At 70.5% G+C, this 55,684-nt stretch carries 53 protein-coding genes, 1 tRNA gene, 1 pseudogene and 1 riboswitch (2 of these 56 only partly in view); of the genes and pseudogenes, 30 read left to right on the top strand and 25 right to left on the bottom strand.

Annotation, left to right across the window (positions count from 1 at the left end):
- The 3 genes from J5X75_RS17005 to J5X75_RS16995 all read right to left on the bottom strand — a co-directional run.
- On the bottom strand, nt 1-2,662 hold the 5' portion of the coding sequence (locus J5X75_RS17005) for an MGH1-like glycoside hydrolase domain-containing protein (RefSeq protein WP_208468381.1). 11 nt of this gene lie to the left of the window's left edge; the window shows 2,662 of its 2,673 coding nt (coding positions 1-2,662); its start codon is at nt 2,660-2,662; its stop codon lies beyond the left edge, outside the window.
- 30 nt (nt 2,663-2,692) lie between these two features.
- Nucleotides 2,693-4,381, bottom strand: a complete 1,689-nt coding sequence (locus J5X75_RS17000) for a SulP family inorganic anion transporter (protein WP_208468380.1) — start codon at nt 4,379-4,381, stop codon at nt 2,693-2,695.
- Between the two features lie 79 nt (nt 4,382-4,460).
- Complete coding sequence (locus J5X75_RS16995; protein WP_208468379.1) at nt 4,461-4,955, bottom strand: DUF1269 domain-containing protein; 495 nt, start codon at nt 4,953-4,955, stop codon at nt 4,461-4,463.
- A 182-nt stretch (nt 4,956-5,137) separates the two neighbouring features.
- Here J5X75_RS16995 and J5X75_RS16990 point away from each other — a divergent pair, with 182 nt between their 5' ends.
- From J5X75_RS16990 to J5X75_RS16970, 5 genes and pseudogenes are all read left to right on the top strand, one after another.
- Nucleotides 5,138-5,383: a DUF8691 family protein gene (locus J5X75_RS16990; protein WP_238488281.1), complete on the top strand. Its 246-nt coding sequence runs from the start codon at nt 5,138-5,140 to the stop codon at nt 5,381-5,383.
- Between the two features lie 43 nt (nt 5,384-5,426).
- On the top strand, nt 5,427-5,864 hold the full coding sequence (locus tag J5X75_RS16985) for a DUF7144 family membrane protein (RefSeq protein WP_208468378.1): 438 nt from the start codon (nt 5,427-5,429) through the stop codon (nt 5,862-5,864).
- Nucleotides 5,865-5,915: 51 nt separating this feature from the next.
- The gene (locus J5X75_RS16980) at nt 5,916-7,058 is read left to right on the top strand and encodes an AI-2E family transporter (protein WP_208468377.1); all 1,143 of its coding nucleotides are present in this window, start codon (nt 5,916-5,918) and stop codon (nt 7,056-7,058) included.
- Between the two features lie 21 nt (nt 7,059-7,079).
- Nucleotides 7,080-7,574 (top strand): DUF1269 domain-containing protein, encoded by a 495-nt coding sequence (locus J5X75_RS16975; protein ID WP_208468376.1) that lies wholly within the window; start codon nt 7,080-7,082, stop codon nt 7,572-7,574.
- Nucleotides 7,558-8,910 (top strand): annotated as a pseudogene (locus J5X75_RS16970) (DUF2252 domain-containing protein); the annotation flags it as partial. The gene J5X75_RS16975 and the pseudogene J5X75_RS16970, both read left to right, overlap by 17 nt.
- Nucleotides 8,911-9,035: 125 nt before the next feature.
- Here J5X75_RS16970 and J5X75_RS16965 read toward each other — a convergent pair.
- The gene (locus J5X75_RS16965; RefSeq protein ID WP_238488279.1) at nt 9,036-10,484 is read right to left on the bottom strand and encodes a hypothetical protein; all 1,449 of its coding nucleotides are present in this window, start codon (nt 10,482-10,484) and stop codon (nt 9,036-9,038) included.
- A 248-nt stretch (nt 10,485-10,732) separates the two neighbouring features.
- Here J5X75_RS16965 and J5X75_RS16960 point away from each other — a divergent pair, with 248 nt between their 5' ends.
- Together J5X75_RS16960 and J5X75_RS16955 are read left to right on the top strand one after the other, a co-directional pair.
- Nucleotides 10,733-11,191, top strand: a complete 459-nt coding sequence (locus J5X75_RS16960; protein WP_208468375.1) for a DUF6325 family protein — start codon at nt 10,733-10,735, stop codon at nt 11,189-11,191.
- 5 nt (nt 11,192-11,196) lie between these two features.
- Nucleotides 11,197-11,481: an SHOCT domain-containing protein gene (locus J5X75_RS16955; RefSeq protein ID WP_208468374.1), complete on the top strand. Its 285-nt coding sequence runs from the start codon at nt 11,197-11,199 to the stop codon at nt 11,479-11,481.
- Nucleotides 11,482-11,551: 70 nt separating this feature from the next.
- On the opposite strand, the gene J5X75_RS16950 is transcribed toward J5X75_RS16955, so the two are convergent.
- Genes J5X75_RS16950 through J5X75_RS16935 form a run of 4 tightly spaced genes read right to left on the bottom strand, consistent with a single transcriptional unit; the run spans nt 11,552 to nt 15,689 of the window.
- Nucleotides 11,552-11,986 (bottom strand): RDD family protein, encoded by a 435-nt coding sequence (locus J5X75_RS16950; RefSeq protein ID WP_208468373.1) that lies wholly within the window; start codon nt 11,984-11,986, stop codon nt 11,552-11,554.
- Nucleotides 11,983-12,417 (bottom strand): hypothetical protein, encoded by a 435-nt coding sequence (locus J5X75_RS16945; protein WP_208468372.1) that lies wholly within the window; start codon nt 12,415-12,417, stop codon nt 11,983-11,985. Before J5X75_RS16945 ends, J5X75_RS16950 begins: the two co-directional genes overlap by 4 nt.
- On the bottom strand, nt 12,417-15,113 hold the full coding sequence (locus J5X75_RS16940; protein WP_238488277.1) for a cation-translocating P-type ATPase: 2,697 nt from the start codon (nt 15,111-15,113) through the stop codon (nt 12,417-12,419). Before J5X75_RS16940 ends, J5X75_RS16945 begins: the two co-directional genes overlap by 1 nt.
- 33 nt (nt 15,114-15,146) lie before the next feature.
- Nucleotides 15,147-15,689, bottom strand: coding sequence for a DUF6069 family protein (locus J5X75_RS16935; RefSeq protein ID WP_307798119.1), 543 nt, complete (start codon nt 15,687-15,689; stop codon nt 15,147-15,149).
- Between the two features lie 143 nt (nt 15,690-15,832).
- On the opposite strand from J5X75_RS16935, the gene J5X75_RS16930 reads away from it, so the two are divergent.
- Entirely contained in the window at nt 15,833-17,086 is a 1,254-nt protein-coding gene (locus J5X75_RS16930) for a polyamine ABC transporter substrate-binding protein (RefSeq protein WP_208468370.1), read from the top strand.
- Between the two features lie 15 nt (nt 17,087-17,101).
- Here the strand turns inward: J5X75_RS16930 and J5X75_RS16925 are convergent, their stop codons facing one another.
- Nucleotides 17,102-17,635, bottom strand: a complete 534-nt coding sequence (locus tag J5X75_RS16925; protein WP_208468369.1) for a DUF6817 domain-containing protein — start codon at nt 17,633-17,635, stop codon at nt 17,102-17,104.
- A gap of 67 nt (nt 17,636-17,702) precedes the next feature.
- On the opposite strand from J5X75_RS16925, the gene J5X75_RS16920 reads away from it, so the two are divergent.
- Together J5X75_RS16920 and J5X75_RS16915 are read left to right on the top strand one after the other, a co-directional pair.
- Nucleotides 17,703-18,050: a S24/S26 family peptidase gene (locus J5X75_RS16920; RefSeq protein WP_208468368.1), complete on the top strand. Its 348-nt coding sequence runs from the start codon at nt 17,703-17,705 to the stop codon at nt 18,048-18,050.
- Nucleotides 18,051-18,477: 427 nt separating this feature from the next.
- Nucleotides 18,478-18,954, top strand: coding sequence for a carboxymuconolactone decarboxylase family protein (locus J5X75_RS16915; RefSeq protein ID WP_208468367.1), 477 nt, complete (start codon nt 18,478-18,480; stop codon nt 18,952-18,954).
- Between the two features lie 58 nt (nt 18,955-19,012).
- On the opposite strand, the gene J5X75_RS16910 is transcribed toward J5X75_RS16915, so the two are convergent.
- Nucleotides 19,013-19,378 (bottom strand): VOC family protein, encoded by a 366-nt coding sequence (locus J5X75_RS16910; protein WP_208468366.1) that lies wholly within the window; start codon nt 19,376-19,378, stop codon nt 19,013-19,015.
- Entirely contained in the window at nt 19,375-20,073 is a 699-nt protein-coding gene (locus tag J5X75_RS45490; RefSeq protein WP_208468365.1) for an arsenate reductase/protein-tyrosine-phosphatase family protein, read from the bottom strand. The genes J5X75_RS16910 and J5X75_RS45490 overlap by 4 nt, the downstream gene beginning before the upstream one ends.
- Nucleotides 20,074-20,191: 118 nt before the next feature.
- Here J5X75_RS45490 and J5X75_RS16900 point away from each other — a divergent pair, with 118 nt between their 5' ends.
- On the top strand, nt 20,192-23,350 hold the full coding sequence (locus tag J5X75_RS16900) for a penicillin acylase family protein (protein WP_208468364.1): 3,159 nt from the start codon (nt 20,192-20,194) through the stop codon (nt 23,348-23,350).
- A gap of 4 nt (nt 23,351-23,354) precedes the next feature.
- Here J5X75_RS16900 and J5X75_RS16895 read toward each other — a convergent pair whose 3' ends face one another.
- Entirely contained in the window at nt 23,355-23,717 is a 363-nt protein-coding gene (locus tag J5X75_RS16895) for a VOC family protein (protein WP_208468363.1), read from the bottom strand.
- A gap of 81 nt (nt 23,718-23,798) precedes the next feature.
- Here J5X75_RS16895 and J5X75_RS16890 point away from each other — a divergent pair, with 81 nt between their 5' ends.
- Complete coding sequence (locus J5X75_RS16890) at nt 23,799-24,770, top strand: helix-turn-helix transcriptional regulator (protein WP_208468362.1); 972 nt, start codon at nt 23,799-23,801, stop codon at nt 24,768-24,770.
- On the opposite strand, the gene J5X75_RS16885 is transcribed toward J5X75_RS16890, so the two are convergent.
- Nucleotides 24,761-27,844: an NACHT domain-containing protein gene (locus tag J5X75_RS16885; protein WP_208468361.1), complete on the bottom strand. Its 3,084-nt coding sequence runs from the start codon at nt 27,842-27,844 to the stop codon at nt 24,761-24,763. The genes J5X75_RS16890 and J5X75_RS16885 overlap by 10 nt on opposite strands.
- A 57-nt stretch (nt 27,845-27,901) precedes the next feature.
- Between J5X75_RS16885 and J5X75_RS16880 the strand changes: the two genes are divergently transcribed.
- Entirely contained in the window at nt 27,902-28,936 is a 1,035-nt protein-coding gene (locus J5X75_RS16880; RefSeq protein WP_208468360.1) for a hypothetical protein, read from the top strand.
- Nucleotides 28,937-29,017: 81 nt separating this feature from the next.
- Complete coding sequence (locus J5X75_RS16875) at nt 29,018-29,764, top strand: SDR family oxidoreductase (protein ID WP_208468359.1); 747 nt, start codon at nt 29,018-29,020, stop codon at nt 29,762-29,764.
- Nucleotides 29,765-29,895: 131 nt separating this feature from the next.
- Here J5X75_RS16875 and J5X75_RS16870 read toward each other — a convergent pair whose 3' ends face one another.
- Together J5X75_RS16870 and J5X75_RS16865 are read right to left on the bottom strand one after the other, a co-directional pair.
- Complete coding sequence (locus J5X75_RS16870) at nt 29,896-31,509, bottom strand: RICIN domain-containing protein (protein ID WP_208468358.1); 1,614 nt, start codon at nt 31,507-31,509, stop codon at nt 29,896-29,898.
- A gap of 82 nt (nt 31,510-31,591) precedes the next feature.
- Nucleotides 31,592-33,535, bottom strand: coding sequence for a cellulase family glycosylhydrolase (locus tag J5X75_RS16865; protein ID WP_307798118.1), 1,944 nt, complete (start codon nt 33,533-33,535; stop codon nt 31,592-31,594).
- 122 nt (nt 33,536-33,657) lie between these two features.
- On the opposite strand from J5X75_RS16865, the gene J5X75_RS16860 reads away from it, so the two are divergent.
- From J5X75_RS16860 to J5X75_RS16820, 9 genes are all read left to right on the top strand, one after another.
- Nucleotides 33,658-34,578: an STM4015 family protein gene (locus tag J5X75_RS16860; RefSeq protein WP_208468357.1), complete on the top strand. Its 921-nt coding sequence runs from the start codon at nt 33,658-33,660 to the stop codon at nt 34,576-34,578.
- Nucleotides 34,579-35,880 carry an STM4014 family protein gene (locus J5X75_RS16855; RefSeq protein ID WP_238488275.1) on the top strand — a complete coding sequence of 434 codons (1,302 nt, stop codon included), beginning with the start codon at nt 34,579-34,581 and terminating at the stop codon, nt 35,878-35,880.
- Nucleotides 35,868-36,665, top strand: a complete 798-nt coding sequence (locus J5X75_RS16850) for an STM4013/SEN3800 family hydrolase (protein WP_208468356.1) — start codon at nt 35,868-35,870, stop codon at nt 36,663-36,665. The genes J5X75_RS16855 and J5X75_RS16850 overlap by 13 nt, the downstream gene beginning before the upstream one ends.
- Nucleotides 36,662-37,966 carry an STM4012 family radical SAM protein gene (locus J5X75_RS16845; RefSeq protein WP_208468355.1) on the top strand — a complete coding sequence of 435 codons (1,305 nt, stop codon included), beginning with the start codon at nt 36,662-36,664 and terminating at the stop codon, nt 37,964-37,966. The genes J5X75_RS16850 and J5X75_RS16845 overlap by 4 nt, the downstream gene beginning before the upstream one ends.
- Complete coding sequence (locus tag J5X75_RS16840) at nt 37,963-38,820, top strand: STM4011 family radical SAM protein (RefSeq protein ID WP_208468354.1); 858 nt, start codon at nt 37,963-37,965, stop codon at nt 38,818-38,820. Before J5X75_RS16845 ends, J5X75_RS16840 begins: the two co-directional genes overlap by 4 nt.
- Nucleotides 38,821-39,075: 255 nt before the next feature.
- Nucleotides 39,076-39,867, top strand: a complete 792-nt coding sequence (locus J5X75_RS16835) for a hypothetical protein (RefSeq protein WP_208468353.1) — start codon at nt 39,076-39,078, stop codon at nt 39,865-39,867.
- Entirely contained in the window at nt 39,846-40,103 is a 258-nt protein-coding gene (locus tag J5X75_RS16830) for a hypothetical protein (RefSeq protein ID WP_208468352.1), read from the top strand. Before J5X75_RS16835 ends, J5X75_RS16830 begins: the two co-directional genes overlap by 22 nt.
- A 472-nt stretch (nt 40,104-40,575) precedes the next feature.
- Nucleotides 40,576-40,872, top strand: coding sequence for a hypothetical protein (locus J5X75_RS16825; RefSeq protein WP_208468351.1), 297 nt, complete (start codon nt 40,576-40,578; stop codon nt 40,870-40,872).
- 215 nt (nt 40,873-41,087) lie between these two features.
- On the top strand, nt 41,088-41,480 hold the full coding sequence (locus J5X75_RS16820) for a hypothetical protein (protein WP_208468350.1): 393 nt from the start codon (nt 41,088-41,090) through the stop codon (nt 41,478-41,480).
- Nucleotides 41,481-41,643: 163 nt separating this feature from the next.
- On the opposite strand, the gene J5X75_RS16815 is transcribed toward J5X75_RS16820, so the two are convergent.
- A tRNA-Arg gene (locus tag J5X75_RS16815) sits at nt 41,644-41,722 on the bottom strand.
- Nucleotides 41,723-42,086: 364 nt separating this feature from the next.
- Here J5X75_RS16815 and J5X75_RS16810 point away from each other — a divergent pair.
- The 3 genes from J5X75_RS16810 to J5X75_RS16800 all read left to right on the top strand — a co-directional run bounded on the left by J5X75_RS16810 (nt 42,087) and on the right by J5X75_RS16800 (nt 43,897).
- Nucleotides 42,087-42,785 carry a DUF2207 domain-containing protein gene (locus J5X75_RS16810; protein ID WP_208468349.1) on the top strand — a complete coding sequence of 233 codons (699 nt, stop codon included), beginning with the start codon at nt 42,087-42,089 and terminating at the stop codon, nt 42,783-42,785.
- 117 nt (nt 42,786-42,902) lie between these two features.
- Nucleotides 42,903-43,481 (top strand): histidine phosphatase family protein, encoded by a 579-nt coding sequence (locus J5X75_RS16805; protein WP_208468348.1) that lies wholly within the window; start codon nt 42,903-42,905, stop codon nt 43,479-43,481.
- A gap of 209 nt (nt 43,482-43,690) precedes the next feature.
- On the top strand, nt 43,691-43,897 hold the full coding sequence (locus tag J5X75_RS16800) for a glycine zipper domain-containing protein (protein WP_208468347.1): 207 nt from the start codon (nt 43,691-43,693) through the stop codon (nt 43,895-43,897).
- A gap of 778 nt (nt 43,898-44,675) precedes the next feature.
- On the opposite strand, the gene J5X75_RS44365 is transcribed toward J5X75_RS16800, so the two are convergent.
- Nucleotides 44,676-45,557 (bottom strand): hypothetical protein, encoded by an 882-nt coding sequence (locus J5X75_RS44365; protein ID WP_238488273.1) that lies wholly within the window; start codon nt 45,555-45,557, stop codon nt 44,676-44,678.
- 893 nt (nt 45,558-46,450) lie between these two features.
- On the opposite strand from J5X75_RS44365, the gene J5X75_RS16790 reads away from it, so the two are divergent.
- Complete coding sequence (locus J5X75_RS16790) at nt 46,451-46,636, top strand: hypothetical protein (RefSeq protein ID WP_208468346.1); 186 nt, start codon at nt 46,451-46,453, stop codon at nt 46,634-46,636.
- A 149-nt stretch (nt 46,637-46,785) separates the two neighbouring features.
- Nucleotides 46,786-47,328: a hypothetical protein gene (locus J5X75_RS16785; protein WP_238488271.1), complete on the top strand. Its 543-nt coding sequence runs from the start codon at nt 46,786-46,788 to the stop codon at nt 47,326-47,328.
- 205 nt (nt 47,329-47,533) lie between these two features.
- On the opposite strand, the gene J5X75_RS16780 is transcribed toward J5X75_RS16785, so the two are convergent.
- The 4 genes from J5X75_RS16780 to J5X75_RS45485 form a co-directional block, all read right to left on the bottom strand.
- A complete protein-coding gene (locus tag J5X75_RS16780; RefSeq protein WP_208468345.1) occupies nt 47,534-47,776 on the bottom strand; it encodes a hypothetical protein in 243 nt (80 codons plus the stop codon).
- Nucleotides 47,777-48,360: 584 nt separating this feature from the next.
- Nucleotides 48,361-49,509: a DUF6745 domain-containing protein gene (locus tag J5X75_RS16775; RefSeq protein ID WP_208468344.1), complete on the bottom strand. Its 1,149-nt coding sequence runs from the start codon at nt 49,507-49,509 to the stop codon at nt 48,361-48,363.
- Between the two features lie 10 nt (nt 49,510-49,519).
- On the bottom strand, nt 49,520-49,837 hold the full coding sequence (locus J5X75_RS16770; RefSeq protein WP_208468343.1) for a DUF8820 family protein: 318 nt from the start codon (nt 49,835-49,837) through the stop codon (nt 49,520-49,522).
- A 121-nt stretch (nt 49,838-49,958) separates the two neighbouring features.
- Nucleotides 49,959-50,510, bottom strand: a complete 552-nt coding sequence (locus tag J5X75_RS45485) for a LysM peptidoglycan-binding domain-containing protein (RefSeq protein WP_208468342.1) — start codon at nt 50,508-50,510, stop codon at nt 49,959-49,961.
- Nucleotides 50,509-50,682, bottom strand: a riboswitch (cyclic di-AMP (ydaO/yuaA leader). (Overlaps the previous gene by 2 nt.)
- Nucleotides 50,683-50,919: 237 nt before the next feature.
- Between J5X75_RS45485 and J5X75_RS16760 the strand changes: the two genes are divergently transcribed.
- Both J5X75_RS16760 and J5X75_RS16755 read left to right on the top strand, forming a co-directional pair.
- A complete protein-coding gene (locus J5X75_RS16760) occupies nt 50,920-51,414 on the top strand; it encodes a GNAT family N-acetyltransferase (RefSeq protein ID WP_208468341.1) in 495 nt (164 codons plus the stop codon).
- 49 nt (nt 51,415-51,463) lie between these two features.
- Nucleotides 51,464-52,282: a MerR family transcriptional regulator gene (locus J5X75_RS16755; protein ID WP_208468340.1), complete on the top strand. Its 819-nt coding sequence runs from the start codon at nt 51,464-51,466 to the stop codon at nt 52,280-52,282.
- Between the two features lie 205 nt (nt 52,283-52,487).
- On the opposite strand, the gene J5X75_RS16750 is transcribed toward J5X75_RS16755, so the two are convergent.
- From J5X75_RS16750 to J5X75_RS16735, 4 genes are all read right to left on the bottom strand, one after another.
- Nucleotides 52,488-53,849, bottom strand: a complete 1,362-nt coding sequence (locus J5X75_RS16750; protein WP_208468339.1) for a gluzincin family metallopeptidase — start codon at nt 53,847-53,849, stop codon at nt 52,488-52,490.
- 99 nt (nt 53,850-53,948) lie between these two features.
- Nucleotides 53,949-54,551: a TetR/AcrR family transcriptional regulator gene (locus J5X75_RS16745; RefSeq protein WP_208468338.1), complete on the bottom strand. Its 603-nt coding sequence runs from the start codon at nt 54,549-54,551 to the stop codon at nt 53,949-53,951.
- Nucleotides 54,552-54,685: 134 nt separating this feature from the next.
- A complete protein-coding gene (locus J5X75_RS16740; protein WP_208468337.1) occupies nt 54,686-54,943 on the bottom strand; it encodes a hypothetical protein in 258 nt (85 codons plus the stop codon).
- Nucleotides 54,940-55,684 carry the 3' portion of a CoA transferase gene (locus J5X75_RS16735; RefSeq protein ID WP_208468336.1) on the bottom strand. It continues 593 nt past the right edge of the window, so only the last 745 of its 1,338 coding nucleotides appear in the window; its start codon lies off the right edge, out of view; it ends in the stop codon at nt 54,940-54,942. The genes J5X75_RS16740 and J5X75_RS16735 overlap by 4 nt, the downstream gene beginning before the upstream one ends.

Below are 55,684 nucleotides of genomic sequence, written 5' to 3'. Positions count from 1 at the left end.
CCTCCTCCACCTGGGCCCGCCGCAGCACACCGGTCATGCCCTCGAGGAGCAGATCCGGGCCGGACAGGCCGGCGAAGACGTTCGGGAACACGGCCACCAGCCCGGTCCAGCCGGTCTGATGGGTGGCGCCCAGGCCGGCCCCGTTGTCGCCGTGGAAGTACTCGGCGAAGGTGATCAGATTCTTCCAGTGCTCCGTGGTGAAGACCCCCTGGCCACCGTAGCAGGGCCGACGTCCGTCCGGGCCGGGCAGGAAAATCCTGGTGATCCGGCTGGAGATCTCCCGGGCCACCTCGAACAACGTCATCTTCACCCCGGAGCCGGTCGGGCACTCGACGGTGAACTCGTCGCCGTAGCCGATGTACAGGTTCATCAGGGCCCGGACCATCAGGATGTTGGCCGGGAACCAGATCGGCCCGCGCCAGTTGGAGTTGCCGCCGAACATGCCGCTGTCCGATTCCGCCGGCTGGTACGACACCCCGTACGTCTGGTCGCCGACCCGGAACTCGAACGGATGCTCGGCGTGGTACTTCGACAGCGACCGGATCCCGTACGGGCTGAGGAACTCGTCCTCGTCGAGCAGCCGGGTCAGGATCCGCCGCAGCCGGTGCTCGTCGAAGAGCGCCAGCAGGTGCTCGCCGTTCCGGCCCTGCATCCGGCCCCGGCTCAGCACCGAGGTGACGCTGGGGTGCCGGTCCAGGAAGTCCTGGATGCCCTCCATCAGCTCCGGGTACCGGGCGGTGGTGCCGCTGCTGTACACGGTCGCGGCGGCCAGCGGGAGCAGGCCGACCAGCGAGCGCACCCGCAGCCGCTGGGCGCTGCCGTCGGGCATCCGCAGCAGGTCGTAGAAGAAGCCGTCCTCCTCGTCCCACATGGCCGCGCCGCCGGTCTCGTGGTTGACCGCCACCGCGATCCAGGCGAAGTGCTCGCAGTACTGCTGGGCCTGCTCCAGGTAGACCGGGTCCCGCTGGGCCAGCTCCAGCGCGATCGACAGCATGCTCTGGCAGTACAGGACCATCCATGCGGTGCCGTCGGCCTGGTCCAGGTATCCGCCGGTCGGCAGCGGGGCGCTGCGGTCGAAGACGCCGATGTTGTCCAGCCCGAGGAAGCCGCCCTGGAAGACGTTGTTGCCGTCGTGGTCCTTCTGGTTCACCCACCAGGTGAAGTTCTTCGCCAGCTTGTGGAAGATCGCCTCCAGCCAGTCGTGGTCGCCGCGGCCGTTGCGTGCCTTGTCCAGCTCGTAGACCAGGTAGGTGGCCCAGGCGTGCACCGGCGGGTTCACGTCGCTGAAGTTCCACTCGTACGCCGGGATCTGGCCGTTGGGATGCAGGTAGCGGCGGCTGAGCAGCAGATCGAGCTGGCCCTTGGCGAAGGTGTGGTCGACCACCGCCAGCGCGATCGACTGGAACGCCAGGTCCCACGCCGCGAACCAGGGGTACTCCCACTTGTCCGGCATCGAGATGACGTCGTGGCAGATCATGTGGAACCAGTCGCCGTTGCGGGTCCCGCGGGCGGCCAGCGGGTCCCGGCCGTGCTCGGCGAGCCAGCGCTCCACGTCGTAGCCGAAGTACTGCTTGCTCCACAGCATGCCGGCCAGCGCCTGCCGGGTCACCTCCCGCTCGTCGTCGTCGAGCCGCGGGTCGAGCAGCATGTCGTAGAACTCGTCGGCCTCGGCCCGGCGCCGGTCCACCACCTCGTCGAAGGCCGTCGCGTCGCCGGCGAGCGGCCGGTCGGACAGCCGGAACCGGACGGTGACCGAACCGCCGGCCGGCACCTCGGCGGTCACGTCGGCGGCCACCTTCGTGCCGGTGCCGTCCGGGTTCACCGCGGCGGTGTCGCCGTGCACCACGTACCGGTGGAAGGCGTCCTTGCCGTAGCGGCCGGCGCCGGTCGTCTCGTTCTCGGTGAACAGCAGCGGGTGGTCGCCGAGCACCTCGAACCGGCGGGTGCCGAGCCGGTGGTGGACCGCCTCGACGCCACCGTCGACGGCCCGCAGCGCCGGCTTCGGCTCCGGTCGGTCCCACGACCAGGTGTTGCGGAACCACAGTGTGGGCAGCAGGCGCAGCGGCGCGGCCTGCGGGCCCCGGTTGTGCACGGTGATCCGGCCGAGGATGTCCTCCGGGCCGTCCTTGGCGTACTCCACGACGACGTCGAAGTACCGGTCCTCCGCGAAGATCCCGGTGTCCAGCAGCTCGTACTCCAGGTCGTGCCGGCCGCGGTTGCGGTTGGTGACGACCAGGTCCTCGTACGGGAACGGCTGCTGCGGGTATTTGTAGACCATCCGCTGGTAGGAGTGGGTCGGGGTGGCGTCGACGTAGAACCAGTACTCCTTGGCGTCCTCACCGTGGTTGCCCTCGGAGTTGGTCAGGCCGAACAATCGCTCCTTGAGGATCGGGTCCCGGCCGTTCCACAGCGCGACGGCCAGGCAGATCGACTGCTGGTCGTCGCTGAACCCGGCGATGCCGTCCTCGCCCCACCGGTACGCCCGGGATCGCGCGGCATCGTGACTGAGATGCCCCCAGGCGTCGCCACCCGGGCTGTAGTCCTCGCGGACCGTGCCCCACTGCCGTTCACTGAGGTACGGTCCCCACTTGCGCCACGGCACGGCGTGGGTGTCGGCGTCGTGGAGGCGCCGCTGCTCGGCGCCCGTCTCGTTGATGGCCATGCCGTCAGGCTGGCCCCGCGGGGACCTCGGTCACTTCCCCCGCTGGGAGTGAAAAGCGGCCACCGCGTCCTCGATCGTCGGGTAGAAGTGCGCCGGGTCGATGGTGCGGGTCAGCTTGTACCGGTCGATCTTGGCCCGCACCGGGTCCTTCATCTCGGCGAACACCAGCGAGATCCCGGCCGCGTTGAGCTCCTCGTCGAGGTCTTCCAGCATGTCGGCCGCGGTGGTGTCGATGTCGGTGATCGGCTCGGCGGCCACCACGATCCACTGCGGGGCCGGCTCGGCGTGCGCCAGGTGCCGGATCTCCTCGCGGAACGTGCGGGCGTTCGCGAAGATCAGCGGCGCGTCGAATCGGAACAGCACCAGCCCGGGGAACCGCACGCCGTCCGGGTAGGACCGCACGTCATGATATCCGGCCACCCCGTCCGGGCGGCCCAGTTCGGTGGAATAGGGCCACCACAGCCGCCGGAAGACGTTGAGCACCGACAGCGCGACCGCGACCGCGATGCCGGGCAGCACGCCCAGCAGCGCCACACCCAGGAACGCGGCCAGCGCCAGGCTGAACTCCACCCGCCGCTGCCGCCACAGCCGCCGCATCGCGGACAGGTCGGCCAGCGACAGCGAGGCGGCGATCACCACGGCCGCCAGCATCGGCTGCGGCAGATTCCGCAGCAGCCCGGGCGCGAGGACCAGCATCAGCGTGATGGCCGCCGCGCCGACCACCCCGGTCAGCTGGCTGCGGGCGCCGGACTGGAAGGCCACCGCGGTTCGCGAGCCGCTGGTGCTGACCGGGAAGCCCTGGAACAGCCCGGCCGCCAGGTTGGCCGCCCCGATGCCGGCCATCTCCTGGTTGCCGCGCACCTCCTGCCCGGTACGGGCGGCGAAGGTGGACGCCGTGGAGATGGTGTCGGTGACCGACACCAGGGTGATGCCGAGCGCGCCGGCCGCCAGGATGCCCAGGTCCGAGAGGTCGATGTGCGGGAGGGTCAGCGGCGGGAAGCCCCGCGGCAGCGGCCCGACCACGTCGACCCCCTGGTCGGCCAGGCCGAACACCGACGTCGCCACGGTGGCGCCGAGGACCGCGACCAGGATGCCGGGGATCCTCGGCAGGAACCGTTGCAGCACCAGGATGACGGCCAGGCCGCCGGCGCCGATGGCGAGCGCCACCGGCAGCGTCTCTCCGGCGGCGACGCCGCGCACGAAGCCCGCCGCCTCGCCGATCAGGCCGTCGGCGTCGACCGAGAACCCGAACAGCTTCGGCAGCTGCCCGATCAGGATGGTCAGGGCCAGCCCGTTGACGTAGCCGATCTGGGTGGGATGCGAGAGCAGGTCGGCCACGAAACCGAGTTTCGCGACCGCGGCCACCGTCATCATCACCCCGACCAGCAGGGCGAGCACCGAGGCCAGCGCCACCGCCTTGGCCGGGTCGCCGTCCGCGGCGACCAGCGGCAGGACCACCGCGGCGATCATCGGGCCGAGCGACGAGTCGGGGCCGAGGACCAGGACCTTCGAGGGACCGAAGACGGCGTACGCCAGCAGGCACAGGATGGAGGTGTACAACCCGGTGATCGGTGGCAGGCCGGCCAGCTCGGCGTAGGCCATGCCCTGTGGCACGAGCAGGGTGGTCAGCACGATCCCGGCCACCAGATCCTTCGGCAGCCACGCCGGCTGGTAACCGGCGGCGGCTTTCAGTCCCGGCGCCCAGTCGCCGATCGCCATCTGTGGTCCTCCCCGGTCCACTCGTCCTCATATACGACGGACGCCACCCGATCTCGGGCGGCGTCCGGGTCGGGAAACCTTACTGCTGCTCGCCGCCGTGCAGGGCGTCCTGGAGCTCGGCCTCGGTCTCCTTCGGCAGCGACGACTTGAGCACCGTGCCGCCGAACTTGCTGAGCGCCTCCACCGCCTTGTCCGGGGTGACCGACTCGACGACCAGGAACAGCGCCGACGTACCCGGTTGGAGTTGCTCGCGGATCCGCTCCTGGAACTCCTTGTTGATCGCGCCCTTGGTCAGCTTGCCGGTGAGGGCGCCGAGGCCGGCGCCGACCGCCATGCCCAGAAGCGGGATGAAGAACAGCATCCCGAAGAGCAGGCCCCAGAACATGCCCCACGTGGTCCCGCCCGCCACGGCGTGGTGGTTGGTGGTGACGTGGAACTTGCCCTCCCTGTCGCGAATGATCGTCGCGATCGCATCCGGCTGGATGATCAGGTCCTTGGCCAGCCGATTCGCCTCCAGCGACGCCGCCGTCGCCGTGGTCTCGTCGTCATAACCGATGGCTACCAGAGTCGCCATGGCTCTCTCCTTCCGTACCCGTGTGTGCCGCTGTCGTGCCGCCGCAAACGGGGCACTGCGGCGTCCTGATCAGTCAGCCACGGAGCCCGTCGGCATTCCTCATTCCGAGCGGATGAAGTCAGCCGGGGTCACGTCGGGAAAGGTGACTGCTACAGACAGTCACCGGTGGAGGGGGCGCAGTCATGCAGGAGCGGTACGAGATCCGGGTCCGGGGATTCCTCGGTCCCCTGCTACGCATGGCGCTGGGCGATCTGCGCTGGCGCACCCTCCCCAGGCAGAGCACGATCCGCGGCAAGCTCTCGGACGCCGACCTGGAGAAGCTGCTCACCCGTCTGGACCGGTCCGGCGTGGAAGTCGTCTGTCTGCGCCGTCTGACCGGGGTTTCATCCGCCACGGATGGCGTGGCGGCCACCGGTCCCACCACATGATCGGACCATCACCGGAGAACCCCGTTGACGAGGGAGAATAACCATGACCAACACAGAGCCGCGACAGGCGGAGAACTACGCGCCCGCCGGGCGGCGCCAGCCGACCGGTTGGGTGGGGATGGTCGTCTTCGCCGGCGTCATGCTGCTGATGCTCGGCTCGTTCCAGGCGATCGAGGGGCTGGTCGCCCTCCTTCGCAACGAGTTCTTTCTGACCACGTCCGAGGGCCTTGTCGTGCCGGTGGACTTCAGCACCTACGGCTGGACGCACATCGTGATCGGCCTGATCGCGGTGGGCACCGGGCTCGGCATCCTCGCGGGCCAGATGTGGGCCCGGGTGACCGGCATCATCGTCGCCGTGCTGAGCTCGCTGGCCAACCTGGCCTTCCTCCCGGCCTACCCGGTGTGGTGCAGCATCGTGATCGCCCTCGACGTTCTGGTGATCTACGCCCTGACCGCGCACGGTCGTGAGGTCAAGTACTGACGTCCGCCCGGCCGGGGCCGAACGAGAAGGCGGTCCCGGCCGGAGCGGACCATGACCCGCCTGGTCGCCCGGCAGCCGCGGCTCTTGCCGCGGCTCGCCGCGCGTAACCACCAGAACGGCCAAGGCGGCCAGGCGGGCCTGCCGCGCGGGGTGATCGTTCTCCTCGGCACCGCCTGCCTCGTGGTGGTGGTGGCCGGCCTGCGCGGGGTCTCGGAGCTCGTCGGGCCGGTCTTTCTGGGGCTCATGCTCGCGGTGACGGTCAGTCCGCTCACCGAGTGGATGCGCCGCCACGGGGCACCGTCCTGGGTGGCCATGACCGTCACCGTGCTGGTCGTCTATCTGGGACTGTTCGCCCTCGGCGGGGCGCTGCTGGTCTCGGTGTCCCAGCTGATCGATCTGCTTCCGCAGTACCAGGCCCAGTTCGCGGGCCTCCGTGAGGACCTGGCGCAGGCTCTCGGCTCGTTCGGCATCGACGTCGAGCAGGTGCGGACCGCGCTCTCCGGCGCCGACGCCGACACGGTGCTGGGCCTGGTCGGCGACATCTTCGGCGGCCTGGCCTCGATCCTGTCCGACTGGATCTTCCTGCTGGCCGTGCTGCTGTTCATGTGTGTGGACGCGGTCGAGTTCCCGGCCCGGCTGCGGGGAACCGTCTCGGAACGCCCGCAGGTGGTCGAGGCGCTGCGCTCGTTCGCCCAGGGCACCCGGCGCTACCTGCTGGTGTGCACGGTGTTCGGGCTGATCGTGGCGGTGTTCGACGTGGCGCTGCTGTGGTGGCTCGGCATCCCGCTGCCCCTGTTGTGGGGCCTGCTGTCGTTCATCACCAACTACATCCCGAACATCGGTTTCGTCATCGGGGTGATACCGCCCGCGCTGCTCGGCCTGCTCCAGGGCGGGCCCCAACTGATGCTGGCCGTGATCGCGCTCTACTGCGTGGTCAACTTCGTCATCCAGTCGATCATCCAGCCCAAGATCGTGGGCGACGCGGTCGGTCTCTCCGCCACCGTCTCGTTCCTGTCGCTGATCTTCTGGGCCTGGGTGCTGGGTGGACTCGGCGCGCTGCTGGCCATCCCGCTGACCCTGCTCACCAAGGGCCTGCTGGTGGACATCGACCCCTCGACCCGCTGGATCAACAACCTGCTCGCCGGCGGACCCCCCGGCGAGAAACGGACTCATCCGGGACGGCCCCGTCCCTGACCCCCGAGGAGGAGAACCCCCATGACCACGTTCACGGTATGGAAGTTCGACGACCCGCAGCGCGCGGAACAGGCCGCCGGCATCCTGCGGCACGCCCGCGACGAGGGCCTCGTCAAGATCATCGACTACGCGGTGGTCAGCTGGCCGCAGGGCGCGGCCGCCCCGGAGACCCACCACGAGCACGAGAGCGGCCACCGGTACACCGGCTGGGGCGCCTTCTGGGGCATCGTGATCGGCGGCCTCTTCCTCGTCCCGGTCGCCGGCGCGGCCGTCGGCGCGGGCATCGGCGCCCTGGTCAAGGCCACCGAGGGCACCGGCATCGACCGGCAGCAGCTGGAGACCATCCGGGCCGAGATCACCGAGGGCACCTCGGCGCTGTTCCTGGTGACCGACCAGGGCAACCTCGACCGGCTCGGCGAACGGTTCCACGGCCTGCACAAACAGCTGATCGCCACCAACCTGACCGAGGGCGAGCGGGACATCCTCCTGGAGGCGTTCGGTGGCTCGGCGCCCTGACCCGGCGTCGCGCGCACAGGCCGGGCGGGACGCGCGCAAGCGTGTCCCGCCCGCCGCGCACGCCGCATACGAACCGGCCGCCGGCCGATCGGACCCGGTCGGCGTGCTCACCGCCCAGGAGGACGACCGGCTCACCGAGCTGCTGCCGATCCGGCACGGGCGGATGATGGCGTCCCCGCTGGCCTTCTACCGCGGCACCGCGGAGCTGATGGCCCGGGACCTGGCCGCCGCGCCCTCGACCGAGCTCGACACCCAGCTCTGCGGGGACGCGCACATCTTCAACTTCGGCCTCTACGCCTCCCCGGAACGGCGTCTCGTCTTCGACCTCAACGACTTCGACGAGACGTACCCGGGCCCGTTCGAATGGGACGTCAAGCGCCTGGCCACCAGCCTGGCGCTGGCCGGCCGGGAGAACGGGTTCAAACGCCGGGACCGCGCCGTCGTCGTGGAGTCGTCGGTCCGCGCCTACCGGGAGGCGATGTCCCGCTTCGCGGGCATGCGGGAGCTGGATCTCTGGTACGCCCGGGCCGACCTCGACGAGTTGCGCGAGCAGCTCGGCGACCGGCTCACCCGGACCCGCCAGGAGCGGCTCGCCCGGGCCGGGGCGAAGGCACGCACCCGGACCAGCCTCCAGGCGTACCGGAAACTGACCGCCGAGGTGGACGGCCGCCGGCGGATCGTCGCCGACCCGCCGCTGCTGGTGCCGGTCGAGGACCTGGTGCCGGACGTGACCCGCAAGCAGCTCGAGGCGCAGATCATCGACCTGATGGCCGGGTACCGCGACAGCCTCGCCGACGACCGGCGGCGGCTGTTCGACGCGTTCCAGTTCGTCGACATGGCCCGCAAGGTGGTCGGTGTGGGCAGTGTCGGCACCCGCTGCTGGATCGTGCTGCTGACCGGCCGGGACCCGGACGACCCGCTGCTGTTGCAGGTCAAGGAGGCCGGGCCGTCGGTGCTGCGGGGGCTGGTGCCGCGGCCCGGCACGACGGACGCCGGCAACGAGGGCCGCCGGGTGGTGGCCGGTCAGCGGATCATGCAGGCGGCCAGCGACATCTTCCTGGGCTGGCACCGGGTCGAGGGGTTCGACGGCCGGACCCGTGACTTCTACGTACGCCAGCTGCGCGACTGGAAGGGCGGCGCCACGGTCCAGGAGATGGACGCCGGGGCGCTGACGGTCTACGGGAGCCTGTGCGGCTGGACCCTGGCCCGGGCGCACGCGCGGGGCGGGGACCGGATCGCGATCGCCGCGTACCTGGGTTCCCGCGACCGGTTCGACAAGGCGCTGGTGGAGTACGCCGAGTCGTACGCCGACCAGGTCGAGAGCGACCACGCGGCCTTCACGGCGGCGGTCCGTGACGGCCGGTTGCCCCCCGGCGCCGTCCGGGGGGGGGGGGGGGGGGGGGGGGGGGGCGGCCGTCACGGACGTCTGAGCCGTACCCGCCGGGAAACCGCCGCCCGTCCTCAGCCGAGGGCGGGCGGCGGCGTCCGCAGCACCTCGGCCTGCCGGCGCGCGATCAGCGTGACCGCCACCTCGTACGCCGCCAGCAGCACCACGATCACCAGCAGCGCCGTCCACGAGGAGAGCACCAGGGCCAGCAGGACGGCCACGACGAGCCCGCCCACCCGTACCGGATCCAGATGCGCGGCGATGAAGCCGGGTCCCCGGGCGGCGACCACCGCCGAACCGGCCCGGACCCGCCGCCAGCCGGCCGCCGTGCCCCGCGCCACCGAGCGGCGCAGCCACACCGGGAACCGGCCCGGCCCGGCCAGGTACGCCAGCAGAGCGATCGCCGAGCCGATCACGATGAGCTGGGCGCCCCGTTCCCGGAGCAGGCTGAACACCGTGGTCATGGCCGCGTCCACGCCGTCCTGGTAGACCCCGGCCGGCACCGCCTCGAGGATCTCCCGGCGCACCGCGCGCAGCACCGCGGTGATCGTCACGGCCGCCACCACCAGCCAGAGCCCGAACTGGACCGCGGTACGGCGGCGCTGCGGCGACACCACGAACGCGGCCAGCAGCAGCAGGATCGTGCCGGCCACGAACAGCGCCAGATACCGTTTCGCCGCGGCCACCGCCTGCTGGACCTCCCACAGCTGTCCGGAGTCGTAGACGGTGAACGTGGCGAAGTCGGCCGGCAGCGTCACCCCCAGCGCCTCCTCGACCCGCAGTCGCAGATTCTCCGGGATGGCGCCGCTGCTCAGGTCGGGCAGCGTGATCTGTTTGCCGAAGAGGGTAGGCAGCTGGTCGCTGAGCTGCCGCAGCACCTGGTTGATCAGGGGCAGCAGGTCGATCTGGACACTGTCCTGGCGGGCCGTGACGACGCTGCTCTCCCCCTCGATGACGGCGACCATCCGCTGGTGCAACTGCCGGTTCAGCTCCACCCAGATCACTTCGAAACGGTCGCTGCCCAGCACGTTCTGCACCGTCTTGCGGACCTGCTCGCGGATCTGCCCGGTGAGCGGCCCGGCCACGAACGCGGCCTGCTCGGGCAGCACCGCGCGCAACCGTTGTTCCACGTCGAGCACGCGGAAGACCTCGGTGGTGGCGTACTCGGCGACGGCCGCGTTCACCTTCGGGTCCTGCGGCAGCGGCGCGACGGTGGCCACCCACCGGTCGGTGTTCAGCGTGGTCGTCGCCGCCCACAGCCCGACCACGCTGGTCACCAGCGCGAAGGCGGCGACGGCGGCGAGCACGGCGGCCACCCCCCGGCGGATCCCGCGACCACGCGGCCGCCTTCGGCGCCCCTCACCTTCGAGCTGGGCACGCAGCGCGGTCACTTCCGCCCGGAGCCGCTCCAGCTCCTCCGTCTCGGGTACGGCGACCGGCGCCGTCTCCGGCACGCGCTCGTCCGCCGGGCCCGTGCCGTCCGGGGACCCGGTCGGTGGTGATTCGCTCGCCGGAATGTTCATGGTCTGCTCCTCGCCAGCCGCGAAATCGACAGCCGGCGTTCTACCGGCCCCTGCCGACGGTTCCTCGCGCGCCCCTGAAGGCACCTCATCCGGCGTGGATGAACCCCGTCTCATGGCGTACCCGCGGTCCCGGCGCGCTCCGGAGTTCACCCTCGGCGGATGACGTGGCCCGGTCCCCGGCCCAGCAGGCTGAACACGATGACATCGGGCGTGAACCAGCTAGGGAGAGCGATGAGCGGGAGGCTGAGATGAGCGAGACGGAACTGGGCGAGATGGGCCCGGTCGACTACCTGTGCGTCGAGTTCCCCGAGGGCAGCCTGAACGGGACGGCACTGCCGCTGCTGATGGACCTGGTGGACCGGGGGATCATCCGGGTGCTGGACATCCTCTTCGTCCGCAAGGAGCACGGCGGCGGGGTGACCGCCTTCGAGCACAAGGAGATCGACCTGAGCGGCTTCGGCGTCTTCCAGGGCGCCGCGTCCGGCATGCTCGGCGGCGACGACCTGCACGACATCGCCGGCGTTCTGGAGGAGGGAGCGGCCGCGGTGATCCTGGTGTACGAGAACCTGTGGGCGGCGCCGCTGGCCACCACCCTGCGCCGCAACGGGGCGCATCTGGTGGCGGGCGGGCGGATCCCGGTGCAGGCCCTGATGGCGGCCCTCGACGAGACCGAGGAGGCCGCCACGGCCTCCGTACAGGGGAGGTGATCGCGATGCCCGGACTGTTGCGTGGCATGGCACGGACCGCGGTGGTCGCGGGAACGGCGACCGCGGTGTCCAACCGGGTCTCCCGGCGGCAGGCCGGCCGGTGGGCCAACCAGGCGGCCGCCCAGCAGCCGCAGTACGCCCAGCAGCCGCAGTACTACGAGCAGGCGCCGCCGCAGGACGACACCTCGGCCCAGCTCGAACAGCTCCAGCGGCTGGGTGAGCTGAAGGCGCAGGGGGTGCTCACCGAGCAGGAGTTCCAGGAGCAGAAGGCCCGCATTCTCGGGCGCTGACCAGCGACCCGGACCGGCCCGCGCCGGTCACCGTGCGGCTTCGAGCCACGGTGGCCGGCGCGTTCGCTGTTCATCGGGTCGTCGGCGCGGTGGCCGCCCGCACCACCGAGGTGCGGGCGACCTTGTCGTGCAGGGCCTGCCGCCGCCGGTCGATCAGCAGCCACAGCGCCCCGATCGGGAAGTAGGCCAGCATCAGGCCGCGGAGGAACGAGGCGAACCAGCCCGGCGTACGCCCGTCGGCCCGCACCACACGCAGGCCGAGGAACGCCATCCCCGGTGTCCGGCCGGCCAGCATCCAGAAGACGGCGCAGTAGAGTGCCAGCACCGCGGGCAGCAGCACCAGGTAGGACGAGACGATCAGCCGGGCCAGCTCCCACGCCCCGGAACCGACGATGGCGGCGACCACCCCGAAGACGAGCGCCGCCCCGCCCGTGAACACGGCCACCACGACCGCGTCCACCGTGTACGCCAGGAACCGGCTCACCAGCCCGGCGTACTCGTTCATGCTGGATCGATGAGCTGACCGCGACCGGTCATCCGCAGGGTGATCCGGTCCACGGCGGCGTCACCGGCCGCCGCGCCGGCCCGCACCCGGCCCACCACATCGCCGACCATGCTGTCGCGCTGCCCCCGGACCAGGGCCCGGATCCGGTCCGGTTCCCGTTCCAGCAGCTCCAGCACCCGGGCCAGCTGGATCTCCACGACCCGGTCCACGATCCGCGAGGTGGCCAGCGCGGTGATGGCGTTGTCGATCACCCGGTTGCGTTCGGAGGCGCCGAGCTCGGCGAGCCCGGTGAGATCGTCGAGCCGGACCTCCTTCATCCGCGCCCGGGCCCGGTCCCGGAGCCGGGTCAGTGTCTCGCCGGCCCGTTCCCCGGCGCGGATGGCCGCGCCGATCGCCACGTCGCCCAGTTGCAACAGCCCCGGCGTGCCCATCACGCCACCACAGCGGCAGATCTCGCGGCCCGCCGCCGCAGGACCGCCTTGCGGATCTCGGTCGGCAGGATCACGATCGAGCCGGCCACCAGGCAGATCAGCCACTGGCCCAGGTCCAGGGTGGTGGTGTTCAGGATCTGCTGGAACAGGCCCAGCTCGGTGCCCAGCACGATGGCGGCCGCCGACATCCCGGTGGTGATCAGGAACCGCCGGTCGTCGAAGGTCTCCAGGCTGAACACCGACCGCAGCTCACTGCGCACGGTGAGCGCGAAGGCCAGGTTGGCGATCGAGAAGGCGGTCAGGCCCATGGTGCGGCCCGGGTCCAGGCCGTACCGGTCGTCGGCCCACCAGATCACCGCGAGGGTGATCACGCCCATCACCAGGCCGATGAAGCTCAGCCAGCCCAGCGATCGGCGGCTCAGCAACGGCTCGTCGGACTTGCGTGGCTTGTGCCGCATGATGTCGGCCTCGGCCTTGCCGTAGCCGAGCCCCACGGCCTGGAACACCTGCGTGGTGAAGTTCAGCCAGAGGCTCTGCAACGGCAGGAACGGCACGCCCGCGGCGATGTTGCCGATGCTGGCCGCCAGGAACGTGACGACCATGCCGATCAGCACGCCGATCTGGAAGAAGATGTACTTCTTCAGGTTGGCGTAGAGGGCCCGGCCCAGCTCGACGGCCTTCACGATGGTGGCGAAGTCGTCGTCGGTGAGGATCATGGCGGCGGCCTCTTTGCTGACCTCGGTGCCGGTGATCCCCATCGCGATGCCGATGTCCGCCTTCTTCAGCGCCGGCGCGTCGTTCACGCCGTCGCCGGTCATCGCCACGATGTGGCCCTTGCGCTTGAGCACCTCGACGAGGCGTACCTTGTGCTCCGGGGTGACCCGGGCGATCACACCGATCCCGCCGATCTCCCGGTCCGCCTCCTCGTCGCTCATCGCGCCGAACTCGGCGCCGGTGATCGCCCGGCCGCGGATGCCCAGCTTGCCGGCGATGGCCGCGGCGGTGACCGCGTGGTCGCCGGTGATCATGCGGACCTCGATGCCGGCCGTGTGCGCCTGGGCGATCGCGGCCTGAGCCTGCGGGCGGGGCGGGTCGACGATGCCGATCAGCGCCAGCGGGGTCAGCCCGTCGAGCAGCGCGAGCAGGTCGGTGGCCGGGTCGAAGGTCGCCGGGTCGAAGTCACGGCGGGCGGTGGCCAGCACCCGCAGCCCCTGCCGGGCCAGGCGGGTGTTCTCGGCCAGATACTTCACGCCCATCTCGTCGGTCACGGCGGAGCGGGCCAGCACCTGGTCCGGTGCGCCCTTGACGAAGCAGCGGATCACCTCGGCGCCGTCCGGGCCGGTCATCCGGTGGAAGGTCGCCATCATCTTGTACGCCGCGTCGAACGGCAGCTCGGCCACCCGCGGGTACCGTTCCCGGGTGGTCGTCGAGTCGATGCCGCCCTTCTCGGCGAGCACCACCAGCGCGCCCTCGGTCGGGTCGCCGATCAGGTTGCCGTCGGTGACCACCGCGTCCGAGGCCAGCACCATCGGCAGCAGGTACTCCTCCAGGTCGACCTCGCCCTCGCCGGCCACCCGCTTGATCACGCCGTCGATCGAGTAGCCGCCGCCGGAGATCGTGTAGCGGTGCCCCGGGATGGCCATCTCGATCGCGGTCATCTGGTTGAGCGTCAGCGTGCCGGTCTTGTCGGAGTTGATCGCCGAGGTGGAGCCGAGCGTCTCGGTCGAGCGCAGCCGCTTCACGATCGCGTTCGACTTGGCCAGCAGCTGCGTGCCGAGCGACAGGATCGTGGTGACCACGGCGGGCAGACCGGTCGGGATGGCCGACACGGCGAACGCCACCGCCGCGGTGAACACCACGGTGAACTCGTTGCCCCGGGCCAGGTTGATGATCACCGAGGCCACCAGGGCGAAGCCGGCGATCACCAGGATCTGGTTGGTGAGCTTGCCGAGCTGCCGGGTGAGCGGCGTCTCGGCGTCCTTCTCGGTCTGGAGCATGCCGGAGATCCGGCCCACCTCGGTGGTCATGCCGGTCGCGGTGACCAGCAGCTCGCCCGTGCCGCGGGTGACGTTGGTGTTCATGTACGCCATGTCGGACCGGTCGCCCAGCGCGGTGTCGGCCGACTCGACCGGGTCCACGTCCTTGGCCACCGGCAGGCTCTCACCGGTCAGCGCCGACTCGTCGATCTCGAGGGTGGCCGCGCGCAGCAGTCGCCCGTCGGCCGGCACCACGTCGCCGGCCTCCATCACCACCACGTCGCCGGGGACCAGTTCCTCGGCGGGCACCTCGGTCAGCGTGCCGCCCCGGCGTACCTTGGCCTTGATGATCATCATCTTCTGGAGGGCGTCGATGGCGGCCGCCGCCTTGCCCTCCTGTTGCAGGCCGAGCGCCGCGTTCAGCAGCGTCAGGGCGATCAGCATGATGCCGGTGCCCCACTGCTTGAGCGGGTAGAGGCTGCCGATGCCGGCGGCGAGCAGGACCAGCTGCATCGGGTCGGCGTACTGCCGGAGGAAGGCCCGCCACCACGGCTCCTTCTTCGCCTCGGCGAAACGGTTCGGGCCGTATCGGTCGCGCCGGATGATCACCTCCTCGGCGCTCAGGCCGTGCTGCCCGTCGACCTTCTCGGCCGCGAGGGCCTCGGGAACCGACAACACGTGGAACGCGGGTTCCTCACCCGCGTCCGGTGGAGACGTCATGGTCGCCATATCATCCCTCCGGGGTGAAGATCCTCAGCGGTACGGACGGGGGTAGGGCCGGGGCGCCGGATGGACGGCCACCGGGACTATCGCGGTCTTGGCGGTTCCGGCGACCAGCGAGCCGATCGCGACACCGATCAGGAAATTGATCCCGGCCGTGAAGATCCGGGAGCCGAGCGACTCGTCGGTGACGAACGGCGCGAGCATCGCCACCACGGTGGCCAGGGCCATCACCCAGCCGAAGAACCGCATCGGCCGGGGCGTGGTGACGATCAGCACATGGATCAGGCCGGTCGCGGCGAGTGCGGCCAGCGCGGCGCCCAGGGCGTACCAACCGGTGGAGGCGTCACCCCAGGTGCCCTGGCCTTGCGGGGCGAGCACGTCGACGTTGAACAGGCCCCGGCCGAGCAGGACTCCGGCGATGGCGATGAGGGCCGCCACGGCCGCGGTGGCCGCGCCGCCGGCCCACAGTCTTCCAGCGTTCACGGTGGGACTCGGCCGGGGATCAGTCGGCGGGTCATAGCCGGTCATGTAGTCCTCCTCAAGGACGCGGGCCACCGTCCCGAGGGTCGCCACGGCGGCTTCCCGGCACCTCATCCGGCATGGATGAACGTCTCGTCAAGATCAACTGACCGGTCGGGTTCATCACATGGTTACCGGCCGGTCACCGACGTAGCGTTGCAGGTCGCAACCAGGCCGCCGCCGGCACGAGGAGTCCAATGTTCCACCGCACCACCGCCGACCCGTCCCTGCGCCGCGGCCTCACCCAGCACCGCCTGGGCCGCCGTGACGCGCTCCGGATCGGTGGCCTGTCCGCGCTCGGCGCGGCGCTGGCCGCGTGCGGTGTCCCCGGCAAGGCTCAGCCGGAGGCGAGCGCCGACCCGGCGTCCGCGCTCGCCGCCTTCTGGGAGGGCCGCGAGCGGAACGGCACGGTCGACTTCGCCAGCTGGCCCCTCTACATGGACCCGTCGAAGCCGGAGCTCGCGAGATTCACCGAGCAGACCGGCATCACGGTGAACTACGAGGAGGTCATCCAGGAGATGGGCCCCTGGTTCGCCAAGGTGCAGCCGCAGCTCTCGGCCCGGGAGCCGATCGGCTACGACCTCATGGTGATCACCAACGGCATCCAGTTCGGCCGCTTCCGCTCGGCCGGCTTCCTGGCCCCGCTCGACCACACCCGCCTGCCGAACTTCACCGCGAACGCCGCCGCGAAGTACACCGAGGAGTCATTCGACCCGGCCAACGTGTTCAGCGTGCCGTGGGCCTCCGGGATCACCGGCATCGCCTACGATCCGGACAAGGTCGACGGCCCGATCACCAGCCTCGCCGACCTGTGGAACCCGCGGTACAAGGGCAGGGTCGGCATGATGTCCGACGTCACCGAGCTGGCCAACTTCGGCATGCTGGCGTCCGGCATCACCCCCGGGCGGTCCACCGAGGCCGACTGGCGCACGGCCGCCGCCAAACTGCGGCAGCAGAAGGACGCCGGCATCGTCCGCAACTACTACGAACAGGACTACCTGGACGCCCTCGGCAAGGGCGAGATCTGGATCTCGCAGGCCTGGTCCGGGGACATCTTCCAGAAGAACCTCTCCGACGGTACGAACTTGAAGTTCGTCATCCCGGACGAGGGCGGAACGATCTGGACCGACAACCTGGCGATCCCGGTGACCGCCGCCAACCCGGTCGACGCCCTCATGCTGATCGACTTCTTCTACCAGGTGGAGAACGCGGCGTCCCTGGCCGGGTACATCAACTACGTCTGCCCGGTCCCGGCCGCCCAGCAGCGGATGCGCGCGGACGCCGCCGCCAAGACCGGCGACGACCGCGCCCACCTGGAGTCGGTCGCGGACAGCTCGCTGGTCTTCCCGAGCGACGCCGACTACGGCCGCCTGCACTACTACACCGGTTTCACCACGGCCGAGGAGCAGCAGACCTTCGCCAAGATCTTCGACCCCATCGTCCTGAGCTGACGGCGCCGGCCGTCCTCAGGCGGCGAGGAGGCGGTGGGCCTCGGTGGCGACGGCGGGTGAGGTGACCGGCTCCCAGGCGGCGAAGAGGTCGGCGAAGTAGGCGCGGTTGGCCGCGAGCAGCGACGGGTCCTGCTCCATGACGTCCAGCTCGTTGACGATGGTCAGGTCGACGAACGGGGTGACCTGGTCCTCGTTGAGGCGGGTGACCTCGCCGGTGAAGCGGTTCGCCACCGTCCGGTTGACGGCCAGGTCACGCCACGTCCGGTCGCGATCGCACGACCCGTACAGGTAGACGAGTTCCTCGGCGGCGGGACCGATCAGATCGCGCAGCGCCTCGCGCTCGCCCCAGAAGAGCAGGGCCAGGTCGAAGCCGTCGGTGCCGTACACCGCGTGGGTCAGGCCGGCGGACTGTGTCGCCGTCGTGTGCCCGAGCGCACCCAGCCGCTCCTGGACCCGGCACAGGTGGGCGTACAACGTCCCGCCCGGATGCCGCACCGTCTCCGTCCCGTGGGAGCGCAGCCATGCCCGTACCTCTGCTTCGGTCTGCATGGAGAAGCACCCTAGTAAGGATGATCCTCAATGCGCCATGAGCACGAAGTAAGCCGATAATCACACTATGGGTGCCTTGGACGCGGTGGCCGCACGGGTGGCGCGGGGACAGGCGGTCGAGTTCCGGCCGCGCGGGCATTCGATGGTTCCGCTGATCGGCAGCGGCGATCAGGTCCGGGTGGAGCCGGTGGACCCGTCGGCGGTGGAGGTCGGCGACATCGTGCTGGCCCGGGTCACCGGCGCCACGTACCTGCATCTGGTGTCCGCTGTGGACCACGCCCGCAAGCGGGTGCAGATCAGCAACAACCGGGGCCGGGTGAACGGCTGGACCGGTCACGCCCGGGTGTACGGCATCTGCGTGAGCGTGGCCGGCGTGCCGCGGCCGCGAATCGCCGGGAAACAGCGGGCCGGGTGACGGACAGGTAGTGGCGTGAGGACATCGAAGCCGGATGGGGAGTCGCACTTTCGGTGGGCGGTGGCAGCGGCGCGGCGCGGGTGGTGTCCGGGAGCGGCTTCACCCAGGGGGCGGTCGCCGATTCCTTGGCGCGTCGATCACCGACGGCGGGGTCGGCCCGGACGTGACCGGTGTCACCGGGCGCCGGCAAGCTGACCCCACCAGCCACGGTGCGTGACGGCCGCTATGTCGCCTGGCGGCCTGGACCCGCTTTCACCAGCAACGATAAGGGCGACCCGACACTGATGACCACCTACGATCTGACCTTGCGTAACGGCACGATCGTCGCCGGCGCCCCGCCGACGCTCCCGCGCCGACCCCGGCTGTCACAGATCCGGGAGTCCGGGTGTCTTGAGGTCGTCCCAGCGCAACGACGAAGGAGTCGACAATGGAAGCTCGTCTGGATCTGCTCGGCAACCCGGTGGCCAACAAGATCATCAAGCACTTCACGGCGGCCGGTCTGGCGGTCAAGGACGCGGGCCTGCCGGCCGCGACCCGGGAGCTGGTGCTGCTCCGGGTCAGCCAGATCAACGGCTGCGCGTTCTGTGTCGACATGCACAGCAAGGACGCCGCGCACGCCGGGGAGACCGCGCAGCGCCTGCACCTGGTGGCGGCCTGGCGGGAGGCGACGGTGTTCACCGACGCCGAGCGGGCCGCGCTGGAGCTGGCCGAGGAGGCCACCCGGATCGCCGACGCGGCCGGCGGGGTCTCCGACGAGGTGTGGGCGAACGCCCGCAAGCACTACGACGAGGACCAGCTGGTCGCGTTGATCGCGACGATCGCCACGATCAACGCGTTCAACCGGTTCAACGTCATCGTGCGGCAGCCGGCCGGCTGGTACCAGCCCGGTCAGTTCGCGTCATGATCACGCCGTCCGCCCGGCTCCGGCCGGGCGGACGGCGATCCGCCCGGCCGGGCCCGGCTCACGCGGGCTGGAAGAGCTCGACCAGGTTGCCGGCCGGGTCACGCAGCAGGATCTGACGGCCGCCGGGGCCGGAGACCGGGTCGCCCACGAAGCTCAGGCCGGCCGCACCGAGGCGGGCGATCTCCGCGTCCAGGTCCTCGAAGGTCAGGTGGATGCGGTTGCGGCCGGGGTCGGCGGAGTCCTCCGGGGTGGCCCGGGCGCCGGAGGAGGCCGGGCCGGAGAGCAGCAGGCGCAGCGGGCCCCGGGTGACATCGGCGAAGGCCGGGGCGCGGTCGGTGAGCACCTCGAACCCGAGGTGGGTGGTGTAGAAGTCGAGCGCCGCCGGGACGTCGTCGACCAGGTAGCGAACCGTGGCGTACTTCAAAGCGGCTCCTTGAGTAGGTGGTGGACGCGGGTGTCGATCTCCACGGCCGTACGGGTGAAGGCGGCGTAGTCGTCTCCCGGGTCGGGCAGGCTCCAGTGCCGCACGCGGGCCCCGAAGTCGGGGCAGTTCTCCCGGGCTCGGTCGCAGAGGGTGATGACGTGGTCGAAGCGGCGCCCGGTGAGTGTGGTGAGGTGCCGGGTCTCCGACGCGGTGTCCTCGATGCCGAAGCTCTCCCGCAGCACCCGGGCGGTGTGCGGATGAACCCTCGGTTTCGGCCGGACGCCGGCGCTCAGGACGGCCACCGCGCCGGCCGTGCGGTAACGCAGCAGGGCCTCGGCGATCGGTGACCGGGCGCTGTTGCCGGTGCACACGAAGAGCACCGAGGCGGGCCCGGCGACCGGCTCGGGGCCGGCCGTGGTCAGCGCCGGGTGCAGGGCGGACGCCGTGGCGGTGAGCTCGGTGGCGCAGCGGGACAGGTCCAGGTGGTAGTAGGCGTCCCGGGCGTCGTGGGCGCTGCGGCTGGTGGTGACCAGGCCGCCGTCGCGCAGCAGCCGCAGGTGGTAGGAGACCAGGTTCTGCGGCTGACCGACCCGGGCGACCAGCTCGCGGACCCGCAGGTCACCGCCGGCCAGCTCGGTGAGCAGCCGCCAGCGCAGCGGATGCCCGGCGAGGCGCGGGAACGGTGGCACGTCCATGACTCGACGTTACATCAAAACAATTTGATCCAACTATTCAACCTGGCGTTCACAATCGTCTATGTCTTAATATCCCGAGAAAGTTTCGCGTCCACGGCGTACCCCGAAGGGAACCCCCATGCGCCGACGCTCTTCCGCCCTCCTCGCCGCCCTCCTGATCTCCTCCTCAGCGGTAGCCGCCGTGACCGGCCCGCAGCCGGCCACCGCCGCCTTCGCCACCGACGACTACTGCCTCGGTGAGTGCTCCGACATCCTGCCGCCCGGGCAGAACGGGGACGCCGACCTCGCCGCGATCCTGGCCCACCAGGCGTTCGGCACCATGCCGGCGCACGCCTCGGACCAGCTCGCCCCCTACGCCAACCTCACCTACGGCTACACCGGCCTGACTCCGCAGCAGATCGGCACGTTCTTCAACGACGCCTCCTACGGCGTTCCGGCCGCCCAGGTGGCCAGCACGATCACGCCGCGCCCGGACGTCACGATCGTCCGCGACAAGGCCCTCGGCATCCCGCACGTCACCGGCACCACCCGGGCCGGGACGATGTTCGGCGCCGGGTACGCGGGCGCACAGGACCGGCTGTTCCTGATGGACCTGATGCGTCACGTGGCCCGGGGCAGCCTGACCGGCTTCGCCGGCGGCGCCGCCGGGAACCGCGACCTGGAGCAGAGCGTCTGGCGCAACTCCCCCTACACCGAGGCCGACCTCCAGGCGCAGCTCACCGCGCTGCGCAACGCCGGCACGCGCGGCGCCCAGCTGTACGACGACGTCGGGCAGTACCTGGCCGGTGTCAACAAGTACATCGACGACTGCATGGCGGCCCGGGACTGCCCCGGCGAGTACGTGCTCACCGGCCACCTCGACGCGATCACCAACGCCGGCGGCCCCGAGGACTTCGTGATGACCGATCTGATCGCGGTCGCCGGGGTGATCGGCGGGCTGTTCGGCGGGGGCGGCGGCACCGAGATGCAGTCCGCGCTGGTCCGGGTCGCCGCCCGGGCGAAGTACGGCGACACCGTCGGCGACCGCGTGTGGCAGCAGTTCCGGTCGCAGAACGACCCGGAGGCGGTGCTCACGCTGCACGCCGGGCAGTCGTTCCCGTACTCCTCGGGCGACCCGAACGCGGCCGGGGTGGCCATGCCGGACGCCGGCGCGACCCCGGAGCCGCTGGTCTACGACCGCACCGGATCCGCCGCCACCGGCGTGACCGGGGAGAGCGCCATCGCCGAGTCGCTGGGCACGCTCACCGTCGACAGCGCCCACCGGGGCATGTCGAACGCCGCCGTGGTCAGCGCCGCGCACTCGGCCACCGGGCATCCGGTCGCCGTCTTCGGCCCGCAGACCGGCTACTTCGCCCCGCAGCTGCTCATGCTGCAGGAGCTGAAGGGGCCGGGGATCAGCAGCCGGGGTGTCGCGTTCAGCGGCCTCAACCTCTACACGCTGCTGGGCCGCGGACCGGACTACGCCTGGTCGGCCACGTCGTCGGTGCAGGACATCACCGACACGTACGCGATCCGGCTGTGCAACCCGGACGGCAGCGCGCCCACCACGGCGTCGTCGCACTACCTCTACCACGGCACGTGCACCGCCATGGAGACGCTGAGCCGGACGAACTCGTGGGCGCCGACGACCGCCGACTCCACCCCGGCCGGGTCGTACCGGCTGACCATGCTGCGCACGCGGTACGGCCTGGTCACCTGGCGCGGCACGGTCGGCGGGACACCGGTGGCGTTCACCAGTCTGCGGTCCACCTACGGGCACGAGGCGGACTCGGCGATCGGCTTCCAGATGTTCAACGAGCCGGCCCAGATGGGTACGCCGGCCGCGTTCACGAACGCGGCGTCGACCATCGCCTTCGCGTTCAACTGGTTCTACGTCAACTCGGCGGACACCGCGATGTTCACCTCCGGCACCGAGCCGGTCCGCCCGGCCACGGCCGATCCGAACCTGCCCACCTGGGGTGACGCCGCCAACGAGTGGACCGGTTTCCGCCCGGCCAGCGCCCACGTCCAGGCGGTCAACCAGGACTACTTCGTGAGCTGGAACAACAAGCAGGCGGCCGGCTACTCGGCGGCCGACGGCAACTTCAGTTTCGGCGCGGTGCACCGCGGCGACCTGCTCGACGCGCCGCTCAAGGCGGGCGTCGCGGCCGGGACGAAGTACGACCGGGCGTCGCTGCTCAAGGTGGTCGAGCGGGCCGGGCTCACCGATCTGCGCGGTTCCTCGGTGCTGCCGGACATCCTGCGGGTGATCGACACGGCGACGGTCACCGACAGCACCCAGGCGGCCGCCATCGCCAAGCTGCGCACCTGGCTGGCGAACGGCGCGCTGCGGAAGGAGACCGCCTCGGGCAGCAAGGCCTACACCGACGCGGACGCCATCCGGATCTTCGACGCCTGGTGGCCGAAACTGGTGCAGGCGCAGTTCTCCAGCGGTCTGGGCACCGGGCTCTTCGACGCGCTGGTCGACACGCTCCAGATCAACGAGTCACCGTCCGGGAAACAGACCGGGCCGGTCTCCGACCTGCCGCATTCGGCCAACGCGGCCCAGGGCCACAAAGGCAGTTCCTTCCAGTACGGCTGGTGGGGCTGGGTCGACAAGGACCTGCGCGCGGTCCTCGGCGACAGCGTGCCGAACTGGTCCACGAGATACTGCGGCGGCGGCACCGTCAGCGCCTGCCGTACCGCCCTGCTGACCAGCCTCTCCGCGGCGATCGCCGAGCCGGCCGCCACCACCTATCCGGCCGACGAGCACTGCGCGGCCGGCAACCAGTGGTGCGCGGACGCGATCGTGCAGTCCCCGCTCGGCGGCATCACCCACAACCTGATCGCCTGGCAGAACCGGCCCACCTACCAGCAGGTCGTCTCGTTCCCGGCCAAACGCGGCGACGTCCTCACCAACCGGGCGGCCGGGAAGGCGGTCACCGCGTCGAGCGTCCAGTCCGGCAATGCGGCGGCCAACGCGGTCGACGGGAACCCGTCGACCCGCTGGGCCAGTTCCTGGTCCGACAACCAATGGATCCAGGTCGATCTGGGTGCTTCGCTTCCGGTGGGGCGGGTGCAGATCTTCTGGGAGTCGGCGTACGCGTCCGCGTACCGCATCGAGACATCGACCGATGGCAGCACCTGGACCCCGGCCGGTGCCGTGGCCGGAGGCAACGGCGGCGTCGACACCGTCGCGCTGACCCCGGCCACCGCCCGTTACGTCCGCCTGACCGGGATCACCCGGGCGACCCGGTACGGACTGTCCGTCTATGAGCTGGAGGTCTACTCACACTGACGCCTCAGAACGACGCCGAGATGCAGAACGGATGGCCGGCCGGGTCGAGCAGCACCCGCCAGCGGTCCGGCTGCGGCTGGAAGTCCGGCTTGGTGGCGCCCAGTTCGAGGATCGCCGCCTCGCCGGACTCCAGGTCGTCGACGCCCAGTTCCAGGTGGGACTGCTTCGGCACGTCCCCGTGCGGCCAGGTCGGTGGCACGTACTTGTCGACCTTGACGAAGCCGAGGCCGTTGCCGGGCTCGCCCAGGTAGACGAACTCGTCGGAGGAGAAGGCGACCTCCATGCCGAGCAGCGTGCCGTAGAAGCCGGCCAGGGCGGCCGGGTCGTCGCAGTCCAGGGAGAAGCCGACGTACTTGGCGAGGGCCATGATGGTGCTCCTTTCGTCGGCTCCGACCCTGCCAGCCATGACTGACATCTTGTGTCAGTCTTCTGTGGCAGGCTTTCCGGCATGCGCGCCAGCCGGTTGTTGTCCCTCGTCCTGCTGCTCCAGGACCGTGGCCGGCTCACCGCGCAGCAGCTCGCCGAGGAGCTGGACGTGTCGGTGCGGACCGTCTACCGCGACGTCGAAGCCCTCGGCGCGGCCGGCGTGCCGGTCTACGCCGAACTCGGCGCGGGCGGCGGCTACCAGCTGGTCGACGGCTACCGGACCCGGCTCACCGGGCTCACCCCGCAGGAGGCCGGCGCCATCCTGCTGGCCGGGGTGCCGGAAGCGGCCGCCGAACTCGGCCTCGGTGCGGTCCTCACCACCGCCGAACTCAAACTGCGGGCCTCCCTGCCGGCCCGGCTCGCCCGGCACGTCGACGAGATCCGCGACCGGTTCCACCTCGACCCGGCCGGCTGGTTCCGGGAGACCGAGACCCACCCGCACCTGACGGCGCTCGCCGGGGCGGTGTGGAACCGGCGGCGGGCCCGGATGCGCTACCGCAGGCACCGGGCCCCGCACGAGGTGGACCGGCTGATCGACCCGCTCGGCATCGTGCTCAAGGCCGGGGTCTGGTATTTCGTGGCCCGGGTGGACGGGTCGGCGCGCACGTACCGGGTGGCGACGATCCTGGACCTGACCGTCCTGGACGAGACGTTCGAACGGCCCGAGGGCTTCGACCTCGCCTCGACGTGGGCGCAGTGGGCGATCGACTTCGAGCGCCGCCTGCACCGCGGCGTCGCCACCGTCCGCTTCTCCCCCGCCGGGCTGGAGCGCATCCCGTACCTGATGACCCGCGCCATGGCCCGCAACGTGTCCTCGGGTCGGGGCGAGCCGGACCCGGACGGCTGGACCACGGTCACCCTGCCGATCGAGTCGGTCCGGCACGCCCACGCCGAGTTCCTGCGCCTGGGCGCCGACGTCGAGGTCCTCGAACCGGCCGAGCTGCGTGACATGATGCGGGCCAGCGCCGCCGCCATGGTCCGCCTCTACGGCTGATCGCCGCGCCGCAGCCCGGCGATCCGCGCGGCCGCCTTCCCGTCGCCCGCGTCGGCCAACGGGCGCAGGTAGCGGATCGCCTGATCCACATCGCCGCGCCGGGCGTACAGGTCGGCCAGGCGCACCGCGACGGCCAGGTCACCCCGGTCCGCCCGGGGACGGAGCAGACCGATCGCCTCCTCGACGTCACCGCGCGCGGCCAGCAGATCGGCCAGCCGTTGAGCGGGCTCCGGATCGTGGCCGGCGGCCACCGGCCGCAGCAGGTCGATCGCCTCCGCGGACCGCCCCCGCTCGGCCAGCAGGCCCGCCCACCGCAGCGTGGCCTGCACGTCACCGGACGACGAGCGCGCCCGCAACTCCTCCAGGCGGCCCTGCCGCGCCAGAAGCTCGGCCAGCCACCTCGATGCTCCCGCCTCGTCCGCGTCGGCCCGCTCCCGCAGCTCACCCAGCCGCCCCTGTTCACAGAGGACCTCGGCCAGCCGCACCTGGGCGAACGCGTCACCGGCGGCCGCCGACGCCCGCAGCTCCTCGAACCGTCGCCGTTTCGCCAGCAGCGGGGCCCATTGCAGGGAGGCCAGCATGTCACCGCCGCCGTCGACCAGCGGCCGCAGCATCTCCAGCGCCTCGTCCTCCGCACCGGCCTCGGTGAGCAGGGCGGCCGCCAGCCGGGCCGCGTGCCGGTCGGTGGGGGCCAGAGCGCGCAGGATGCGGACGGCTTCGCGCACCTCACCGGAACGGGCGAGGGCGACGGCCAGATACCGGGCCGCGATCCGGTCCCCGCCGTCCGCACGCTCCCGCAACCCGTCGATGTCGCCCTGTTCCGCCAGGAAGCCGGCGAGCGCCGTCCCGGCCTCCACCTCACCGCTGTCGGCACGCGACCGGACCTCGTCGAGACGGCCCTCCCGGAGCAGGACGGCGCACCACCCGTGGGCGGCGTTCGTGTCACCGGCGTCGGCCCGGGCGCGCAGTTCACCGGCGCGCCGGTGCGACACGAGCAGGGTGATCAACTGGTCGGCGGCGGAACTGTCCCGGTCCGCTATCCCGTGCAGGACGCCGATCGCCTGGTCCAGCTCTCCGCGGCCGGCCAGCACCTCGGCCAGCGTGCGGGCCGCCGCCACGTCGCCGGTGGCCGCCCGGGCCCGGAGGACATCCCGGTGCACCGGGCCGGAGAGGTGCTCCTGAACCAGGACGTGCCGGAACTGATGAACCGCACCCGAGCGACGGAGAACCCCGTGCCGGTAGGCGTCGGCCAGGAAGTGATCCAGGCGCCACGGCAGCCATCCGCGTACCGCCAGGCTCAGGTGGGCGATCCGCCAGCGCGCCCAGGTCCAGCCACCGGCGGCGAAGGCGGCGGCCGTGCCGTAGAGCAGCACCGCCGTCACCGTGACCGGCGCCGGCGGTGTGCCCGTCGCCGCCGCGGTGGCAGCGAACACCGAGCCGGCGGCCAGGGCATGTCCGGCCGCCACCGCCGCCCCGGCGACCGTCCGGCCGTCTCGGGGTGCCGCCGGGCGTCGCACGGTGATCCAGCCGAGCGCGAGCAACGTGGCCGCGAACCCGGCCAGCAGGCTGGCGGTGGGGTGCCTCGTGATGAGCCCGGTGAGGACACCACCGCCGACGCCGTAGACGAGCGACGCCCCGAACGGCGTCCGGAGCCCGGCCACACCCCGGTACGCGCCCGGGAACAACAACCGCAGCCATCCGAAGGGCCCGCACAGGAAGGCGAGGACCGCCCCGGCCACGGCGGCCGTGACGGAGAAACCGGCGGCCGCCGCGAACACGCCGCCGGCCGTCCCCACCGCCGTGGCCACCGCGACCGTCGTGGCCGTCCGCGCACGTTGCGGCCGGACCGCGAGCAGCCCCGGGTCCAGCTGCCGCCAGCGCACGTCCCGGGTGCCCGTGGCGTACAGGTGATAGGCCAGGCAGCACAGCCAGTGCCGGCGCCACGCTCCCGGGTAGGCGGCCCTCAGGAACGCGTCCATCAGGCGCCCGGCGATCTCCGGCCGGGTGCCCAGGGTCAGCAGCTCGGCCGGGTCGGCGCCCGGCTCCCGGTAGGCGGTTCGGGCCATCGACACCATCAGCGGGGTGGACAGGGTCCGCACCAGCGGATCCCCCCGGTCGGCGGCACGCAGGTGGGCGAAGACCGGCTCCCACCCCGGCCGGCCGGACTCGGGATAGGACAGGTAGGCCACCGCGGCGTCCACGTCGACGGCCTCGAGTTCGACCACGGCCGCCGTGGTCAGGACGTGACCGGCGCGCTCGTACTCGCCGGTGCGGGAGGTCAGGACCAGGGGACGGCCCGCCGACGCGTGGTCGTCGAGCGCCCGCAGAGCCGGGCCGATCGCCGGACCGGGCAGTTCGTCCAGGCCGTCCAGCAGCGGCAGGATCCGGTTCTGCTCGACCAGGCGGCGGGCCACCGTGAGCGGGTCGCCGTACCGGCCCAGCACCGGTCGGTGATCCTCGGCGAGCCGGCGGGCCAGAAGATCGTCGAGTGGCCCGGCCGGATCCCAGTCGCTGATCGGCACCAGCAGCGGAAGCGGCTCGCCGTCGGTGCGGGTGCGGAGCAGGCCCAGGGTGAGCAGCAGGGCGAAGACACTCTTGCCGGCGCCCGGTTCGCCGAGCACCACCAGCTGACGGCGGGGCAACGCCCGGAAGGCGGCGACGATCTCGGTGTTCAGCTCGTCGGTGCGGCCGGTCAGCGGGAACTCACGCCAGTCACCGGCCGCGGCCGAACCGAGGACCGCCTGCCGTCCGGCGGCCGGACGGCCCGTCGACGACCAGCGGACCGGCACCGGAGCCGGGCGGGTCACCTCGCGGCGGACCGCCTCGACGGCCCACGCGTTCTCGATCGGGGCGAGCAGGTCGGCGACCACCCGGTCCAGATCCGGGCCGGGTCCGGCGCGGTGGCGGGCCCGCTCGATCCACACGACGGCCGCGACCAGCGCCGTCACGACCGACCACATCGCCCACGGCCACCACCACCAACTGTCCGGCGGGTTCACCGTGTTGGTGGCCATGTTCCCGGCGAGCGCCAGCGCGACCCCGGCCAGCAGGGCGGCGATCGGCGACGGTCTCACCAGACGAGTATCGATGCGTGGAGCGGTTTCGTCGTACCCCGCTGATAGCGTCCGCGCATGCCGATCAAGCCCGTGCACGGTGGGGACCCGATGCCCCTGGAGAGTCCCGACGACGTCGCCACGTTGATCGGGCATCTGGAGCGGCGGGACCGGGAGCCGGCCTGGCTCGGCGACCACTTCTCCTACCTCGCCGGGACAAGGCCCGACTGGTTCCGGCCGTTCCAGGAGACCGTGATCATCGACAACCACCTGCCGTACTGGGAGGTGGTGTTCGACGACGCGTGCGTGCTGCTCGCCGGCACCTCCGACCGCTGTGTCGAGACGCTCGCCCGCCGGCTGCGTGACCGCTGGTCCCACTACGACATGTGGGCGCTCGCCGCGATCGGCACCGACGCGGCCCGGGTCGTGATCGCCGACCTGGTGCGCGCCGGAGCAGACCGGCGGGATTTCGAGGACTCCGGGATCCGGGTGCCACTCACCGGCCCCGCGGAGTACCGGTTCACTCCTCAGCGCCGTGCCGTGGTGCTGGAGCCGGGCGCCTTCCCCGGCGCCGACGATCCGGTCGGCCTGCCGGTCGAGCAGGTCGTGCGTGACCCGGCCACCACCCCGGTGGTCTGGCACTACGCGTCGTTCCGGCTCGGCCGGATCCCCGGGCTGCCACCCTTTCCGGCCGAGCGGGCCCACCTGGTCGCGCCCGCGTCGGCGTGCCTCTGGACGGTGTTCGCCGACATCGGCGCCGACGGCCGCTACTTCGGCGAGGAGGTGCGGTTCGAGTCCGGTGACGACGACCCGGACGAGGACTACGCGGGCGACGACCCCGGCTTCGGCGTCGGCCGGGCGGTGTTGCGCCCCTACGGCCCCGACCTGATCTACAGCAACGGCAACATCCACTCCTCGCCCGGTGTGGTCGGCACCGCGGGCGGCCCACCCATCGGCCTGTACCCGAACCCGTCCTGCCCGTCCTGCAAGCGCTTGATGTTCCACGTCCTCACCGTGGAGACCTACATCCGCGAGCACGGCGACGGCCTTCGCGGCCTCTACCTCTGCGAGGACTGCCACAAGGTGGCCTCCACCGCCACCCCCTGGAACTGACCCCCGCGACACCTCGACCGCGGACGACCCCGCCGCCCGGACGGTCTGTCACATCGGGGCGGGTCGGGCCGTCCTGGCGGTATGAAGCGAATTCTCGTCACCGGGATCACCGGGACTCTGGGGCGGCCGGTGGCCGGCGTGTTGCGGTCGCTCGGCGCGGATGTTCGAGGGCTCAGCCGCCGGCCCGGCCAGGATTTCCAGGGCGATCTGGCCGACGGTTCCGGGCTGGACGCGGCGCTGAGCGGGGTGGACGCGGTGGTCCACTGTGCCAGCGACACCCGGCGGCTGGGGCGCGGCGATGTCCAGGGCCTGCGGAACCTGCTGGCGGCGGCCGGGCGCGCCGGGCGGCCGCACGTGCTGTTCGTGTCGATTGTGGGCGTCGATGTGATCCCGTACCCGTACTACCGGGTCAAGCTGGCCGCGGAAGGCCTGGTCGAGGGGTACGGCGGGACGATCCTGCGGGCCACCCAGTTCCACGAGTTCGTGTTCGGGGCGGCCCGGATCGTGGCGCGAATGCCGGTCGTCCTCGCGCCGGACATGCCGGTGCAGCCGATCTCGACCCGGGACGTGGCGCGCCGGATCGCCGAGATCCTCGACGATCCGCCCGCCGGACGGGTCGCCGACCTGGGCGGTCCCGAGGTGCTGCGGGCGCCGGACATGGTGCGCGACTATCTGCGGGCGACCGGGCGGGACCGCCGGACGATCCCGGCGCGGTTGCCGGGGGCCACCTTCCGCGGCTTTCGGCAGGGGGCTCATCTCGCGCCGTCGCACCGGTCGGCGGGCGAGCGGTGGGCGGAGTTCCTCGAGGCCCGCGTCCGTGGCGGGTGAGTGGGCAGCTCAGCCCGGCGGGCGCGGCACGGGCCGGACCCGGCAGCGCCTCGCGGTGTTCCCACGGGGCTCCTCCTCCGCGTACCGGAAAGGATGCGGAAGAGGAGCCGCCGGAGGGACCACCGGGGTTGTCAGCACCAGGAGAGCGTGGAGTTCGTCCTCGTGACGTTGCTGATGGTGTTGTTGCCGCCGGTGCAGGGGCTCCAGGTGACGTTGGTGTTGGACACCGTCAGGTTCTGGAGGCGGATGCCGGACGACGGGGCGAACTCGGTCCGGCTGGCGATCCGGACCTCGCCGCCGCCGCTGACCGTGCCGGAGACGCCGGCGATGGTGGTGTTGTAGCAGTTCTCCAGCAGGATCGAGTTGTTGCCGGTGTTGGCGATGTCGACGCGGTCGATGGTGGCGCCGCCGCTCTCCGAGACGCAGAACACGCCCCGTCCGCCGCCGCGGGCCTTGACCGTGCCGACCTTGATGTTGTTGGGGTAGGCGTCGCCGATCCGGCCGTTGCGGTTGGCCATCCGGAAGGCGGCGTAGCCGGTTCCGGTTCCGGCGTTCTCGGCGTCGACCGTGCCGACCGTCGCGTTGATCGTCTGGTTGAGCAGCAGGCCGGACTCCCCGACGCCGCGGGCCGTGACCGTGCCGATGGTGATGCCGTCGACGCCGTAGGTCTCGACCGCGTGCGAACCGGCGCCGGAGACGTAGACGTTGTCGATGCGCACGCTGCGGGTCCACTGGCTGGTGTCGCCGCGGTTGTCGATGCGGACGCCGAGGCCGCCGCTCAGACGCATGTCGATCTGGCCGAGCCACACGTTGGTGACGTTGCGCATGAAGATGCCGTAGATCGGCGCGCCGGTCATGTTGAGGTAGGGCACCTCGATGTTGCTGACGCCGCGCGCGTAGACCGGGGCGTAGTCGCCGCTGCCCGAGCCGGTCACGTTGATCGTGCCGCAGACCGACAGCGAGGTGTAGGCGGCCAGGGAGATACGGCTGCCGGCGCTCATGCTGCCGTTGCCGCGGACCACGACCCGCTGGATGGAGGTGCGCCCGGCGGTGAGGCTGCCGATACCGGCCTGGACGGCGGCGCGGAAGTCCGTTCCGGTGTAGACGGCCGTGCCGGCGCTGTTGCGGGCGGTCCAGGTGCCGCCGCTGACGGTCACCTCGGACTGGAAGGTGCCGCTGCCGCAGCCGGACGAGCCGCCGCCGGTGCCGACCTGGACCATCTGCCACTGCTGGTTGGGGTTGCCGAGGTCGGCGTACTGGGCGACCTTGGCGCCGTCGGCGGTGGAGTGCTCCCACACCTCGACGGCCTTGCCGCTGTGCCGGTTGAGGAAGCGGACGTAGCCGCTGTCCGAGTCCTTCAGCGTGAACTGCTGGCGGGTGGTGCCGTTGTCGGTGTTCTGGATGAGCTGGGTGCCGTCGGTGGCGTTCGGCAGTTCGAGGAACAGGCCGCTGTGCCGGCTGCGGATCTTGTAGTAGCCGCTGCCGGCGTCGACGAACTGCCACTGCTGCCAGTTGCCGTCGTTGCGGGTGTACTGGGCGATGCCGGCGCCGGCGTTGGTGGCCAGGTTGTAGACGTCCATGGCCTTGCCACTGTTGCGGTTGACGAAGACGTACCAGGCGGCCGTGTTGACGGTGGCGGCACTGGCCTGCTGGACGCCGATGGCCGCGCCCGCTCCGGCGAGCGTGGTGACCACGAGGGCGATGAGGGCGGCGCGCCAGCGCCGCCTCCGAACCGGGGATGACATTCGGGGATCCTTAGCTCAGGGGCAAATGTGAGCGCTCACAGGATGCGCATCCACCCTCATCGCCGTCAAGTTCGTCGATGCGTCAGCTGAGCGTGCAGCTCAGCCCGCCCGGCGCGGCCGCCGGTCCGGCGCCGACGAAACCGAACGTGGCGCTCGCCGCGGGCGCCAGAGCGCCGTTGTGAGCCGCGTTGCGAACCGTCACCGCGGGCGTGCCGACCACACCGTTCCACAGTGATCCGACCGTGGTTCCGGCCGGATAGGTCCAGTTCACCGTCCATGCCGTGCCGGCCGTCGTACCGGTGTTCTTGACCGTGACCTCGGTCTGGAAGCCGCCGGTCCACGAGCCGATGGTCTTGAACGTGGCCGAGCAGCCCCGGTCGCCGCCGTCTCCTCCGCCGCTGCCGGTGGTGACGCTGCGGCCGGCCGAGGCGGCGGAGACGTTTCCGGCCGCGTCGCGGGCCTTGACACTGAACGTGTACGCGGTGTTCGCGCTCAACCCGGTGGCGGTGTACGAGGTGCCCGAGACGGTGGCCACGACCGTCCCGTTGCGCAGCACGTCGTAGGAGGTCACGCCGACGTTGTCGGTGGACGCCGCCCAGCTCAGGGCGACACTGTTCGCGGTGATCTCACCGGCCGTCGGCTGTCCCGGGACGCTCGGCGCGGCGGTGTCGCCGTCCTCGCCGCCGTCGCCGTACCGCTGTCCGAGACTGATCCCCGTGGTGCTGCCGTCGCCGCCGAGCGGCACCTGGTGGTCGAGGCTGACGAACCGGCCGTCGTGCTGCCAGAGCGCCGGCTTGAGCAGGGCGTACTTCTGCTCGTCCCAGGTCTTCCAGTCGTCGAGCAGCAGCCCGCCGGTGTCACCGGAGTTGGGGTTGAGCACCCAGAACGTCTGGTGCAGCCGGTGCTCGGCGATCAGGTCACGCAGCGCGGTCATCCACTTGTCCTGGCGCGCGTCCTGGCCCAGGCGGCCGCCCCACTCACCGATCAGCAGCGGCGCGGTGCCGTTCTCGTGCAGGTAGAACCAGTTGGGCCGCCAGACGTCGTTGGTGAGGGTAGCCTTGTCGAACGGCTTGTCGAACCAGGGCTGGTTGTAGACCAGCGGCCCGTAGTCGTGCGGCGAATAGACGAGCTGGTCCTGGTTCTGACCGAGATTGATCGGATGGTCCTTGACCCCGCGCAGGTTGCCGCCCCACCAGTTGTAGTAGTAGTTCGGCGACAGGTCGGGGTCGGTGTTCGGCGAGCTCCAGGTCTCACCCTCACGCGGGTAGACCTCGTTGCCCTCGACGAGGATCAGCACGTTCGGGTTGATCGCGAGAATCCGCTTGGCGGCCGTCTCGGCGGTGTTCTTCCAGTTGTCGACGTCGGTGGAGGCGTCCCACTTGGCGCGCGCGGTGTCGTTCGGGGTGCCGTGCGGCTCGTTCTTGAGGTCGAAGGCGACGACCGTGTCGTTGGTCTTCCAGCGGGTGGCCGCCCACTCCCAGGCCTGGTAGTACAGCTCCGGAGTGACCGTGCCCTTGTACCAGACCGGGTGGATGTGACCGGAGTTGTCGGCCTCGGCGGAGTGCACGTCCAGCAGGACCTTGATGCCGTACCGCTCGCACAGGTCCAGCCAGAACTCGAAGATCTCCAGGCTGTCCAGGCCGGCGAGCTCCGGATTGGCGTAGGTGTTCACGTTCGGCGCGGCGGCCTGCCCGTTCTTCCACTCCAGCAGCAGCTGGGTGGAGATTGGGACGCGGACCAGGTTGATGCCGCGGTCCGCCATCGACTTGGTGACCTGGGTGATGTTGGCCGACCACAGGCCGTGGAAGACCCGCTCGGAGGCGTTGAAGCCGAACCAGTTGGCGCCGGTCAGCCAGACCGGATTGCCGGCCGCGTCGACGATCTTGTTGCCGGAGACGTGCAGCCAGTCCTCGGCCGGCGGCGCGGCCGAGGCCAGGTGCGGGGCGGCGGCGCCGGCGGTCAGCGCCAGCGCGGCGCCGATCAGGGCGGCGGCGAACCGGCGCCCGCGGTGTGGTTTCGCGGTCACTCGAAAACTCCAAGGGGATGGGGTACGGGACTGGGAGCGCTCCCAGAAGCAGTATTCAATCTCGCGGTGACCGGGTACAAGGGTTTCGGAAAATGTCGGTGGTCGCTGCTACGGTCTGCGCCGTGACGATTCACGAGTTCCTGACGACGTTCGCGGACCTCCCCGTCGTGCAGTCCGAGGACGGGCCCGATCCGGTCGACCCGGCCGCGGTGGCGTGGCGGGTCGAGCTGGACGATTTCGAGGGCTCCGAAGAGGATTTCGTCGCGGCCTTCGAGCGGATGCTGGCGCGCAGCGGTCCAGGCGGCCCGACCGCGCTGATCGTCGGGGAGTGGGGGTCCGCCTACGACACGGCCTTCCCGATGCGGGTGCTGATCGACAACGCGGATCGGCTCACCGGGCTGCGGGCGCTGTTCCTCGGCGAGATGAGCTATGAGCAGTGCGAGATCTCGTGGATCCACCACGGTGACATCACACCGCTGCTCACCGCGTTCCCGGCGCTGGAGCGGCTGTGGATTCGTGGCTCCGACGGCCTCGAGCTGACGCCGGTCCGTCACGAGGGGCTGCGTGAGCTGGTCTTCCAGTCCGGTGGCCTGCCCGCCACCGTGATCCGGGCGATCGGCGCCAGCGACCTGCCGCTGCTCACCCACCTGGAGCTGTGGCTCGGGGTGGCCAACTACGGCGGCGACGCCCGCGCCGAGGATCTCGAGCCGATCCTGGCCGGCCGTTCGCTGCCCGCGCTCACCCACCTGGGCCTGCGCAACGCGGAGATCGCCGAGGAGCTGGCCGCCGCGATCGCCGCCGCGCCGATCGTCTCCCGGCTGACCGACCTCGACCTGTCCCTCGGCGTCCTCGGTGACGCGGGCGCCGCGAGCCTGCTGGCCGGGCAGCCGCTCACCCACCTGGAGTCGCTGTCCCTGCGGCACCACTTCATGTCGCCGGAGATGGCCCAGCGGGTGGTCGACGACCTGCCCGGCGTGACGGTCGACGTCTCCGACCCGCAGAAGGAGGAGCGCTGGGGCCGGTACACCGCGGTGGCGGAGTAGATGCCGCTCGCCCTGGTCGGCAACCCGTCGAACCGCCGGGTCGCGCTGTTCACCGCCGCCGCGCGGCGGGCCGGACTCCCCGCGCCGACGGTCCACCCGTGGCGCGAGGTGCTGCTCTCCGGGAGCGTCCCCGGCCCCGGCACACTGGTCCGGATCGACTCGCCGGGCGAGGACGCCGAGGTGGACCGGCTGTTGCGCACCCTCGGCTCCGGCCGCCCGGCCACGGCGGCCCGGCACGGCGAGATCCTCGGCATGGGCGCGGCCTTCACCGGGCTGGGGCTGGCTCTCGCCCGCATCGCTGACGGTGGCGGGCTGCCGCTCAGCGACCCCGCGGACATCCTCACCATGACCGACAAGCGCCGCTGCCACGCGCTGTTGTCGGCCGCCGGGATTCCGGTGCCGCCCGCGCTCCACTTCGCCCCGGCCCCGCCCGCCAGCCTTGCGCCCTTCGCCGCCGCGATCACGGGGCCGACGGCCGATGCCGCCGCGCTCGACCCCACCCAGACGCCGCCCGCCCGTCTCGCGCCCTCCATCTCCGCGCTCGCGGGGTCGACAGCCGATGCCGCCGCGATCGCGGGATCGACGGTCGGGGCCGCCGCGCCGGTGCACGGTTACGAGGCGCTGCGGGCGGCGATGCGGGCGGCCGGGTGGGGGCGGGTCTTCGTGAAACCCGCCCACGGCTCCTCCGCCTCCGGGGTGATCGCCCTCGCCGCGGCCGGGCGGCGGGTCACGGCCGTCACCTCGGTCGAGCTGAGCGGCGAGTCCATTTTCAACAACCTGAGGGTCCGCCGTTACGACGACGAATCCTCCATCCGTACGATCGTCGACCTGCTGGCGCCGGACGGGCTGCACGTCGAGCAGTGGTTTCCCAAGGCGTCCCTCGGTGATCGGGTGCTCGACCTGCGGGTGGTGGTGATCGCCGGCCGGCCACGGCATGTGGTGGTGCGGACCAGCCGGTCCCCGATGACGAACCTGCATCTCGGCAACGCCCGCGGCGATGTCGCGGCGGTGCGGGCCGCCGCCGGCGAGCGGTCCTGGGCGGCCGCCATGGAGACGTGCGTGCGGGTGGCGGCGTGCTTTCCCCGTACCCTGCATGTCGGTGTTGATCTGATGTTCCGGGTGGGTTGGCGTGATCATGCGGTGGCCGAGGTGAACGCGTTCGGTGATCTGCTGCCCGGCGTGCTCGCGGACGGCCAGGACACCTATGACGCGCAGGTCGCCGCCCTTCTCGACGGCTGGCCGGGCGGGCTTTCCACGGCCTCGGTAACGGGTGACCGGGTGGGTGCCGCGTGCGTGAGCTGATCGGCAGTCATGATCTGTTGTTCGTCACCTTGGACACGCTGCGGTTCGATGTGGCGCAGCGGTGCCTGGCCGACGGGCGTACCCCGCGGCTGGCGAAGGCGCTTCCCGGCGGCGTGTGGGAGCGGCGGCACAGTCCGGCGAGCTTCACCTACGCGGCGCATCACGCGTTCTTCGCGGGTTTCCTGCCGACGCCGGTGACGCCGGGGCCGCACGAGCGGCTGTTCGCGGCCCGGTTCGGTGGCAGCGAGACCAGTGGGCCGGGGACGTTCGTGTTCGACGCCCCCGATCTGCCGGCCGGGCTGGCCGCCGCCGGCTATCACACGGTCTGCCTGGGTGGGGTGGGATTCTTCAATCCGGCCGCGCCGCTGGGCCGGGTGCTGCCGGGCCTGTTCGCCGAGTCGCACTGGGAGAAGGCTTTCGGGGTGACCGCACCGGACTGTCTCGGCGCCCAGCTCGACCGCCTGGAATCGATCATCGCGGGGCTGCCCGCCGGCCGGCCGCTGTTCACCTTCCTCAACGTCGCCGCGATGCACCAGCCGAACAGGCACTACGTTCCCGGGGCCGGCCCCGACTCGGTGGCCACCCACGCGGCCGCCCTGGAGTATGTGGACGGTCGCCTGGACAGATTGTTCACGCTGGTCAGCGGGCGCGGGCGACCCTGCCTGGTGATCATCTGCTCGGATCACGGCACGCTCTACGGCGAGGACGGCCACGTCGGCCACCGGGTCGCCCACGAGACGGTGTGGACGGTGCCGTACGCCGATTTCATCCTGGAGCCGTCGTGAGCCTCGACGATTCGCCGTATCAGGGGTATCTGTACGCGTACCCGCACAAGACCGCGTACCGGCGGCTCGACCCGCGGCCGCTGCTGAGCGACGTGTGGTCGGGTGAACGGCAGGACTCCCTGTTCGGGTACGTACATCTGCCGTTCTGTGAGATGCGCTGCGGGTTCTGCAACCTGTTCACCCGCGCCAATCCGCCGGACGAGCAGGTCACCGCCTATCTGGCGCAGCTTCGCCGGCAGGCGGCCGCGGTCCGCGACAGCCTCTCCCCCGGCGCCGTGTTCTCCCGGCTGGCGATCGGCGGCGGCACCCCCACCTATCTGACGGCTCCGGAACTGTCGGAGCTGTTCGGCATCGTCGGCGACGCGTTCGGCACGACCGCGGTCCCGCTGTCGGTGGAGACGTCGCCGGCCACCGCGACCCCGGACCGGCTCGCCGTCCTCGCCGAGCACGGCACGACCCGGATCAGCATCGGCGTTCAGAGTTTCCTCGACACCGAGGCCCGCGCCGCCGGCCGGCCACAGCGCCTCGCCGAGGTGCGGGCGGCGCTGGAGGCGATCCGGGAGGCGCGGATCCCGGTGCTCAACGTCGACCTGATCTACGGCATCGACGGGCAGACCGCGGCCACCTGGCAGCACTCGCTCGACGAGGCGCTGCGCTGGCGGCCCGAGGAGCTGTACCTCTACCCGCTCTACGTTCGCCCGCTCACCGGACTGGGCCGGCGCGCCCACGCCCGCGCCGACTGGGACCGCCAGCGGCAGCAGCTGTACCGGCAGGCGGTCGAGGTGCTGACCGACGCCGGCTACGTGCGGCACTCGATGCGCCAGTTCCGCCGGGCCGGCGCACCCGTTCCGGCCGGCCCCGACTACTGCTGCCAGGACGACGGCATGGTGGGCCTGGGCTGCGGCGCCCGGTCGTACACGACGGAGCTGCACTACTCGTTCGACTACGCGGTCACCGTCTCCGAGGTCCGCGCGGTCATCGACGACTACCTTTCCCGACCCCCCACCGATTTCCGGTACGCCGAGATCGGCTTCCGTCTGGACGCCGTCGAGCAGCGGCGCCGCTGGCTGCTCAAGTCGCTGCTGCGAGCCGAGGGGGTGGACGCCGCCGCCTACCGCTCCCGGTTCGGCACGGCGCACACCGGCGACTTCCCGCAACTTTCCGGCCTGGTGGACCGTGGCTGGCTGAACCCGGCCCGGACCCGGCTCACCGGCGAGGGCCTGGCCTGGTCCGACGCCATCGGACCGTGGCTGGTGTCGGCCGATGTGCGCCAGGCGATGGGAGCCTACGTCCCCCGATGACCGACCTCTACGTGCTCTATCGCGGGCCGCTGGCCAGCTGCAACTACGACTGTCCCTACTGCCCGTTCGCCAAGCGGGTCGACCCGCCCGAGGTGCTGCGCGCCGACCGGGCCGCCCTGGAACGCTTCACCGGCTGGGTGGCGGCGACCACCGACCGGCGGTTGTCGGTGCTGTTCACGCCGTGGGGCGAGGGGCTCACCCGGTCCTGGTACCGGGACGCCGTCGTACGCCTCTCCCACCTGCCGCACGTCGCCCGGGTGGCGATCCAGACGAACCTGGCCGCCCGCACCGGCTGGCTGGCCGCGGCGAACCCGGATGCCGCCGCACTGTGGACCACCTACCACCCGGGCGAGGTGACCCGGGATCGGTTCCTGGCCCGCTGCCAGGAACTCGACCGGCTCGGCATCCGCTATTCGGTCGGCGTCGTCGGTCTTCCCAGCCACTACGACGAGGCCGTCGCACTGCGCTCGGCGTTGCCGTCCACGGTCTACCTGTGGGTGAACGCGGCCGACGGCCACGTCTACACCACTGAGGAGGAGCGGCGCTGGACCGCGCTGGATCCCCGTTTCGGCGACAGCGTCCGCCCGCACGCGTCACTCGGCCTGCCGTGCCACGCCGGTGAGACGGCCATCTCGGTGCTCGGCGACGGCACCGTCCGCCGATGCCACTTCATCCAGGAGCCGATCGGCAACCTCTACGACGGTACGTGGCGCGCGGCCCTACGACCGCGCGCGTGCACTCACGCCCGGTGCGACTGCCACATCGGCTACGTGCACCTCAAGCCGCTGCGCCTGCGCGACGTCTACACCGACGGCCTCCTCGAACGCATCCCCGCGGTGTGGCCCCTCCCCTGACAGCGACTCCCGTTCCGCGTGAGCGGTCCCGGCTTCACGCGCTCTCGCCGGCACGATCGGGCACCGGCAGCACAGACTCCACGTGGGAGGGGACGCGGCCGAGAGGGTGCCTCGCCGGAGGCCGACCGAAGCGCGGGATATCGGACATTGCGTCCCAAAAAGCTATAGATTCCGCAATTGTACGATTACCGCCTCGGCTCGGCGAGCGACGCGTAGCGTCGGGACGACAGGAGCACATCCGGCCGGAGGAATGGCATGCGGCGACGCACTCTACTGACCACCGCGCTCGCCGCGGGAGCGGTCACGATGCCAGGCCAGCCAGCCTCCGCCGCATCGGCCACCCGGTTCGGTGTCATCGCCTCGACGCAGGGACCACCCAAAGACGACGCGGACACTTTCCGGCGGCTCTACGAAAAGCAGCGCGCGCTCTATGGCGACGGCCCGATCGGCATCCGGCTGTTCGCTGCCGACCGGCTGCCCCTGGCCGGGGACGGCAGCATGGTCGGTACCCTGCTCGCCTGGGCTACCGCGAGCCACCCCGACGAGCCGATCACCATCTCTCACAAGACACGCGACGACGACCGGCTGCGGGCGCTGCTCGACTGGGCACACGAGCACCACACCCAACTGTCGGTCATCTACTTCCACGAGGTGCAGAATGACTGGGGCCGCCGCCGTGACCCGCGGGCCGAACCGGCCGCCTATCTCGACGTCTACCGTGCTTACCGCCGGATAATCGGGGCACACCCCGCCCGATCGCAGGTCACCCTCGAGAAGAACCTGATGTGGTACTGGCAGCACTACAACGTCAAGAAGCTGGGCGGTGACTGGCGCCTGTTCGTCGAGCGCAACGACGACCCGGCCGACCTCGTCTCGTGGGACACATACGTCTTCCCCGGCATGCCGCCCACCTTGCCGCACAGCAACCAGGGCAGGTATGCCACACCGGCGAGTTCTTCCGCTACCCGCGCGACATTTGGCGTGAGACCAAGCGGCCGTGGGGAGTCGGCGAGATCGGCACGACCGTGCAGGACGGCGACGGAGTAGGCGCCGAGGCGCGATGGGACCGTGGTGGCACCCGATTCGCCGAGTGGGTCGGGACCATCACCGCCGCCGCGGCCCATCCGGCCACCATCGGCCCCGAATACGCGGGCCTGCCGCCGGCCCTCTTCATGAAATGGTGGGCCGGCCCGGACGCCCGCGGCAGCGAGCAGGGTCTTGACCAGGTGCCGGCCGCGGTCGCCGCCTACCGCCGACTGGTGAAGGCGTCACCGCTCACTTGATACCGCCCGCGGTGAGCCTCCGTGCTTCAGCCGCGAGCGATCCCGTGACGGAGGCACACTGGCGACGCTCAGCGCTTTGCCCGCGGCGGTAGAAGACGGTGCCCGCCCTGGGCAACAGGGGGGGTGTGATGCCCACACCCCGCTGCACCCGAGCCAAGGACGGGGCCGACGCCGAAGACGGCGCTCCTCCCGCACGTGGCCCCGTATCCCTATTGGAGACACGCGGCGCTATCGCTCATAGCGGTCAGGTCGCCGCTCTGTTCAGACTTGTGACCGGCTGTTAATCTCCCGGCTGATGCGAAACCGAGTGATCGCCGCAGTCGGACTTCTCCTGGTTGGAGGCGTTGCCGTCGCGTGGCGAAACGAGCGTTACGAAAAGTGTGAGCAGCGCGGCGCCCAATTGTCCGACCTTGCCCTTCTGAATAGGTGGCCGGATGCCCTTGCGCCGGCGAACTTGTACAGCGGATGCGACGTGGACCGCACCGTCGCATACGGGGGGCGGTACCACCACGGCACCGCCGCGCAGGACAGTGTGGCCCGGTTCTACCGGGGCGTCGTGGAGCAGGACGGTTGGCGGATCTTGGCGCGAGAGCAGGAGTCGGGCGACCACGCGGCCATACTCTGCGCCAGCAGGGACATCGACGGAGTCAAGGCGTACCTCACACTGTCGATCGCGACCACGGACAGTTTCGAGGTGCACATCTCCGATGTGCTCGATCCCGGGTACCGGTGCATCCGGGATAGGGAATTGAACAATTCGGGGCGATGACAGCCAGGGGACGGCACACCTTGGCGACATGCGCGGCGCGAAGATCAAGCATTGCGCCTGAATCTGAGACTCACCAATATGCAAGGGAGTCAAGTGCAGACGAACGGCGCATCACCCCCAAGAATCGACCGCACTCACGTCGGCAGATCCGCCTACTTGGCATGCAACCCTGCCATCACCCTCAGTAGCGCGCGACTCGCGGCTGGAAGAGGACGTTGGCTGCGATCATCGAGAACGTGCAGATAGGAATCGCCGCCGTTCATCCCGGCCCGACCACGATGGTTGACGCGCTGGTGGCCGACGTGCATCTGAGGGCCGAATGGGCTGGCCGGCTACCACCCACGGTCGGCCAGGTCATCGATGTCGAGCTTGACATCGATGCGGTTCTCGAGTGGGAAGTCACGATAGCCATCGGCGGCGGCGAGACGCTGCGGCCGGGACCGGTACTCCGCGGAACCGTTGAACGTCAGGAGCGGGACGTTCTGACGATGCGTATCGCCGAAGGCTTCCTGCAGGTCGAGATCGACAACCGTTCCATCGATGCGCCTCCCGGCACCGCCATCGCCGTGGTGGCCGACCACCTCAGGCTCTACCCGACCAACGCGTGATCCTCGATGCCGACACGCACTACCGGCGGCGGTAGAGGACAGTGCCCGTCACGGACAACAGGGCGTCCAGCAGCCAGATGGAACTCACCGGGTGCGATGGGGCCCACATCCTGCTGCACCCGAGCCAAGGACGGGGCCGACGCCGAAGACGGCGTCGGCCCCGATGTCCCGGTGGGATTTGAACCCACGCCTCCGCGTCCCCGAAGGGCGCACGGGATCCTTGGCCCCTAGACGACGAGACACGGGGAATGTACAGCACCGACGCCGCCCCCAGCTCGCCAGTTTCCGGGGCGTCACGAGCGCCCGTCCGCGTTCCCGTCCCATCGGCTGAGCCGAGCGGATCGCGGCGCCCGCGAATATCCACTCAGAACGGCGGGAAGACCGCATTCTCGGAGTCGACGAGCGCTGCGGGATCTGCGCCGCACATCTGCAGAGTGTGTTCGGCACGGGCTCGCAGGCGCGCCAGCCGGTTTCTCTCTGAATCTGATCCCTTACGAGGGCTGGACTGTGCTGTGCACAATATCTGCCATGTCGAGTCAGCCCGAGCGCCCCGGAACGAGCTGCCTCATCGGTGCCTGGCTGCTGGGTGTCCGGCATCCCGCACGGATGGTGATCGCGGAGGTACTCGCGCTGGCCGAGGACGGCTACGTCGAGATCGTCGCCGATGACGACGGATACACCGTCCGCCGAGGACCGGTCGATCCCTCAGGGCTGCGGCAGGACCGTGCGGATGTCCTGGCCGGGCTGTTCCATGGCGGTGCCCCCGCGCGGCTGGACCGTCCCGAGCTGCCACCGATGACAGCGCCGCACGGCCCTATCAGCGCCGACCGGCTCAGCACCGTGTTGTCCGAGGCGATCCAACGGTACGGTTTCATGTCGCGGCTGCGCTGGTTGATCGCAGCCGGCGCGGTTCTCGGCCTGGGCGGAACACTGGCCGCGATGGTTGCCGGGATGTGGTTGGCCGTGTTGCCCCTGGCCACGGGTACAGCAGTGCTGCTCACCCGATGGCTACAGGCACCGATCCGACCCAGCGGTGCCGCCCGCGCCGAGCGCGCACGCCTGCACCAATTGCGCGAGCAGATGCGCGACGGGTCGGGGGCCTCGGATCCCGCCCTGCTGCCCTGGGCGTTCCTGCTGCTGGCCGAGGATGAGCGCAACACCTGGTGGCGACGCGTACGACCGGTCTCCGACCAGCCACACTGGCTGACCTGGCGCCCGGTGAAGGCAGGCGCGTGGCCCGGCTTCATGACCGACAGCGGCCTACCCGGGCTGGCTAGGGCGGTGGCCCACCGGATAGGGCCGTAGACAACCCGCCGCGGGTGCCGACAATTCGTCCGCCCGGGTCACGGCCATCTCGATCGCCGACACGTAGGGCCGGGCCAAGCCTCATTCCAGCGACGCTGAGCACCTGAGCAGTCCGGAATGAACCGGTTCGAGTCCGGTGGCCCGGCGCACTATCGGCGGCAGTTGAGTGGGTCCGGCGTCCTGCTATCGAGCGTTCCGGCCCTGGGGCTGCCGAGGGTCGTACTCGCCCTCAAGGGCTGGTGCGAGGCGAGAGCGCTCGCGCGGGCGTTGCCGGCCGACGCCCTGCTGCTCGCGAGCCGGGAGCCGAAGGCACGGCAGACGTTGGAGCAGGCCGGATCGGTGTACACCGACAAGAGGTTCAACGAGGTGACCCGCGACGAGCCGTACGAGGGCGATTTCCAGGCACGTCGGCGCGCGTATGTGACCGGCACGGACCACACAGGCTGGGAGCCCCGTGACCAGGTAGTGGCCCGCTTCGCTGAAGGAGTGAGATTCTGGACTGCTCGGGCGGATGGGCGACCGCTGGTCATCGCGAGCCACGGCATGGCCATGACCCTGTGGCTGACTACGACGGTCGCCCTCGCGGACCCGGGTGCCTTCTGGGCCGACCTCCGGCTACCGGGCCTCCTCACCGTCGACGTGACCGGCAAGCAGGTATTCCGGCCCGAGTCCGACGATCCTTCGGGCGTCTCCTGAACCCCGTCCCGGCACACCGCCGCAGCCGACGACGGGCTCGGCCTGGTGCAGACACCCTTGATGCGGCAGATCCGGACGAGGCCGGCTCCTCGACGAGGACTTGCCGATTGATGCCGGGTGATAGCTTGTGGAGAAGTGACGGTGGCGCATTCGCCACGGTGGGCCGCTGGATCGTCTACCTGCCCGCTCGACGTCCTGGGAGAGATCCGATGACGAGCAACGACAAGCCTCGAGGTGCCGCAAATCTCGGGATCTGGTCAAATATCGGGGTCTGGGTCGCCTTTGGCGCTGCCTTCGGCGTCGTCGCCGGGATCCTGCTCAACAACATCGGTCTCGGTGTCGCGCTGGGTGCGGCTCTGGGTGTGACCGCCGGCGTCGTCGTCATCGCGCGAGCGAATGACCGCGGCAAATCCTGAGCGTCGCGCCCGCGTCTGGGCTACGCAGATGTTTCACCATCCGGTCTTCCACCCCGCTACGCCGTCCAAGAAGAAGTAGGCACGACAGATCACCGTCGACGGGGCGCAGTACGTGTTCGCACGGGATGCCAAGACCGCCGCCGGAACCGTTGCGATGATGGTCGTCGCTCAAAGCGAGCGGATGCGGCTGCGATCGGGGAATGGCTGGATGCAGAGGTCGCTGGCCACTTCGGTATGTCCGCGGACGTAGCCTCGACCATGGCAACGGCGGAGCAACTGGTCGCATGGTGGCATGCCAGTCGAGACTCTCCAACCGATTGACCGCGCTGATCGCGGCCAAGGCAGACGGCGACGCTGCTCCGAATCTCGGTGCGCCGTGCACTCGCCGCCCGATGATGGTCAAGCTTTGGCGCGCCTCCGCCCGAGCACCACGCTTGCGATGGCGCCAACCGCAAGTGCGGTCAGCGCCCACGGACTCGCTGCTGCCGCCTCGGCAACTGGTAGCCTGGCAGGGGCGGCAGCGCCGTGCTCGCTGTCGTCTGGATCCGGTCGGTTGGGCTCATTCATGCTCCTGAGCATAGAGAACGAAGTTCACCCCATTCCAATCTGGCGACCGAAGGCTTGAGTAGACGCGAGTGCGCTGTCATCGGCACGAGCGTGCATCAACCGAGGCAGTCCGACGGTTACGCGACGTGACTGCTCGGGGCGTCAAGCGCTCGCCTCGGCGGCGAATCCGCGTATCCGTCAATGCCGGCGGCGGCCGGCGGGTAGCCGGAACTCAACCTGTGGTCAGGCTCGTGACCAGGCTACGTAGCCACGACTGGCTGAGCGCGGGATCGCGGCCGATGGCACGGGCGACGGCTTGCCGGCCGGCCGGGCTGCGACCGTAGGCGACCAGTGCCGCTGCCTCGACGAGGGCCTGCCGAGTGCGCTCGTCCCGGCCGGGGCCTTCAGCCGCGGCGGTCCACAGGTCAGGGCGTAACGAACGGGTCAGCTTCACCTGGTGATCCCCGAAGTACGACCAGACTCCCGGGTCGAGTGACACGTTGGCCACCGCGGACGCGGGCAGCGTGCGGGTCCAGGCGGCGTGCTGATGCCACCGCTCGGTGTTCGGACTGGTCTTGCGGCGGATGGTGACCCCGACGAAGGACAGCTTGCGGCGGACGACCGACCACGGCTCGCGTTCCTGCTCGATCCAGTCCCGGATCAGCGTGAACAACTCGGTGAACGTCTCGCCCTCGTAAACGACATCGACCAGGACCGCCGGGCGGTCCCGGCGCGCCAGCGCGTACGGCGTCAAACCGACCGTCTCCAGAAACCGGCGGCCCTGCGCCACCTCAGCGGGTGTCAACGGACGACGACGCCAGCGCCGGCCGGATCCGATCCCCGGACGTTGAAACGACAACGGCAGCCGGTAGAGCCGTTGCACCCCGGATGGGCCGCTGAACACGCCGCCGAGCAGGTCGAACATCGAGTCCAAGGACCTGCCCACGAAGAACAGATCCCCGTTGCGGCTACGGGCCAGCACCTTCCCGGTACACGCCACGAGATCGTCGAGGAACCACAGGTCCGGAGTCGCGGTACCGTCGAGCAACGATCCCAGCTGATCCGGCGTGATCAGATCCCACCGGAACGGCATGCTTTCCGGCACCGACGTCACCCCGCCATGATCGCAGCCCGATCCGGGCAGCCCACGCTCGGCCGGCAACCGAAACGTACCGACCACGACGACTACACCCGCCACACCTCGCACGACCGGCGGCAGGAGAGTTCATCTCGCGATCGCGTTGTGACAGTGCCGCCAAGAAGAGATCCCGGCCCGCTCAGCCGGAGCGCCGAATCTTGCACATGAGCATCGCCCAAACCCCGTAGCCGGACCCGACATCTCCGGTGATCACACCTGCTGCCGAGCCCATGAACAGGGCATTCGCGCAGTCCGGGCACACCTCGCGCCCAGTGACCGTCTTCTCGAACGGCTCACGGACACTGCGACCACAGTCAGGGCAGGCCCGGCCTGACAATCCCATTCATGCCTCCTGCGATCGGGCTCCTGAGAGTACGACCTTGCCGCACCCCGCTGGGCGACCATCGGCAGCGCCGAAGGTCGGCTTTAACGTGAAGGCCAGCCGGAGCGCGGGCAGCGGCAGAAGAGGACGTGTGATCATGCAACGCTATCCTCCGCCTGTGGAGATACCCCTCGACGAGCATGAGCGCTTGCTGGCGCTCTACCGGGCTCGGGTTGATGCTTACGACGACGTGGACGCGGGATACGGGGAACGCTGGCGCAGTTGGTGTCGGACCCTGTTGTCCCTCGGTGGTTCCCTCGTTGTACCGCCTCGTGGCCCCGAAACGGACCTCGAAGCCCTCCTCGCCGGAGGGGTCTCCATGAGCCGGCATGTTCGTCAGTTTCCGGGCGAGCCTGGCGAATGCCACCGCAACGTCGCAGCCTGCTGGATCGACGGGACCTTCGAGTCGATTGGCACGGGATACGCGCTCTCTAATGACCAACTTTGGCGCCAACACTCTTGAGGGCTGACTGCCGACGGTGAGTTGGTGGAGACGACCGACCAACGGCGCGCCTACGTGGGCATAACCCTCACGGCAGGACCAGCAAGTATGCAATTTGCCGGCAGCAATGCGCAGCAACACCTCAAGGCGGTATTGCAGCAACGCGGTCCCAGAGCTGCTGAACTGATCAGCATGATCCGAGAACTGGCAGGTGTGCGTCCCCTGCGGTAATCGACCACCAGCGTCAGCGCGCCACCACCGCAGCATCCGAGCGCGTGGGCTACCGCCTGTAGCCACCACTCGCGGTCAGCGGCAAATGAGGGCGGTTGCCGGCTCAGAATCTAGTCGAGGTCGAACGTCGCAACATGCAAACTGTGTCGATGATCAGTGACTGGTTGCATGACCAGACGGCCACGTTTCTGGCGATGCGGGATCAGGCCGTTGTTTCGTGGCACGGCGTGGAGATGGCGGTGCGTGGCGGCGACGAGGGAACGCCGGAGTACAACGGCGCTGACGTGCCTTGTCTGCAGCTTCTCGCACTCGACGCGGTGAGGCCTGACGGTACTGCTGTCAACATCACTACCTACCAGAACGACCTGTCGTTCGGCCTGTGGGCAAACGCCGGAGCGGTTTGCGAGGGAGACGACTGGAGCCGCGGCTACCGGCGTCGGGCTCTGACCGAACTCCCCACAGGCCCGATCCGGGAGGTAGAGGTCTACCTCGATGATGACGTTCTCGCGGAGGTGAGATTGCGAATAGCAGACCGTGAACTGCTGCTCGTCGCGGGAGAGTCGTACGAAGACTGGTCGGGTGGACTCGAATGGCGTCGCCTCGACGAATCCGTACTGGTTTTCACCGACCCTGGCGAAGCGGAAGAGCTGCGGTGGGTGCCGAGTCGAGGGCTTCTCCGTCGTATTGGCTGAATGGAGCAGCCGCTCGGCTTTCGCCATGGCGAACTGGCAGGGAGGGTCGAGCTGCCTGCCGTGCCGACTGGTAGTCATGACGGACTCACATCGGCAAAGGAGTGTCCAACCCACCGGTCGGAGATGGCACGCGTAGCGTTCGGATCGCGGCATGGGCGAAGGGGATGTCCGCGAAGTGGCTCGGCTGTGGGAAGCACTTTCGGAATCACTGGTCGGGGGTGTCCTGGCCGTCGTCCTCGATGTAGCCGGTCGAGGGGTCCACCATGTCGAGAAACATTGACGCGTTCGGCTGTTGTCGGCTGGTGGACCCATGGCCTGGCGCAGGGCCGGTGAGTCGGGTGTAGTGATACGCGCCTGGCTGTGTCGCGACGTCGAAGACATCACCGTCGACCGTGAGCCGGAAACGGTCGGGGGACGATCCCGTGCCGCTCGGTTGCATGGCCCTCATTCGACCGAGGATGGACGCTCGGTCGTCGGCAGCTGGGACCCGCCAACAGCTGCACCATCGCCGCGGTTGCCGATGGTCATGGTGGGCACGCCATCGGCAGGAGTGGATCACACTGCCGGTTGAAGCCCGGAGAGTGGGTGTGGTGGCGGGTCGGGCGGCGGTGTCCGGGACCTCGGTTCTGGGGCTACTGAGCCATGCGGAGGGGCCGCTTGTTCTCGTCGTCGGGGTTCCCGTGCTGGCATGGCGGCTGTTCACCTGGGTCGGCGCACTGCCAGCGGCAGCGGCGGTGTGACCAGCGCGCATGAGTTCCGGTAAGTGGCAGACGGCGTCGACGACCACGAACCGCGCTGTTCATAAATTCAGGGCCGGGAAGCAGCCGACGCCACCGTCCGTCAATGGATCCGCGGCGAGCCACCGGCTATCAGGCTGATTCGCTGCTGGTGCCCCAGGAATGTCGACAGGGTCAACGCATCGAAGGCCCGGCTTCGGGTGGCTGTTGGTTGGCGTAGACAACGGTGACCCTGCTGCTCACGGGTCGGCTCCCATGCTCGTGATCCAGTCCACGAAGGTGGGCCGGGGTGGGGTCAGGTCTGGATCAAGGGTTGGTACTCCTTCTCGGTCAGGCCGAACGTCCATGCCACACCCTCGCGGGCCGTGCGGGTCTCGGGTGGGACGCGCAGCCAGTAGACGCGGCTCGTGCCGTCCGGTTCCGGGGTCGAGTTGATCACCTCGACCATCACCAGCGGCTCGTCGTCGCGCAGGTCGAGCCGCCACAGGGTGCCGGTCTCGTCGGTGCCGACCTTTCGGGCGCCGGCCTCGCTCAGGTAGCGCTCGTAGCCGAAGTGCTCCAGCATCACGCGGCGGATCTCGGCGTTCGTCTCCTGGCGGACCCGGTCGACGGTCAGCGACGGCAGCTCGGCGGCCAGGTCGGACGGGATCGGCATGCCGCGCCAGGCCCACAGACCGTAACCGTCGGCGAACTCCATGGCCGGGCCCTCGCCGCGGTGCAGCCGCCCGACGTTGTCCCGGGCCAGGGTGACCGGGCGCTCGGAGAGCACCGCGACCCGTTCGAACGCCCACCACCAGCCGCTGTGCCGGGCCACCCGGGCGAGCCCGGCGAGGCCGGTCATCAGGTCTGCCCCGGGACTCACCTTGGCCGCCGCCTCGAACGTGCTCAGCCAGGTCCCGTCGTGCTGGCCGTAGACGGCGTCGAGCACCGCCGGCCCGGCGCCGGGCAGTTCGGTGGCCAGGTCCTCACTCAGCCGGGACCGCAGCCGGCCCGCGACCATGTCCATCACCAGGGGCCAGGACCGGCGCCCGGCCGCGGCGCTCAGCTGGGACCAGCCGTCGGCGCCGAGCGCGGCGAGAGCGGCCTTGCGGGCGGCCGCCCACGGTGCCGTCCGCACGAGGCCGCGCAGCGAACGGCCCGCGCTCTCCCCCGGTGTCCACCCTCGACGGCGCAGCTCGGCCTGGACTTCGGCCAGCCACTGCGGGCCTGGGGCTTCCGGGGCCGGCTCGACCGCCCCGGAGAGCAACGCCGCGGCGGCCGCGGCCGCGCGGGGCGAGGCGAACCAGAGGATTCGCTCGGGTGGCTCGGCGCCGGCCAGACGGTAGGCCTCCCGGACACCCTCCTCGGTGGCCGCCCGGTCGGCGGGGCCGGTTTCCATCGCCGCGGCCAGCCACTGGTCCTCGATCGCCGCGGCCATCGACTCCTGCGTGTGTGTCAGTCGCACCGTCGCCCCCTCAGTCCGCCACCGGCCGGAAGGCGCCGGGGATGTACTCCCGCTGGCGCACCACCCGGTAACGCCCGGCGGGCAGCGGGATCGGGCCGTGCTCCTCGTGGGTGACCCGGCCGTGCGCCGGGACCTCGAGGAACATCCGCTCCGGATCGTCGAGGTCGGCGAGCAGCTCGAGACCCGGCCCACCGACCACGTGCGCGTGACCGGTCGCCTCACCCCGGGCCAGCACCATCCGCCCGCGCCGGTCACGTGGCACCGGCGCACAGGCCGGAACGTCGCCCTCCGGCACCGGGATGATCAGCACATCGCCCTGACGGTACATCCGGCCTCCCCAGCAGCACTCTCTCTGTCTCTGAGGACGCTACCGAGGGGGTACGACACTTTTCCGCGAGCCGGATTCCCGGCGGGAACGGGGCGTCCCGTGCCCGCCGGGTTCCCGCGGTTCAGAGGCGGATCCGTTGGCCCACGAAGATCAGGCCCGGGTTCGAGATGCGGTCCTTGTTGAGCGCGTAGAGCGTACGCCAACCGCCTTTGACCTTGAAGGTGCGCGCGATCGAGGCGAGGGTGTCGCCGGATCGGACCACATAGGTCCTTCCGCTCGGCTTCTTCGCGGTGGGCTTCTTCGCGCTGGTCGTCTTCTTGTAGACGCCGGGCTTCCTCCCGCAGTGCGGCCACGGGCTCAGGCCGCGCTTGCGGTGGAGCTTCTCGGCGATCGCGATCTGCTCGGCCTTGCTGGCCCTGTCGGCGGTCGGCGCGTACTTGCCGCCGCCGTTCGCCTTCCACGTGCTGCGGCTGAACTGCAGGCCGCCGTAATACCCGTTCCCGGTGTTGATGTGCCACCGTCCGCCGGACTCGCACTTGGCGATGACATCCCAGTTGACCTGGCGGGCCGCGGCCTGAGCCGGTGCCGCCGGGCCGAGCAGGACGCCGGCTCCGGTCACCCCGGCGGTCACCAGACCGAGGGCAAGGCGCGTTCGTCTACCGATCCGAGACATGGATGATCCTCCACGCCTGCGAGGTGAGCTGTCGGGTTCGGGCAGAGTGGCCCGGCCGTTTCACGCACGGCTTCACCCCGAGGCGCGCCCGGCGCGCCGGAAAAAGTGGGTCCCCCGCTCCTGCCGTCGATTCGTGTCCGTGGGCGGCGGCAGGATTCGGCGGTCCGTCCACAGTGCCCGCCGTACGCGGGACGGCCCGACGGTAACCACGCTCGATGGATGAATACCAAGTCTCACGCCGGGGATAGTGACGTTCTTCTCAGTATTCGCCCGATTTGATCTTGCTTTCGCCCAGAAATACCCGACACAGGGGCTATTCCTGTTTAGAGCGGCTTTTCCTGCCTCATCAGGATCCCGGTCACCGGCCCGCGCCGCGAACCGGCGCCCGCTGCGGGCAGAATGTCCGGTCATGGAACCACCTGAGATGATCAATGCCGGTGATCTGGTCCTCAAGCGCTGGGAACCGGAGTGGGCCGCCGAACTCGCGGCCGCCGTCCAGGAGTCACTGCCCGAGCTGCGCCCGTGGCTGCCGTTCGCCACCGACGACTACGGCGTCGACCAGGCCCGCGACTTCATCGGGCGCAACTTCGACGGCACCGACTTCAACTACGCGATCTTCACGTCGATCGGTGAGCTGATCGGCTCGATCGGCCTGATGACCCGGATGGGGCCGGGCGTCCTGGAGATCGGCTACTGGATGCGTACGCCGTACGCCGGCCGCGGCCACATGACCGCGGCCGTACGGGTGATGGCCCGGGTCGCCCTCACCCTTCCCGGCATCGAGCGGGTGGCGATCCGGCACGACCCGGCCAACCTGGCGTCGGCCGCGGTCGCCGCCAAGGCCGGTTTCGCCGAGACCGGCCGCGACGGCGACGACGTCGTCCGGGAGTTCCGCCGCGCTTGACTCTCCCGTCAGGGGAGACTCGATCCTCGATGAGGAACGGAGGAACCACATGGACGACATGATCCCGATCGGGCACTTCTCCCGGATGAGCCGGCTGTCGATCAAGGCGCTGCGCTTCTATGACGAGCAGGGCCTGCTCGTCCCAGCCCGGGTGGATCCGTCGTCCGGCTACCGCTACTACCGCCGATCGCAGGCCAGGCAGGCCGAGGCGATCCGGGTGCTGCGCCAGATCGACATGCCGATCGGTGACATCCGCGACGTGCTGTCGTCCGGCGATTCGGAGATCGTCTCCAAGCGGCTGCGGGATCATCGCGAACGGCTACGGTCCCGGCTCGCCGAGCAGGAGCGGATGCTGCGGTTCCTCGAACAGCTCATCGATCGAGGAGGATATGCCTTGCCCTATCAGGTGACGACCAGACAGATCGGTTCCCGGCCGGTGGCGGCCCTGCGCCTGCACACCATCCTCCCCACGATCGAGGCCGACATGGCCCGTGGGTTCGGCACGCTGGTCAGCGCGATCGGCACGGCCGGCGCCTCGCCCAGCGGGGCCCCGTTCGTGATCTATCACAACGTCATCGACGAGCGGGTCTCGGGCGACATCGAGATCTGCATCCCGGTCCCGGTCGGGACCGCGTTCGCGGAGGGTCCGGTGATCTTCCGCGAGGTCCCGGGCGGGCCGGCGGCGGTCATCGTGCACCAGGGGCCGTATGCGGAGATCTCCCCCGCCTATCACGAGGCCTTCACCTGGATCGAGGATCACGGCCGGAAGCCGGCCGGGCCGCCGTGCGAGGTCTACCTCAACGACCCACAGGCGGTCGCCCCGGAGGAGTTGCTCACCGAGGTCCAGTTCCCGATCGATCGTCTCTGACCGGCACCCGCGCCCACCCGGGCCGCTCGCCCTGCTCGGCACCGTCGAGATCGTCGGCGCCGAGCAGGGCAGGCAGTCGTCTCCCTCGGCGAGGACCCTCGCCGAGGACAGGAAGCACGCCACCGCGGAAAGAGACCGCGGGCGGGTGCCCGCGAGCACGCGGGGCAATCGCGACGCGCTTGTGGGCGCCCGCCTGGGACGGAGGTCAGAGATGAGCGGAGGTGGTCGCGGAGCCGTTGGGGCGCGGGTCCGGCATCAGACGGTCACGGGGCGACGCCGCGACGGAACCGCTGTCGTTCACCTGGAAACCGCACGACGCCAGCGTGTGCGGCCGCAGCAGCATCGAGGTCGGGACCGGGGCGATCTCCCGCCAGGCGAAGCACTCCCGGATGGTCTGCGCGTTCTCGCCGCCGCTGATCTCCCGGTCGGCCGCCAGGATGGCCCGCAGGATGCCGTGGTAGGTCAGGAAGTCGGGCGAGATGGTGCTCCAGGTGACCGCGAGCAGCCGGCCCAGGTAGTCGCGGGCCCGCAGCAGCGACTCCTTGAAGGCCTCCTCGTTGCCGGTGTAGGCGGCCGTGAACTCGGTCTGGATCTCGACGAGATCCTGCGCGGTGCCGGGCAGGTTCGTCGACCGGATCCGCAGGTCGTCGCTGATCAGCTTTTTGGCCACCAGGTCGCGCTGGAAGACCTCGACCATGGTGTCGAAGATCGCTCCGGTGAGCGGCAGCGACCGGTCGTGCGGCTCGACGCCCACGTCGGACATCCGCATGGCGTTGAACGCGATCCGGATCTCCCGGCTGTCGGACAGCTCCCCCACCCGGTCCAGGCCGTTGATGGTGAGCAGGTTGCCCCGCGTCGACTCGAGCAGATGGTCGACGACCGAGTGGAAGTGCAGCGACGACACGATCGCCACCAGGTCGCCGGCCGACTCGTGCATGCCGCCGTAGTCGATGCCCTCGTCCTGCCTGCTGGCCGGCGCGCCGACCTCGGCGAAGATGATGCTGTGCCCCAGTTCGTGGGCGAGCACGTCGAAGTTCTCACAGTACGGCCGGGTGTGGTCGATCGTCCCGTTCGGCGACCGGCCGAAGCCGAATTCGAGGAACCCGTACCCCGACTGCGCGTTGTTCCACTCGATCAACGGGATCAGTTCCAGTCGATCGAAATCGGACTCGAAATGCCAGTGAATGGTACGCCCGAAGTAGTCCTCCCAGATGTCGAGGACCCGGCGAACCGTCGCGTACATGGTGGCCGCCGAGAATTCCCGGCTGGCCGGGTCGAGATGATCGAAATGGCCGTCCGGGCCCGGCTGGATCGGGTCCCGCTTGGTACCGCGGAACGGTGGCCGGAAGAAGTTGTTGTAGGGAAGCTTGCCGATCGCGTCGACCACGAACATCCGGTCGTCACCCGGTCCGGGCCGCATGGCGGCCGGCTCGACCGAGACGGTCACCTGCTCGGGCTCCGGGAAGAGCGGCCCCGATCCGTCCGCTTTCAGCAGGAATCGGGGTTGAGGAAAGATCCGGAATCGGGTGCCGACATCCGCGAGCCTGCGATCCAGTTCCAAAGACATGAGTGCCTCCGGCCGCCGTTGATTTTCCGAGGAACTACAGCGGATTCCTCCGTCGAGCGTAAGTCAACGCACCTGTCCAAGAACCATCCCAAAGACTTGTCAGGATCGCCCCAGAACCCTGAGGAGCGCTCCGGTGAGATGCTCCGCCGCCTGGTCCGTGCTCCATTCCAGCGTCCGGGTCACGTCCACGACCACCCGCTCATCGAAGATCGTCACCCACATCAGCACCGCGAACCGCACGTCCTGCCGCGGCACCGCGCCCGCCGCGATCGCCGCCTCGACGAGCCGCGCGAGCCGTTCATACAGCCCGCCGACGACTGGATCGGCCTCCCCACGCCGCGCCAGCACCCCTCGCGGTGACCGAATATGCACAGCCGCGGCACCCCACCGCGACGCCTGCTCGACCCACTCCCGGCAGACCGTGCGCACGTCCGCCAGCGGGTCGGCGCCACCGGGCAGCGCATCGAACGCCTCCAGCAGATCCCCGATCAGCTCCGCGAAGAACGCGTCGATCGCACTCTCCGGATCGGCGAAATTCCGGTAGGCGGTCGCCGTCGAGACCCCGGCCAGCCCGGCCGCCTCCGCCAGCGAGAACCCCGGCCCCCGCTCGGCCAGCAACTCCCCCACCGCGGCCAGCAGCGCCGCACGCCGCAATCGCGCGTCACCGCGGCGTGGCCGCTCCCGAGCTCCCGCCGCCGACATGCCGAAATCCTAAAGACCCCCACCATTCCCGGTACGCCCACACCTGCCACGAACGCACCGCCCCGGTCCCGCCGGCACACGCGAGCACCTGCCACGCGAGACCGTGCCGCGCCCATCCGGGCGTGAGTGGTGGGTCACGGCTGGCTGTCAGCGCTGTCTCGAGGCCCGCCAAACAGCACCCAGCCCCAGCCGGAGGCGATCAGCTGGCTGCCAGCGCTGTCTCGAGGCCCGCCAAACAGCACCCAGCCCCAGCCGGAGGCGATCAGCTGGCTGCCAGCGCTGTCTCGAGGCCCGCCAAACAGCACCCAGGGCCAGACGGAGGCGATCGGCTGGCTGTCAGTGCTGTCTCCACGGTGCTGAGACAGCACTGACGACCAGCTGGACACGATCATGGGAACGCGGGTGGGGATTGGCCGTAGCGGGGTGGCAGGTGGGGCCAGCGCAGGGGGTGGCCGTCCAGGAGGCCCGGTGGGCTGATGCCGGTCCAGCCGTCGCCCAGCGGGACGCGGTGGTCGTCGATGGCCGGGTGCGCGTCGCGCGTACCGGGGAGAGGGGGTTTGCGGGGTTGATCCAGCAGCCAGGTCGCGGTGCGGGTGAGCGAGACGGAGACGTGGGTGGCGGGGCCGCCGGCAGCCCGGCGGGCCAGCGCCGTGAGGATGCCGGCGGCGAGCAGGTAACCGGTGGCGTGGTCGAGCAGCTGGCAGGGCAGCGTGCCGGGGCGGATGCCGTCCGGGCTGACCGCCCAGCCGATTCCGGTGGCGATCTGGACCAGGCTGTCGAAGCCGCGGCGCCCGGCCCAGGGGCCGCTTCCCCAGGCGGAGAGGGTGGCGACGATGGTGCCGGGATGACGGTCGGCGATCTGGTCCGGGGCCAGGCCGAAGCGGCGCAGCGCGCCCGGGCGGTAGCCGGTGACCACCACGTCGGCCTCCCCGACCAGGCGGTCCAGGGCGTGCCGGCCGTCGACGGCGGCGGCGTCGATCTCGGTGCTGAGCTTGCCGATGACGCCGTCGAGGGCGTGCAGCGGGAGTTCCGGGCGGTTGGGGTCGTCCACCCGCAGCACGTCGGCGCCGAGCGCCGCCAGCATCCGGGTGCCGGCCGGCCCGGCGATCACCCTGGTCAGGTCCAGGATCCGC

The sequence above is a fragment of the Actinoplanes flavus genome, from assembly GCF_017592555.1.
GTDB lineage: Bacteria > Actinomycetota > Actinomycetes > Mycobacteriales > Micromonosporaceae > Actinoplanes > Actinoplanes flavus.
The sequence above is the reverse complement of the archived record's forward strand: the minus strand, read 5'-3'. Positions and strand labels throughout refer to the sequence as shown.

What these genes read in the sequence shown, in the direction of transcription:
- J5X75_RS17000 (WP_208468380.1), bottom strand. Translation starts at nt 4,381, where the DNA reads ATGGCGATCGGCGACTGGGCGCCGGGACTGAAAGCCGCCGCCGGTTAC.
- J5X75_RS16995 (WP_208468379.1), bottom strand. Translation starts at nt 4,955, where the DNA reads ATGGCGACTCTGGTAGCCATCGGTTATGACGACGAGACCACGGCGACG.
- J5X75_RS16990 (WP_238488281.1), top strand. Translation starts at nt 5,138, where the DNA reads ATGCAGGAGCGGTACGAGATCCGGGTCCGGGGATTCCTCGGTCCCCTG.
- J5X75_RS16985 (WP_208468378.1), top strand. Translation starts at nt 5,427, where the DNA reads ATGACCAACACAGAGCCGCGACAGGCGGAGAACTACGCGCCCGCCGGG.
- J5X75_RS16980 (WP_208468377.1), top strand. Translation starts at nt 5,916, where the DNA reads ATGACCCGCCTGGTCGCCCGGCAGCCGCGGCTCTTGCCGCGGCTCGCC.
- J5X75_RS16975 (WP_208468376.1), top strand. Translation starts at nt 7,080, where the DNA reads ATGACCACGTTCACGGTATGGAAGTTCGACGACCCGCAGCGCGCGGAA.
- J5X75_RS16965 (WP_238488279.1), bottom strand. Translation starts at nt 10,484, where the DNA reads ATGAACATTCCGGCGAGCGAATCACCACCGACCGGGTCCCCGGACGGC.
- J5X75_RS16960 (WP_208468375.1), top strand. Translation starts at nt 10,733, where the DNA reads ATGAGCGAGACGGAACTGGGCGAGATGGGCCCGGTCGACTACCTGTGC.
- J5X75_RS16955 (WP_208468374.1), top strand. Translation starts at nt 11,197, where the DNA reads ATGCCCGGACTGTTGCGTGGCATGGCACGGACCGCGGTGGTCGCGGGA.
- J5X75_RS16950 (WP_208468373.1), bottom strand. Translation starts at nt 11,986, where the DNA reads ATGAACGAGTACGCCGGGCTGGTGAGCCGGTTCCTGGCGTACACGGTG.
- J5X75_RS16945 (WP_208468372.1), bottom strand. Translation starts at nt 12,417, where the DNA reads ATGGGCACGCCGGGGCTGTTGCAACTGGGCGACGTGGCGATCGGCGCG.
- J5X75_RS16940 (WP_238488277.1), bottom strand. Translation starts at nt 15,113, where the DNA reads ATGACGTCTCCACCGGACGCGGGTGAGGAACCCGCGTTCCACGTGTTG.
- J5X75_RS16930 (WP_208468370.1), top strand. Translation starts at nt 15,833, where the DNA reads ATGTTCCACCGCACCACCGCCGACCCGTCCCTGCGCCGCGGCCTCACC.
- J5X75_RS16925 (WP_208468369.1), bottom strand. Translation starts at nt 17,635, where the DNA reads ATGCAGACCGAAGCAGAGGTACGGGCATGGCTGCGCTCCCACGGGACG.
- J5X75_RS16920 (WP_208468368.1), top strand. Translation starts at nt 17,703, where the DNA reads ATGGGTGCCTTGGACGCGGTGGCCGCACGGGTGGCGCGGGGACAGGCG.
- J5X75_RS16915 (WP_208468367.1), top strand. Translation starts at nt 18,478, where the DNA reads ATGGAAGCTCGTCTGGATCTGCTCGGCAACCCGGTGGCCAACAAGATC.
- J5X75_RS45490 (WP_208468365.1), bottom strand. Translation starts at nt 20,073, where the DNA reads ATGGACGTGCCACCGTTCCCGCGCCTCGCCGGGCATCCGCTGCGCTGG.
- J5X75_RS16900 (WP_208468364.1), top strand. Translation starts at nt 20,192, where the DNA reads ATGCGCCGACGCTCTTCCGCCCTCCTCGCCGCCCTCCTGATCTCCTCC.
- J5X75_RS16895 (WP_208468363.1), bottom strand. Translation starts at nt 23,717, where the DNA reads ATGGCCCTCGCCAAGTACGTCGGCTTCTCCCTGGACTGCGACGACCCG.
- J5X75_RS16890 (WP_208468362.1), top strand. Translation starts at nt 23,799, where the DNA reads ATGCGCGCCAGCCGGTTGTTGTCCCTCGTCCTGCTGCTCCAGGACCGT.
- J5X75_RS16880 (WP_208468360.1), top strand. Translation starts at nt 27,902, where the DNA reads ATGCCGATCAAGCCCGTGCACGGTGGGGACCCGATGCCCCTGGAGAGT.
- J5X75_RS16875 (WP_208468359.1), top strand. Translation starts at nt 29,018, where the DNA reads ATGAAGCGAATTCTCGTCACCGGGATCACCGGGACTCTGGGGCGGCCG.
- J5X75_RS16870 (WP_208468358.1), bottom strand. Translation starts at nt 31,509, where the DNA reads ATGTCATCCCCGGTTCGGAGGCGGCGCTGGCGCGCCGCCCTCATCGCC.
- J5X75_RS16855 (WP_238488275.1), top strand. Translation starts at nt 34,579, where the DNA reads ATGCCGCTCGCCCTGGTCGGCAACCCGTCGAACCGCCGGGTCGCGCTG.
- J5X75_RS16840 (WP_208468354.1), top strand. Translation starts at nt 37,963, where the DNA reads ATGACCGACCTCTACGTGCTCTATCGCGGGCCGCTGGCCAGCTGCAAC.
- J5X75_RS16835 (WP_208468353.1), top strand. Translation starts at nt 39,076, where the DNA reads ATGCGGCGACGCACTCTACTGACCACCGCGCTCGCCGCGGGAGCGGTC.
- J5X75_RS16810 (WP_208468349.1), top strand. Translation starts at nt 42,087, where the DNA reads ATGGTGATCGCGGAGGTACTCGCGCTGGCCGAGGACGGCTACGTCGAG.
- J5X75_RS16805 (WP_208468348.1), top strand. Translation starts at nt 42,903, where the DNA reads ATGAACCGGTTCGAGTCCGGTGGCCCGGCGCACTATCGGCGGCAGTTG.
- J5X75_RS16800 (WP_208468347.1), top strand. Translation starts at nt 43,691, where the DNA reads ATGACGAGCAACGACAAGCCTCGAGGTGCCGCAAATCTCGGGATCTGG.
- J5X75_RS16785 (WP_238488271.1), top strand. Translation starts at nt 46,786, where the DNA reads ATGATCAGTGACTGGTTGCATGACCAGACGGCCACGTTTCTGGCGATG.
- J5X75_RS16780 (WP_208468345.1), bottom strand. Translation starts at nt 47,776, where the DNA reads ATGAGGGCCATGCAACCGAGCGGCACGGGATCGTCCCCCGACCGTTTC.
- J5X75_RS16770 (WP_208468343.1), bottom strand. Translation starts at nt 49,837, where the DNA reads ATGTACCGTCAGGGCGATGTGCTGATCATCCCGGTGCCGGAGGGCGAC.
- J5X75_RS45485 (WP_208468342.1), bottom strand. Translation starts at nt 50,510, where the DNA reads ATGTCTCGGATCGGTAGACGAACGCGCCTTGCCCTCGGTCTGGTGACC.
- J5X75_RS16760 (WP_208468341.1), top strand. Translation starts at nt 50,920, where the DNA reads ATGGAACCACCTGAGATGATCAATGCCGGTGATCTGGTCCTCAAGCGC.
- J5X75_RS16755 (WP_208468340.1), top strand. Translation starts at nt 51,464, where the DNA reads ATGGACGACATGATCCCGATCGGGCACTTCTCCCGGATGAGCCGGCTG.
- J5X75_RS16750 (WP_208468339.1), bottom strand. Translation starts at nt 53,849, where the DNA reads ATGTCTTTGGAACTGGATCGCAGGCTCGCGGATGTCGGCACCCGATTC.
- J5X75_RS16745 (WP_208468338.1), bottom strand. Translation starts at nt 54,551, where the DNA reads ATGTCGGCGGCGGGAGCTCGGGAGCGGCCACGCCGCGGTGACGCGCGA.
- J5X75_RS16740 (WP_208468337.1), bottom strand. Translation starts at nt 54,943, where the DNA reads ATGATCGTGTCCAGCTGGTCGTCAGTGCTGTCTCAGCACCGTGGAGAC.